Consider the following 57671-nt stretch of genomic DNA (forward strand, 5'->3'; position numbering starts at 1 on the left):
TCATTCGTTATCATCCCAGGCTTAATAATGATGGTTCTATCATTCGTCATTTTGGCATATGCAACATCATTACCAGCTTTTCTAGCCTCAGCCGGTCTGTATGGATTAGGTTTAGGATCTGTTGACCCAACATTAAATGCAGTGATGATTCGTCTTTGCCCACCGGATAGAAGAGGTGCAGGGAATTCTACCCTTTTTACTGCCAAAGATATAGGTGGCGGCTTCGGTGCAGTCATCCTAGGATTCATTTCACTTAGTCAAGGTTTCAGGTCTGTTTATCTTTACTGTGCTCTAAGCATTATCATCGGACTGATTGCTTATCATTTCATCCTAAGAAAACAGATAAGCAGTATGGAGAATACTGATGCTGGGATAAAGCAAAGTGCATAGTGTGAAAAGGTTAAGCTAGGCACATTCCTTAATCGTGGGGAATATATTATAAGCGGAACGATAATTTAAGATTCCTCCTGCTCGCCTGAGTGGAATGAATATTTGAAGGGAATGAGCAAAATGTACGTTGTTCCTAATATGTACCCATACCCTTATCCTTATTACATCAACGCAACAGTGTATTCATACATCCCAAGACAGCCGATGTACTGGGGTTTCATTGATGAAATAGCATATGACGAACGAATTTCTTATTTACAGCCATCAAATGACGAATCCATTGGACTAAAAGATTATGGAAAAGGACCATCAATAGTGAATATCGATAAAGCTGTGGAGAAGAACAATACATTTCGCACTGTCTTATGGACAGGTAATCACTTACAAGTTGCTCTAATGAGTCTCAACGTCGGGGAAGATATCGGTATGGAAGTTCATCCTGCCGTTGATCAATTTCTACGTATTGAAGATGGGCAAGGAATCGTTCAAATCGGGGATAAGAAGGGGAAATTATATATTCAGGAAAAAGTGTCTGATGGTGATGCTATCATGGTTCCCGCTGGAAAATGGCATAATCTAATCAATACGGGAGATAAAGACCTTAAACTTTATACAATCTATGCCCCGCCTGAGCACCCCTTAGGTAATGTTCATAAAACAAAAGCAGATGCAATGGCTGCTCATAACTAATATAAAACCCAGCGTATCTACTCGTAAGTGAAGATCGCTGGGTTTCTAATGTTTTTTCTTTTAGTGTATTAAGTTATCAATAAACAAACGGACAACATCCGCTCCGCCAATAAACGTTCCGAGTGAGCTTCCAATGTTGGCGAATACGACAACGAGTAAGACACGCGTCACTTTATTTTTCCAGAATCCTTTAAAGCTAAAAACATCCTCTGATAAACGCTCGAAATCTCTCACCGTTGGCTTGCTGAAATATGCTTGAACAAAGCCGGCGAACCAGCCTGCAGCTGTGAGTGGATCCAGGGCCGATATCGGTGCCATTACAAAGGCGGTGAGAATCGCTATTGGATGGCCGAGTGCTATCGCTACACCAAGTGCGGAAAGTGCACCATGCCAAAGTATCCAGCTTGTTGCCTGTTGCATCCCTGCGACAGGATTTGAAATAAAAGTATAGGCAACCATCGCAATAATTAACAGTGGTATCATCAAGCCAACGATCTTCGGCCACTTCGGTTTCGCTGGTCGTACAGTCAGCTGTTTTAAATCATGCTCCTTATATATTTCCTTCGTGATACCTGGAACATGTGCAGCACCAAGGACTGCGACAACCTTATCTCCGGGAGCATTCTTGATTTTCTGTGCTAAATACTGATCACGTTCATCAATTAACGGCTTTTTAAGCTTCGGAAAATAATCGGTAAACTCCTGCAGCATTGCATTAATCGTATCCTGATTTTTCATCTTTTCCAGTTCTTCTTCTGAGATGCTTTCCTTACTAAAAACACTTCCAACGATTTGCGCAAGCAGCATCGATTTCCCTTTAAAACCGATATTTCCCCATATCCGTGAAAAGGTAATCTGGATATTCCGGTCGGCAAGTACGAGATTCGCTCCGGTTTCCTTTGCAGATTCAATCCCTTGGATCATTTCCTGTCCAGCACTGATGCCGAATTGACTTGCCATTCTTTTTTGAAATGAGGAAATCGCAAGGTTCATTAATAGCAGACTCGCCTTCTTGTCCTTAATTACCTTGAATATATTCGTATCGCTCCACTTATTTCCCTCTGTAATCGATTCATAGCGCTGTTCATCGAGTTCTATACAGACGGAATCTGGCCGCTCTGATTCAATTACTTCTTTTACCTGTTCTGCACTATGCTTCGACACATGGGCAGTCCCAATAAGAATAATCTCTTTATTATCTATATGTAATCGGGTTATGTTTTCCTCCACCATCAGTTACCTTCCTTTTATTAGAAAAATAGGGGTTAACCAAGCCTTTAAAAACAGCCTCAGTTGCGCTAATGTTTTACACATTCTTACTTGTGAAAAAACCTTGGTTGCACCTCTGCTAACACAAGACGCTTATTATCATTCTAAACTACTATCGTGCATAATAGTATTTATTTTTTATTAACTTATTCTATTCTATTATCCTATTTGAACTCATGTGTGGCAAGCACAGTCGCGATGGCATCTTCAATTGACGTTACCGAACTGCTTAAGAAGTTATTTACCATTATTGAAAAAATCAATTTCTCCCCGTCTAAGGAAGTAACATAGCCTGAAAGCGACGAAACACCAGTAAGGGAGCCTGTCTTCGCGATAACATTTCCTTTTGCCGGCTCTTCCTTCATCCGATGCCTGAGCGTTCCACCTACTAGCCGCTCCTCCATCCCGGCTACAGGAAAGGAGAATTCAAAATCAGCGTACCAATCCTTTTGCTGCACGTGATAAAGCAGATTTGATAGCCCACTTGCAGGTATTAACGTTTTATGAGACATTCCTGAACCATCACGGAACCGAACGGTATCTGGATTAACGCCTGATTCTGCTGCCGTTTCAGCAATTACCTCTAGACCCTTCTCCCAGCTTCCTTCGCTATGAACGACTTGGCCCATTTCCTTCGATAGTGTTTCTCCTAATCCATTATTACTTAATTTCATAAATGGCAGGAGCAGTTCATTTAAAGGAATTGATTTTACCGTTGTAAGCACGGTCGCATTCTCAGGCGTTACCCCCGTTTGAACTTTCGAATTGCCGATAAACTTGATGCCTTGCTGCTCTAATGACTGTTTAAAAACATCTAGCACATATCCTGTTGGTTCCCAGACTGCAATCCATTCTTTTGAGTTCGCTCCCTTTAAAGGGATTTTCCCTTCGACAATAATTGTATTCGTACCATGCTCCCGTTCAATTGTCAGATCCTTCGCTTCATTTGCAGCAACTATTTCAGTTTTATTCAAAATCGTGACGTAGTCTGTATTTGGCGTAAGTGTTACTTTCCCCGGTCCGCCTAGCTTCGTTCCTGGAATTACTTCCACAATAACCGTTCCAGCGTCATAATCATTATTTGGAGAAAGCGTCAGCGCAGAGACTTGTGCACCGGTATAGAAAGACTCATCGGACCAGTTCAAATCCTGGGATAGGCGAATCGCATCATACCACTGATCATCGCCGATTAAATTCCCATTGATACGGTTAATCCCTTGTTCCTTCAATTCAATTGCTGCTTGATCGAGATCCTCTTTTAATAATGTAGGATCTCCTTTACCCCGAATATACAAGTTTCCTTGCAATACCTTTCCTTTTATCTTACCATCCGTTGCGAATTCCGTTGTAAATTGATAGTCCGGACCAAGTGTATCTAGACTTGCTGCCGCAGTTAAGATTTTCATATTCGATGCAGGATGCAATCGTAAATCACCTTGATATGCATAGATTTCTTCACCAGTTTCCGCCTTTCGAACACTTATCCCGACGCTTGCCCCGTCCAATGATTCATCCTTTAAAATTGCAGCCATTTTTTCTGATAATGTTCGGGATTTCTCTTTCTCTGAGATCTCATTGGAGGCTTTAATAATGGGTGGTTCATCCTTGTTTATTAACGAAATGGCGACAGTTACCATTATCAAGAGGAATAGAAAGCCATAAAAAATCTTATTCTTTGAGACCATAACTGCATCGCACCTCTATTGTTAGAATATTTTAATTATACATTAAATTAATCAATATGAAAGCTATTATTCGAATACTAAGGGTTACCCCAGCCTTAGTTGCACTTATAGTAAATATTTATACTTGCTTAAATACCAAAGATAATATTATTTCCTAAGCTAGCTATTAATATGCCGAAACTCATGTTTTTATTGCATATTTCCCCAAAATTCCTTGCTTTAAAAATGGACAGGTTCTAAAAAGACTTGACTTTATCTAACATCCTTTGTAATATACTTGTAGATTACCTTTAAATCAGTCCTGTGAGGCTGGCAAGGTTGGTGCGGATTCGTTGTGCATATAGATGCGCAATGGTTTGGGCAGGCTACTTCCTGTCTAAATAAAAATGCACCCTGCCAGTTTATCGGGCAGGGTGCATTTTTTTATATCTTATTAATTTATAGAATAGGGGAGAAGACTATGTCACAACGTGAAATTCAAGTTGATGAGCGTCTGCCATTTTTACAAAGTTTACCACTTAGCTTTCAGCACTTATTTGCAATGTTCGGTTCAACTGTATTAGTACCGATTATTTTTGGAGTTGATCCTGCGACCATCCTACTAATGAACGGAATTGGAACCATTCTTTATATCTTCATTACGAAAGGGAAAATTCCTGCATATTTAGGATCCAGCTTCGCGTTTATTTCACCAGTAACCCTCGTTATAACCCAGGGTGGCGGCTATGGCGCAGCGTTAGGTGGATTCTTCGTTGTAGGTCTTGTTCTCGTCCTAATCGGCTTAATCGTTAAAGTAGCAGGGACCACATGGATTGATACTGTCTTCCCACCAGCTGCAATGGGAGCAATCGTAGCAGTAATTGGCCTTGAGCTTGTGCCAACTGCTGCAGGCATGGCGGGACTTGTGCCCGATCCGAATATCCCAGTTGATACAACAGCAATCACAGTTTCACTACTTACACTAGGCTTTACAATTGTTTACTGGGTTGTCCTTCGTGGCTTCTTGAAAATTATCCCAATCCTGCTTGGAATTGTAACAGGCTATTGTATTGCAACGTTTTTCGGTATCGTCGATTATACAGCAGTAAAGGAAGCAGATTGGATTCAATTGCCAACATTCTACCAAATCGAGTTTAACTGGTCAGATATTCTGATTATCCTGCCCGCTGCGCTCGTGTTAATTCCAGAACATATCGGACACTTAGTCGTAACAGGAAATATCGTGAAGAAAGACCTTGTAAAAGATCCTGGACTTGATCGTTCTTTATTCGGTAACGGAATTTCAACAATGATTTCCAGTTTACTCGGTTCAACACCAAATACAACATACGGCGAGAATATCGGCGTACTTGCAATCACTCGTGTATACTCTACTTGGATTATCGGTGGAGCAGCAGTAATTGCGGTGATCTTATCGTTCTGCGGAAAACTTGCAGCACTAATTACGACAATCCCAACTCCTGTAATGGGCGGAATTTCCTTACTCTTATTCGGAATCATCGCGGTAAGCGGACTTCGTATACTAGTGGAGCAAAAAGTGGATTATAGTAATTCACAAAACCTGATATTAACTTGTGTTGTGCTTGCGGTAGGAATTAGTGGAGCTTCCATCTCACTTGGCGAAGTAGCATTATCGGGTATGGGACTTGCAACAATTGTTGCGGTTATCTTGAGCTTGTTCTTCAAACTATTAAATGTGCTTAAGCTTGCAAATGAATAGATTCTTATAATGAGATATCCCTTTGGAAATTCCCCAAGGGGGTATTTCTGTATAGAAAGACTGATGAAATGAGCAGCGTTTTTTATCATTTTTTAACAACTATTAAGGAAAAAGCAATCCCCTCAAGAAATGAGATTGCTATTGGTAGGTATTTTACATACCTACGCTTTTATTTCAAAATATTCATCTAATGCTTGTTGTAATGTTCCTTTGATTTCTGTGTTTTTCATGTTCGTTCCTAAGTGAACCATTTTTCTGGCAAGTTGAGGTCTTAATCCCGTTAAGATTGATTTTGAACCCATCAGCTTTATCCCAGTTAACACCTGTTGAAAAATAGCAACTGTATATTCATCCATATCAGTTATTCCTGAAAGGTCGATAATTAATGTATTAATCCTTAACTTTGATATTTCGTTTAATACTTTCTCTTCAATAATATCCATTCGATAGGAATCAAACATGCCAATCATTGGCAATACGGCTATAGAAGAGCTGACTGGAATGATAGGAACTGATAGATGTTCAACTAATTTCCTTTGGTTCATAATTAATTCATCTTTATAGTTAGAATAGCTAATAAAAAAGCTATTTAAAAATTCATCAATCCCATCATTAATGGTCTGTTCCAGTTCATAAAAATCACCAGCAAAGTTAGAACTGCTGTTTAATGGATCATTTTCCCGTAGGAGTTGCCATAAAGTACGTCTAAGTGCATGGATCCACTCTAATTTGAGTGCTAAGGTTAGTGAATACTTCGCCCAAGAAATTCCTTCTACTTCTGCAAAATCAATGAGTTCCTCTCGCTTATTTCCCACAACATAGAGTGCGATCGTTTCTGCATTTTTCAAAAGATCAATATTTCCTTCTTCTAATATAGTATTAATCTTCGTGGCAACATTTCCTGCCTCTGATAAAAGCATCGATTGAAATTCTTCTCTGTTATTCAAAATATAGTTGTCAATACTGCTTCTGGCTGTCACATTAAGTTCCTCCTATTGTGAGTTTTTTATCGGAAGGTCCGAAAAAATGGATATATATATATATCCATTCTATATTAATAAGAAAAATCCCTTCTTTTTTATTCCCTTCTAAGCTCAAATTAACACATATTATCAGGTTCTTTTCTTAAAGAAGGATAAACACTCTTTCTTGTTGAATTTATTTAAAGTGTAGATTATTGAGTAAAAAAACCAATCACATCTAAAAATAATGGAAATGAGGAGCTAAAATGGCCGAACAACAATGCATGTTATGCGAGAGTAAAGCATTAGGAAATGCGGTATGGGCAGGATTTGGTGGCACTTTGCAACCAGCTAAAAAAATGGATTGGAAAGGTGGATCTAAAGTACTTGTTACAGTTTGTACAGAATGTGGTCATATATCGATGAAGGCGGAAAGACCTCATATATTTAAAAATAAATGATAACACTATGCACAATTTGCCAATAATCATCAAGCAGGCGCATTGTAAATGGAAGGTTAACGCATTTATTGTGCTAACAGATGTGATTGTATAGGGGGTATCGCCTCATTGCTAACAAAGAAAGTTGAGCGTTAGCCCCTTTTCAAATTCAATTGACGAGGGGCATATAATATTTAATAGTTCCCCATACCACCAACTCTTTCAGCTTATAATTCTTCTATAGGATTCACACCATTTAAACCTGCCAATTACAAAAAAACATATGAAACAATATTATCACTCATGTTCAGAATACTGTTTCTCCATATTAAACCTTAAATCGTCTAATTTGATCAATCTCTTTTTCAAAATGACTCGTCATTCGATGGGAAACAAAAACATTATTATATTTTCAGATAATAATTATGGTATGATTATTTTTACTTAGACAAAAACGGGAGGGGTGTGGACAATGTTTCATTTTAAAATTGACGAGGAGATTGTATTACAGCAGCTGGAAATTCAGGATGCACAAGCACTATTTCAACTTACAGAAGGATCCAGAGAATATTTACGAGCATGGCTACCCTGGGTTGATGGCACAAAGACAGTTGATGATTCACAGGCATTTATTGAGCATACTACCCAAACAATGGAAGCCAAAAAGGGACTTACAACTGGCATTTATTATCAGGGGAAATTAGTCGGAAGGCGGGATTCAACAGCTTAGACTTCCGAAATAAAATTGGGCATATCGGCTACTGGCTGGCGAAGGATTATCAAGGGAAGGGTATTATGAGCCGTGTTGCTCGAGCATTAACCGAATATGCTTTTCATGAGTTAGACCTTAACCGTGTCGAAATCCGTGCTGCATATGAAAATTTGAGGAGCCGCGCAATCCCCAAACGGTTGGGCTTTGTTGAAGAAGGTAAAATTAGACAAGCAGAATGGCTGTATGATCATTATGTCGACCATGTCATATACGGGATGTTAGCGAGTGATTGGGAAAACATCCGCTAAGTTAGGAGTGGTGAAATGGATATCGTATTTAAAACAGATACTTCTGTTTTCAATTATCGTGTCGCTGGGATATGGACTCAAAATGGACAAGTACTTATACATAAGGATGTTAACGATACAAACTGGTCTCTCCCAGGAGGAAGGGTTGCTCTTGGTGAAGACTCACAAGTCGCGCTCATCCGTGAATTTCAAGAAGAGCTAACGATGGAAATTGAGGTTGGACAGCTGTGCTGGATCGTAGAGAACTTCTTTGACTATAAAGGCGATGCTTTTCACGAAATTAGCTTCTATTATGAGGTATCGACTAGTGATTCATCATTATTGCAAAGCGAGGCATTCCATGGTCCAGAAGGGGAGCGACTGCTTTACAAATGGGTTCCAATAGAAAAATTATCGGAATATGAATTGCTCCCTAGTTTCCTAAAATCTGGCTTAAAGGCGTTGCCAGGCCGTACAGTACATATAATCAATCGAGATGGGGATGACAAATGACCAGAATTAACGGTAGGTCAATTTACATTCGTGCATTTAAAACAGATGATGCTGAAGAACTGCTAGCTTTGCAGCTTACGAATCGTGACTTCTTTGAGAGATTCTCCACGCATCGAGATAATGACTTCTATACCTTAGAGGGACAAAAGACAAGAATCAAAAGCTATGCCAAAAGCTGGGAGCTCGATCAACAATATATGTTTGGCATTTTTACACTCGACAAGGATGCATTAATTGGTACCGTTAATCTATTCGAGGTACTCCGTGGCTCCCTGCAAGGAGCTTTTATCGGTTATTTCTTGGATCAAAAGCAGAACGGAAAAGGTTATATGACAGAAGCCGTAAAGCTAGTTGTAGCTTATGCCTTCGAACATTTAAAATTGCACCGAATCGAAGCAGGTGTCATGCCACATAATATTGGCTCGATTCGCGTATTGGAAAAGGCCGGCTTCCACAAAGAAGGAATTGCAGTAAAGAATGTTAAAATAAATGGCAGATGGGAAGACCATCAAATGTTAGCAAGAATAAATCCGAATGACTAATTCTATCGGTCTGTCTCCTTATAAGTAATCTTGATGACTTCATCTGTTTTTGAGTTAAATGAAATATCGATAAACACACCGAATTCCTTCTCTTCACCTTTAAGCCACAGTTTGAACTTTTCGACTGAGGTATCACCATTTGTTTCTTTGCCAATATGGAGATAGTCAATGATTTGTGCGTTCGGATATTTTGCTTTCGTCTCTTCCATAGCCATTCGACCCCATTTTGCATAGGGAGGAATCACTATTTCCGCATTCAATGTATTGTCGATTGGAGCAAAATAACTTAATGGCAAGAACAGAGCAATCACTAATAGCAGTTTTTTCATCATAACAGATAACCTCCTTTTCTATAGGATGTGTCAATTGGAGAATATTATGAAGGAGCGTGAAAAAATGACGAAAATATGTTTAATCAGGCACGGAGAAACTGACTGGAATGCACTTGGGAAAATTCAAGGGAAAACAGATATTCCATTAAATGATACGGGGAGAAAACAGGCAGACGAGTGTGGTGCATACTTAGATGCAGCGGATTATGACATTTTAATTTCCAGCCCAATGAAACGTGCTAAGGAAACCGCGGAAATCATTAACAGCTATTTACATTTACCGATGATTGAAATGGATGATTTCGTTGAGCGAGCATTTGGTGACGGAGAAGGGATGACATTAGAAGCGAGGGTAGAGAAGTATCCAGATGGAAACTATCCGAACCAAGAGGAAAGAGAAGACTTTAACAATCGAGTCATGACAGGAATTAAGCAGGTTTGTGATACATATCCAGATAAGCGTGTACTGCTTGTTGCCCACGGTGCAGTAATTGGCATGATCTTATCGAATTTGTCAAACGGAGAAATCGGCTCAGGAAAAACAAAGCTCATGAATGCATGTATTAGCAACATTCATTTCCAAAAGGAACAGTGGGAGATAAAGGATTACAATCGGATAGAGCATTTGTCCAGGTTTGGTGAGTAGAAACCAAATGAAGAGGCGAAAAAAACCAATGTTCGACTGTCCTATGTTATTTCCTAAAGAAATGGAGCGTCTGCTCTCTCGTAATGAATTCGAGAATACTAATGTATATTAAGATTGGCGGGAAACACCAATAACTGATAATAGTTACCAGATGATTTGTGTTTCTAGGGAGCGTGCTTGAATTTACAATGGCAGTTTCGCAAAACTACCATTGTATTATTTGAGCGGGGATTATGATTCGTGACGTTTCATAATCGATACAACATCTTCAAAGCATCCAGCATTCGCTAGAATATAATCACCGCCAACTAAGTAATCGACCGGGTTGCCATCGAATTTGCTCATTTTTAACCCTAATTCTTTTGCGAAAATGACTTGTGCCGCTAAATCCCAAGGACCGGAATCGGAATTGACGAAGGCTACAAATTTGCCATCAAATACATGAATGGAATCAATTCCACCACAGCCCATATACCGTATATCAAAACAATGATTTACAAGCTCGGTGAAATTCGATTTCGTATGCCATCTGCTAATATCACAAGAAACTAATCCATCCTCTAAGGCAATCGAGGCAGGAGATTTCATTCTAACTCCATTTAAATAGGCTCCCTCATTTTCCATCGCATGATACAAATCGTTATTCATTACATCATAAATATATCCAAGCTTGCCGACATTATTCTCATAGTAGGCAATCAACACACAGAAATGGTCCTGCTGTTTCAGAAAGTTTGTGGTCCCATCAATTGGATCAATTAACCATACATTGTCAAATGATTGGATTTGCTCTCTCTGTTTAGTTTCCTCGCCAATAATTTGATGGATCGGATAGTTCTCGATAATCTTCGCTCGAATCCTAGCTTCCACTTCTTTATCAATATTTGAAACTAAATCACGATGACTAGACTTCGTTTCGATTGTTAATTCGGTCGATAATGATTCTTGAATAAAGGGAATAATTTCTTTAAACCATTGCTTTACTTGCAAATCAATTTCCATTAAGCTACGATCCACTTCGATTCCTCCAAACAACTGTACTTTTTTGAAAGTTCCTAAATTAATACTATGGTATTGCTTCAATGTTTTCAATGATTGATACCTTTAATATTCTAAAATGCTACGGTTGCTTCCTAATAAATATGTCTAACCCTTGACTTGCTAACCCACACCAATACTATTTAAGAATCATTTCCCGGGGAATATCGACAAAATTTGCATCTCGAAAAATTAGAAATATTAATCCACTAATTCATAAATAATATCTTAATTGGTTAACTTGATTGTCACTACATCCTTAGGTTCACTTATTCATTTGTATAATATCTGCCAAAAAGCCGTATATAATCTATAAATCATAGGTTAAATGTTTCCCTTTTGTAAATTTTCAGAACATACTAACAGGTTATTAACAGATTGTTGATAACCTGCAATTTTATTGGAAAACTAGTGTTTAGCCACCTCCTAGTGACAGACTCTTCTGAAATTATGTTAATGACGTTCTTATTTTTTCCTTTTAAAAAAAGAGACTCCTAGTCAATAAACTAGGAAATCTCCTTAAGTTTGTTTAATTCATTTGCACATTATGCAAATGAGCGAATATCCCATTATACTTTAACAGCTCTTCATGACTGCCTTCTTCTTCAATTCCATTCTTTGTGACAACCATAATTCGATCTGCATTTTTAATTGTTGCGAGTCGATGGGCAATCACAAGAGTTGTCCGATCCTTCGCAAGCTCATTCAATGCCTTTTGAATAATCATTTCTGTCTCAGTATCGAGTGCAGATGTTGCTTCGTCCAAGATTAAAATTGGTGGATTTTTTAAGAACATCCGCGCAATCGCAATCCGCTGCTTCTGTCCACCAGATAACTTAAGCCCACGTTCTCCGACTTGGGTTTCATATCCATCTGGCAATTCGCGAATAAATTCCTCCATATGGGCGCGACGCGCTGCGAGTTCGATTTCTTCATTCGTCGCATCAAGTTTCCCATACGCAATATTCTCACGAAGTGTTCCTGTAAATAAGAAGACATCCTGTTGAACGACACCGATTTGCCTTCGAAGTGATTGCTTCGTCATGTCGCGGATATCCATCCCATCAATCGTAATGCTCCCTGAATTAACATCATAGAAACGAGGGATTAACGAAGATATTGTAGTTTTACCAGCACCTGATGGGCCAACGAAAGCAATCGTTTCGCCTGCACGAATGTCGAAGCTTAATCCATTTAATACTGGGACATGTTCCTCCTCGTAACCAAAGGTAACATTATGGAAGGAAATGTCTCCTCTTAAATTGCTTACTTGAACAGCATTTTCTCGATCCTTTACATCTGGTTCGACATCTAGCAGCTCGGTAAATCGCTTGAAACCTGCCATTCCCTTTGGATACATTTCCAGTAATGCTGTAATTTTATTGATTGGATTGAACAATACATTCACAAACAAGATAAAACTAACAAGCTCGCCGTACGACATCTTCCCTTGGAATGTTAGCCATGCACCCGTAACAAGGACAAGTAAAGTAATTAAACGCATAAGCAAATATATATTGGAATGAACAATAGCCATGACTCGATATGCTCCGACTTTGGCCTCTTTGAAGCTAGTGTTATTCTTAGAAAAATTGTCCATTTCAAATGCTTCATTCGTAAAGGATTGCACGACACGCACGCCAGATACCGCATCTTCAACATGGGCATTTACACCGGCAATATCCTCATACATTCTCTTCCATGATTTATTCATCCTAACATTACCAAAGGAAATAAGGAAAATCAGGATTGGTATGGCGATTAAAATAATCAAAGCAAGCTGAGGATTAATCGTAAACATGATGAAAAATGCACCAATAAAGGTCATGATTGAAATAAAGAAATCCTCTGGGCCATGATGTGCCAGCTCACCAAGATCAAATAAATCATTCGTAATCCGACTCATGATATGTCCTGTCTTCACGTTATCGAAAAAGCGAAATGATTGCTTTTGTACATGATTAAATAACTCTTGGCGCATATCTGTTTCAATGTTTACCCCTAGCTTATGCCCGATATATGTAACGACATACTGCAAATAAGTACTCAATATATAAACGAATAATAGCAATACCGCAACCGTTACAATGATATTCCAATCTCCGCCAGGCAATAATTTATCAATAAACCATTGAACGGCAACCGGAAACGCAAGTTCAAGCAAGGCAACAAATAGTGCTGCAGTAAAATCCACTATAAATAATCGCCGATGTGGCTTGTAGTAAGAGAAAAAACGACGTATCACATATTCACTTCCTTTTTCTAATTTGGTACATAAATTATAAGGTTTATCCCTATGTTTAGCAATAATTGGGTATCTGTCATTAGTGGGTAACTAATTCATAATGCCTAGAAATTAACAACATTATTAAAGAAACTGTTGATAAGTCGTGGATAACGGTTAAAATACTCTGAATAACCGTAGTTATCCACATTTTTATCAACATATGCACAATTCAATGTCGCTATATTGTTGGCGAACACCTTTTCCCTACTATATATTGAAAATATCTACAGATTTATTAACAGCATGTGTATAACCCCTGTTACTAAACAAACTTTGCTCGTTATCTGTGCTTTCAACTCGATTGCTTTATTATTTATTAAACTGTGAATTAGGCGCAAGTTGATTTCCGCGGTCAACGCGGTCTGCTCCTTCTACAGAAAGCCGCTTCCTATGAGTCTACAGCCGTTCCTGTTCCTTAGGACAAGGAAAGCTTCGACAGCGTTACTTCGCACGATGAAAATCGTTTTTATTTTCGACGAGTCTCCTGCCGCTACAGTAAACCGCCATGAAAGAGTGATACTACTCTATCCACTTAATGAAGAGGTAAGAAAAGATAAGAGCAATGAACGCACAATCCCAGCGGAGGAAATACACGGAGATTCCTGCGGGAGGAAAGGCCTCGGTGAGACTCCGAAGTGCGATAGCACAAGGAGGCTCACCAGCCGCCCGCGGAAAGCGTAGTGTATTTCCGGAGCGATTGGTCCGAGGACTATTATATATCCTAAGATAGTTCACAGTTTTCAATTCCTAACTATAATCCATTGCACCAAAAAACAGGAGGCTTTTCAAGGTAGCCTCCTGTTTCTTATTTATTACTGTGATCCTAACTGTAAGGTTGTTTCAATTCGTTCTCCATTGCGGTAATAAACTACACTTACATTTTCGCCTATTTCCTTATCCTGGTATAGCACTTTTCGTAAATTAATCATGTCCTTAACAGGGTTACCATCGAGCTCTGTAATGACATCAAGCCGTTGTAATCCTGCCTTATCCGCTGGTGATAATGGATCAACACTCCATACATAGACCCCGCCATCAACATCAGAAGGGAGATTTAATGTACTTCTCCATTCAGCTTGTGGTACTTCGTCAAGTGAATAGATTTCAACGCCGATATATGGACGGATTACTTCTCCTGTCGCCTCTAACTCCTCTATAATCGGCAACGCACTATCAATTGGGATAGAGAAGCCAATCCCTTCTACTGCCTCTTGCGTAATTTTCATAGAATTAATTCCTATTAATTGACCATAAATATTAATCAATGCCCCACCACTATTGCCTGGATTAATCGCAGCATCCGTCTGGATTACTTCTGCTTGCCAATCAGCACGGCCATCTAAATTAAAATCCTGTGGTACCGTTCGCTCTGTTCCACTTACGACACCTTGCGTGACTGAGCCTGAGAATGCGAGTCCCAGTGGATTTCCAATTGCAATGACAGGTTCACCAACCTTGACATCGGCACTTGAACCAATTTCAATGACCTTCTTTACAGCCTTACCGTCCATCCGTAACACTGCTAAATCAGAAAATAAATCACTGCCAACGATTTTTGCGTCTACATGTGTATCATCAGATAAAACGACTTCAACATAATCTGCACCTTCAATTACATGGTGGTTTGTAACGACATATGCAACACCGTCTGTATTTTTATAGATGACACCAGATCCTGTTCCTGCCTCAACGTTCTTCTGTTGCTCCCAGAAATCGGTTTTGCTTTGGATATTTGTCACGCCAACAACAGCAGGAGATACCTCCGCAACCATTTCCGTTATTTGTGTCGAAACATCCACTTTTACTGCTCTCGGTATCGTCCCCGACTTTTGATTATTTTCCCCTGATTGAATTGTCGCCTCATTTGCTCTGTTGTCTGTTTCAGCGTTTTCCCCAAATCTTCCAGCAGACTTAAATGATGGCACAACTTCTGCAACTAATAAAATCCCAATGATAATCCCCAGCAATAATGGAATTAGCCATCCGCCCTTTTTCCTGCGATTGCGAGATGGATTCGGTGGGTAACCCTGATCATAATATCCCATGAAATTAACCCCTTATCCGATTGTGTTTTTAATTTCCTTTTGCTATAGTATTTCACCAAGAATTAAAAAATAGTCATAGGTTTTTGACTAGCCAATGTTGCAGCATTTCTTGCAAACGATTGACCATTTATATAACTTCATACAATGCAGTAGGTTCTTTAGGATCTGTATCAAATAAATCTATCTCAATTCCTCGCTCTTTTAGTACCCCATCTACTGCCATCCTAGCAAGATCTTTCATATTATTATCCAAGCTTAAATGGGCTAAATAAATTCGTTTCGTTCGATTGCTAATTATTTCAGAAAGTGCTAATCCGCTATCCTCATTCGAAACATGTCCTGAATCTCCTAGAATCCTACGTTTGACACTCCAGGGGTAACGCCCCATTCGTAACATTTCTACATCGTGATTTGCTTCAAAAATATATGCATCCGCATCCTCTACCGTTTTCTTAATCCGTTCTGAAACATAACCAAGATCGGTAACAAGCGCGACTTTCTTCCCACTGTGTCGGAACGTATAGAACATTGGCTCAGCAGCATCATGTGAGACACCAAATGATTCGATTTCCATATCGCCAAAAGTTTTTACTTCTTCCATTCCAAACATAAATTTTTGATCGACTGTAAGCTTTCCAATGGATTTTTCCATTGCCTTCCATGTCTTCTCATTCGCATAGATTGGCAAATTGTATTTTCTCGCAATAATTCCTAATCCTTTGATATGATCACTATGCTCATGGGTTACGAGAATTCCTGATAGCATTGACGGATCAACATGGACTTTGCTGAATAAGTTGTCCATCTGCTTACCGCTTAATCCAGCATCCACTAGAAATCGCTCTTGATCTGATTCTATATAAAATGCATTTCCTGTACTTCCAGATGCTAAAACACTAAAACGTAATGTCATTCTGTTTCACTCCGATTGTCTACCTCTAACTTAATTGTCGCATTTAAAAAGGATTGTTTTACTTTACTATCTTTGTTCAATGTTTCTATTTTCTTTATATCATTTCCGATGGTATCATGAAGAAATTTAATCTCATCATTTCGAGAAGCAAGTCCTTCAATCGCATTCACGAAGTAATTCCTTTCTCCACTGCTTTCCCCTTTAACGGTTACTTTCCATGTTGGGGCAAATACTTGATTTCCTTCTGCTACCAGCCTTGCATAATATCCTAGCACGACATCGTCTGTGACTTCTTCATTGGCAGTTAAAAAGCTTCGATTATATAATGCTTCAACCGAAAACAGCGGCTGGATTAATGTCTGTAATTCTCCTTGTGGCTCCGCTTCACCAAGCACTGATTGCGTCAAATGGGTTATCTCATTTGATCCATTTAAGAAAGCTAGCACTAGTCCATTTGAATTAAAATAAACCGGCCGATCATTAATTTTCTGGAAAAAGATAAGCACGTTTAACTCTTTATTCCAGCCCCAATACGTATAATGATCAGGAAATAAAACATAGCTTTTTACGAGTTCACTAATTATATCTGAAGTTTCTTCTGTAACAGGGATCGGATCTTCTAATTGTGAGACAAGGAAGTAATTATCAATCACTTCTGTACTAAGCCCTTTCTTTGCTTTTAACGGCTCCAAATCTGCCTCTGATAATATCTTTTGGGATACCGAAATATAGGAATCCTTTTCAATTTGCCCTGTTTCTAGGTTAGGAATCTTAATATTTTCTGCCTTGAGCTGATCTTTAAATGTCAATTCTTGATTATCCAGTATCCCATAGTCAGCCTCATCCTGCTTTTCTATAAATTGAATGAGCAAATAAATATTAAGAATAAGAAAACTGAGGATAAATAGTGTTTTTATATGACCCCATTGCATCCTCAATCCCCTCCCTTTAATAATTGATCTTCATTTAAATCGATTTCATTCCATTCTCCATTTTCCTTCTTAAACCAAGCAGGAATCAATTCAATAATTCTATCTTTATAGTTGCTGCCACTCATACTGCTTTCATCTTCATCATAATGATAAATTAGCCTGTAACCAATACGAATATCCTGGAAATTTTCCAAATTATAATTACGATTTAAGTATGAAATCAAATCTTGACCTGACATCAATTTTTCTGTGCTCCCACCTAATGGTACATTTAACTCAAAGAGTGGACGATCATATTCATTGAGCTGTAGATTAATCCATTTTTGATCGATATACGACAGATTTAATGCATTATAAATTGGGTATCCATTGTCATCATACATCTGGTACCTGACAACATTTTCTTTTGCATTAATATCCATCAGGTTATATTCATTTGTCCAGCCATTGTGACTATTAATATTTTTAATACTATTCGTTAGCATATTGGCCGCTGTTTGATCATCCCCAACCGCGTCTTCTGAATATGGGTCGACAAACTCCATTCTTCCACGCTTCCAGTATACACGCATGCCACGCTGTGAATCCGTATAATACGTATCACCAGCAGAAGAATACGTTTGACTTACAAGGGACGGATCCGGGAAGAATACCTTGATTAACAAATTGGGTTCATCAATAGACTCAGACGTATATGACTGCTTTGTCACACTTACTGAGTCTCTTGGTATATAGATTGGTTCTTTTGTTTGTTCTAACGAAAGGTATTCCTGAAGAAGCCCTTCATCAACTGATTGAAAATAGTCCCATAGAAATTCATAATGATTGGAATCATTAATTATTGCCGTAGCCTCATTTCTGCCATCAATCGATAGTATTTCGAGATTCAATGATTTGCTGTCTGGATTAAATGATAAATACATTCGATCAAATGACCAGTTTGGCAGTTCGGTATTAGAATCAGACAAGCTCATTAGATTATTCAAGATTTCCATTGGCAAATTACTCGGAAAAATTACTTCAACTTCATTTTTATTCGGTGTTCTGCCGCTTACTAGTCTTGTTTGCAGGTTAGATATAGACCAAGTCTGTATTTGTTCATAAAACTCTTGTTTCTTGATTGGTTTAGAAAATCCATAATGAAGATCATCCATATGAAAGATAACCTCTCTTGGTTCAATCACTGTACCTTTTTTTTCATTATCTTTTCCGCCTAAATTAACTGCCTCATTTAAAGGAGGCTTATCGCTTTTTTCAGGTAATTCTGGCTGATAACTCCATAAACCGAAAGTCAGAAGTAAACTAATCCCGATTAATACGATTAGTATTAGTGATTTTGCTGTTTCCATTTTCATCGATTATACCCCCGCTTCTGATTCATTAGCGGCAGCGTAAAGATGATCGTTGTTCCTTTACCTTCTCTACTTTTTGCCCAAATCTTACCATGATGTGCTTCTACTAGCTCTTTTGAGATTGCTAGTCCTAAACCAGTCCCTCCAAGCTTCCTCGATCTTGCACGATCTGCACGATAAAAACGTTCAAAAATCTTTTCAAGTTTATCATAAGCAATTCCTAATCCTTCATCCCGAATGCTTACTTGAAGAAAATGACGTTTATTTTCTACCTTTAGCTGGATTTTACCACCCTCTGGTGAATATTTAATAGCATTAGAAATAATATTATCGATTACTTGGGTCATTTTATCTTTATCAATCCAAACATTAAATTTCCCTTTTGGTAACTCACGAATCAGGTCAATATGTTCTGGAATATGCATTTCAAATCGATCGGTCACTTGATGAAAGTACTCAATAAACTCCGTTCGCTCCTTATGCAATGGATGCTCATCAGCATCCATCTTAGAAAGCTGCAGGAGGTCATTTACCATGCGAATCATTCGGTCTGTTTCATTTTGAGCAACCCCTAGAAATTTAGGTGCGATATCCTTATCCTGCCATGCTCCGTCTGTTAATGCTTCGATATAGCTCTTCATCGTTGTTAAAGGTGTCCGGAGTTCGTGCGATACATTGGAAACAAAGTCGCGGCGTTCCTGTTCAATCTTCTCTTGCTCGGTTACATCACTAATAACGGAAATGAATCCTGTAATTTCATCTTCATCATCTGAAACCGTTGAGAAATTTGCGCGAATTAAGTACGTTTCGTCATCTTCACTAAAATCAAGAATCATCGAACCACTATCCTGTAACTCTGTTATATCTACTATTTTTTCATCTAGCTGCAATATATCTAATAAAGAATCACCGATGAGATCATCTGGATTCTCTCCAATTAATCTGCCCGCAGGCTCGTTCATTAGTGTAATGATCCCTGCCGTATCCGTGGCAATTACTCCATCCGACATATTGGATAAAATCGAACTGAGCTTTCGCCGTTCCTCCTCAATTGTCGAATAAGAATGTTTTAATCTACTATTTAAATCATTAAATGCCTCAGCTAATTGACCAATTTCATCTTTTCCAAAGACATTTACCTTTTGCGTAAAGTCACCCTTTGCCATTGTCTGTGCTTGTTCCCGCATTTCCATAATTGGCTTTGTAATCGTCCGGGCAACTAAAACTCCAATTAATGCAGACACACTGATTGCTAGTAATGACCCTTGTAAGAATATCTCATTTATGTCCTGAAGCTGATCATACACCTGTTGAATCGGTGCTTCCACATATATAACGCCTGCCACAGCACCGTCCTTATTTAATGGCACAGCTTCAATATATACTCGATCATTATTCGCTTCATTCCTTACTATCTGGTGATTTGGGCTATTGAATGACAGCACTTGCTGGACAATAGGATAATTTACTTTCTTGCCAATATCCGTAATAAGTTCTTTGTCATTCGTTCCCAAAAGAAAACTTTGATTATCCGTCACTTGAATATTTATTAAATCATCGGTACTTATATCTTCAACAATTTGTTGTACGTCTTCTTCCCAGGTTGGTGTATTTTCATCGTCGTTACGCTCTTCATTAAAGGCTTGTTCCAAATTATACGTAAGCAGCTTTAAACGGTCATTGACAGTCCCTTTAAAATTATCAACAAGATTCTCTTCTAATCCTGTGATAAAAAACGACCCAATAACCTGAACGGCAAGAAGCAACAATAGAATATAAATAATAATAAACTTTAATTGTATCGAACGAAAAAAACCAACTTTATTCATCACAACTACTCCTGATCAGGATTACGTAAATAATAACCTACACCACGTCGGGTAACAATCCATGTTGGGTTACTAGGGTTCTCCTCAATTTTTTCTCGGAGTCTTCTTACAGTTACGTCAACCGTTCGTACATCTCCGAAATAATCATAGCCCCATACGGTTTCAAGCAAGTGCTCCCTTGTCATTACTTGTCCAATATGACGCGCCAAATAATGCATTAGTTCGAATTCACGATGAGTCAATTCAATTTGAACTCCATCTCTAGAAACAACATAGGCATCCGGATGAACGACAAGGTTACCGATAATAATATCCTTTGATTCCTTTGGTGCTTCTTCAGGTACTTGTTGTCTACGTAAATTAGCCTTTACTCTAGCAATTAATTCACGATTACTAAACGGCTTCGTTACATAGTCATCTGCTCCAAGTTCGAGTCCCAGTACCTTATCAATTTCTGAGTCCTTCGCGGTTAGCATAATAACTGGCATACTCTGTGTCTTTCTTATTTCCCTGAGTACTTCATTACCATCTTTATTTGGTAACATGATATCAAGTAAGACTAAATCAGGCTTATCATTTTCTGCCACCTCGATTGCTTCATCGCCATCATATGCGCAAATTACCTGGTAGCCTTCTTTTTCTAAGTTAAATTTTAATATATCTGCAATTGGTTGTTCATCATCTACTACTAGAATCTTTTGACTCATTATTAGCACATCCTTTTCATTCCGTCCTAACTAGCGCTCGACTAACATCATATGGTTGGTAATCTACTGCATGTTAGAGGTTAAAATCGTTATATCTATATTATAATTATATTCATTTGAAATTTTTATGGAGCTTATCAAGGCTCCTATCTATTTTAACGCACTTTGAACAATATGTCTTTATTTTGGCAGATAAGAAAACATAAACTCTTAACTTGCATAGGTGAGCAATTGTTCTCTGACCGTTCGCTCCGAAAATACCCTCGCTTTCCGCGGGGGGCTGGTGAGCCCTTCCTTGTTCGTAGCAAAATGACATGACATAACCAATTTCATTTCATTGGTACATCAACTGCGAGGTAGTGTTTTCTCTTTACAGATATAGTAGATATTATAATATTTTCTATTTGTATAATAGCAATTTATGAACTGTATATAAGGGAAAAAGGCTAACCCCTAACAGGATTAACCTTCCAAATAAACATCCATATTATTTAACATAATTTAGCGGGTTTTGGAATACACCATCTTTATGCACTTCAAAATGCAAATGGATTCCGGTTGAGTTTCCAGTTGAACCCATGACACCAATTTCACTTCCCTTTTCAACTGTTTGACCAACGGATACGTCGATGGATGAGAGATGTGCATATAACGTTTTTAGACCGTTATTATGATCGATTACAATTTTATTACCAAAGCTTCCATCAGCACCAGCCGATACGACAACACCATTGTCAGCAGCTAAAATGCTGCGGTTGCTAGGTCGAGCAATGTCGAGTCCTTTATGCATGCTTCCCCAACGTTCGCCAACATGGCTCGAAATATAGCCACCAACTGCTGGCCATACCATGGCCCCTGTACCACGAGAGGGGATTACTTTTGTTCCTTTAATAATGACTTCCTTAACAGCCTCTTCTGTTGTCTTCTCGGTCGTTACATCTTTTGCAGTCTGTTTGCCATTTGTTTTTTCAATGGAATATAGGACTTCCTTCTTCCCATCTTTTCCTTCTTGTTTGACTTCTTCATCGCCCTTGTATAATTCCTCAGATTCGATTATCTCTGTCTCATATGGAATCTTTTCTTCTACTAATTCCTCTTCAGTTACAACCACATCTACAAAGGGCTCCAATGCTGTTACATTAATTTCTTGTCCGATGTGTAATAAAGAATCAGCTGTTAAACCTGAATTTAATTTTAGTAAGTCTTTTGTTGATAGGTCATAATTACTTGCAATTCCACCTAGCACTTCGCCTTCCTTAACGGTATGCACCTTTTCCTCAAGGGTTCCTTTTTCAAGTAAAACAACCCCTTGTTCTTCTGTCAAAACTTCAGTAGGCAAAACTTGCTTAGACGCCAATGCTACGTCATCCGATAATACAACGTCCCGAATATGCTTCTCACCAACTGTTAACTTAGTTGCAGTTTGCTTCTCAGCATTCAAATCCGATTCCTTATCATCTGCTTCTTTTGCGGCATCAATTTCTGCTAGTACATCCTCTGGTACATACTTCGCTTTATAAGCATTAACTACAGCTTCTGCTGCCTCTTGGTTTTCAAAATAACCAACCGTTCGATCTGCTATTTTAAGCTCGACAGTATTCGCCACAACCGACGTATTTTCATCTAATACATTGGTTACTTCTTCATTGTTATAGTCTGGATCAAATACCTTTTCCGATATATAATCTACTTTTCCATCAATAGTCAAATCTAAATTTGTATTCTGATCCGCATCAATCTTCTCTTCCAAATGCTCCTCAACGATTTCTTGCTCGTCAACCTTACCAATATGTTCTCCATCTAGATAAACGTGATATACGGTCTGTAAATTCATATCTTCTGCACTTGCAGTCGTTGCTAATAAACCAAATCCGAGAATAGATGTAATAGCTACTTTCTTTATGAATCGAAATTTATTTCTATTTTGTTTTTTATGATCTATATTCCATTTTAACATTAATATAGTTCTCCCTTAATATCTTGAAAATCGTATGTATTCTATTCTTATTAATCCTCTACTAATCTACCATAGGAAATTTGGATTAGGAATAGTTTGTCGATAATTGTAAAGAAACTGTATCATAACTCCCAATTATTTACTTTATTCCAAATAACAGGGCCTAATATCCCTGTCTCAGAAATTAAAAAGTTTGGCGGGCGATTAAACCAAACTAGGATGATCAACTCAGTGAATATTATTCCTCTTTTAGGAAAACATATTTAATAGAAAATAAATTATAGTTTTACCATAATGAGGTGAGAAGATGCCTACAAATGAACAAGGTTTATCTGTTTTCATGACCGGTCAATTAAAAGAGAATTTATTAAAGCTATCCGAAGAAATCCACCACATGATTCATACACTCAATTCAAAAGAATGCAGTGTTTTACATGAATTTGATGAAATCCACCATTTATTTAATCAAATTCAAGTAAGCACCGCTTCCTATTATTTAAAATCCTATTTAGCACCATTCACCGATCAATTTGAAGTTTTTTCTAAAGCTATACAACATCTTTCTGAACGTAATCATGGTGCATTAATTGCTATTCAAAGGAATGATAATCTAGATACTCATATTCACTCTGGTGTCCCCATCCATGCAGAATTAACTGCGCCTTTGCTTGAGACTATTTTTTACACGGGAAATCCATTACATGATGGTGCTGTATTAATCAGTAAAAATAAAATTATTTCAGCTTCTAATGTTCTCCCTGTGTCACAATATAAGGTTGCTGATAAAAAACTAGGAACTCGGCATCGAGCAGCACTTGGACTTTCGGAAAAAACAGATGCATTAGTACTTGTTGTTTCCGAGGAGACTGGGAGGGCAACCTTTGCACTGGATGGCAGTTTATTTCCAATAAGAACAAATGGATTATCATAGTAATCTATCCTAAATAAATTTTTATATCGCTAAGGCATTCTCTGTTTGCTTCTTTTTATTCCCGCTACTTTCCTGCATCTTTTTCTGTATAGAATGCGCAAATTTCCAAGTATTTGTGTATTATAAAAATAAGAAGAGCAGAAGTGAGGAATTTAGAGGAGTGTCTTCTATTGAAGAGAAATAATTGGTTCATTGCACTCGGCATTTTTTGGACTGTTGTTTTTTCATGTGTTAGTTTTTATTGGGCAATGGGGGGGATGTTCGGTGTTAGGTCGCTAGGCGGATCGATTTATGAGATGTCTTTAAATCCTGATCCTTCGTTCATCTTAATTGTTTGGCTTACCGGTTTCATTAAATTGCTCGGTCTGATATTATTATTGATGCTCTTTGTTCCATGGACGAAACCTAAAATGACCAGCATGCTTTACCACCTCACAAAGATTATAGGAGCTCTTTTAATCCTGTATGGATTACTGAATTTCATTACCATTTCTCTGAGTGTGTTTAATATTTTGGAATTTGAGTTGGATTCCTATGCAACCTTTTGGAGGTTAACTTTTTGGGAACCCTTCTGGATTGTTGGTGGGGTATGTTACTTTTTTCCCATTAAAAGGGGATAATTATGTATCAAAAATAGCATGTAGAACCATTGCGTTCTACATGCTATTTTGTGTGTTAATTTTGATTTTTAATCCTTAATGAGTATCCGCTACAAGTTGTAGGAGGCACTATCCTTTTATGCAAACACCGGAATATCACTATCCTCATAGCGATGATCCAAGTCAACGAATTTATTATATTCCTTTACGAAAGCAAGCTCAACCGTTCCAGTTGGGCCATTACGCTGTTTGGAAATAATAATTTCAATAATATTTTGTTTTTCCGTTTCCTTATCATAGTAATCATCACGATAAAGGAATCCAACGATATCGGCATCCTGCTCAATACTTCCTGATTCACGAATATCGGACATCATTGGTCGTTTATCCTGACGGGACTCAACCCCACGGGAAAGCTGTGAAAGGGCGATTAGTGGAACCTTTAATTCACGAGCAAGTCCCTTTAGTGCACGGGAGATTTCCGAAACTTCCTGTTGACGGTTTTCTTTTGAATTTGCACTTCCTTGAATCAGCTGCAAATAATCAATCAAGATCATGCCTAGCCCATGCTCTTGCTTCAATCGTCTGCATTTGGAGCGAATCTCCGTTACGCGAATCCCTGGCGAATCATCGATATAGATCCCCCCATTGGATAAGGAACCCATTGCCATCGTTAATTTACTCCAATCGTCTGCAGTTAATTGCCCATTACGCAAACGCTGTGCATCAATGTTTCCCTCTGCGCAGAGCATACGCTGTACAAGTTGATCCGCACCCATTTCCAGACTGAATATGGCTACGTTTTGGTCGGTATTTACCGCTACATTTTGCGCAATATTAAGTGCAAAGGCCGTTTTACCAACGGAAGGACGGGCGGCAATAATGATTAGGTCGTTTGGTTGGAATCCAGAGGTAATGCGATCCAAGTCGCGGAATCCCGTTGGAACACCTGTCACATCACCGCTTTGTTGATGAAGCTGTTCAATATTATCATAGACATCGATTAAAACATCCTTAATATTTTTAAATGCACCTGAGTTTTTACGACCGGAAACTTCGAGAATATTCTTCTCTGCGTCATTTAACACATCTTCAATCTCATCTTCTTTTTCAAAGCTTGAAGTGACAATATCTGTTGCTGTTCGGATAAGCCTGCGTAGTACAGATTTCTCCTCAACAATTTTGCAGTAATATTCAATATTAGCTGCAGTTGGCACACTCTCCGCCACTTGCGTCAAATAAATGACACCGCCAACCTCATCGATTTGCTTAACATCATTCAAATAAGAAGTTACGGTTACAATGTCAATTGGTTCCCCTAAGTCTGAGAGCTTCAACATCGCTGCAAAAATACGTTGATGTCCTGCACGATAAAAGTCTTCCGGCAATAAGATTTCTGATGCAGTAGAAAACGCTGATGGTTCTAAAAATATCGCACCAATCACAGATTGCTCGGCTTCGAGATTATGTGGTGGTGTACGGTCATTCCACGATTGGCTCATTACCTTTCCTCCTTAAATCTGCTCTACCGTTAGTAAACTAGCATTAATGCTTGCCTCTTTTATGATAGATGTCCTTGTTGCTAATTCTAAATCAATCGAGAACAGAAGAAATCGGCGTTAAGGCCGATTTCTTTTACATAATTATGTTCATTTTTTCTCCAAAATCTTCTAATACACTGCTTACTCCGCTACATGGACTTTAATTGAACCAGATACTTCTGGGTGTAGTTTGATAGGAACAGTCGTATAACCAAGTGCTCGAATCGGTTCCACTAAATCAATTTTCCGTTTATCCACTTTATAGCCATGTTCTTTTTCTAATACTTCTGCAATTTGCTTACTCGTAATTGATCCGAATAGGCGACCACCTTCACCAGCTTTTGCTTTAATTTCTACTGTAAGATCTGCTAGTTTATCCTTTAGGTTCATTGCTTCTTCTTTTTCCTTTTGTTCCTCTTGTGCATCTTTGCGCTTTTGTGCATCTAATATTTTCATATTGCCTGGTGTTGCTTCCTCGGCAATCTTATTTTTTAATAGGTAATTTCGTGCGTAGCCATCTGATACGTTTTTTACTTCGCCTTTCTTACCTTTGCCTTTTACATCTTTTAGAAAAATTACTCTCATTCTGATTCTCTCCCTTCAAAATATTCATGCAGAATGTCCTTTAATAATGCTTCTGCATCGTCTATCGTCATATCCTCTATTTGTGTAGCAGCATTCGTTAAATGTCCGCCACCATTCATTTTTTCCATGATTACTTGGACATTTACATCGCCAAGTGACCTGGCACTTATTCCTATTTTACCATCATCCCGCTCGGAAATGACGAATGATGCAGTAATACCTGTCAATGTTAACAAGGTATCTGCTGTTTGTGCAAGTAACACAGGTCCATAGGCCACTCCAGATTCTGCTTTCGCAATCGCAATAGAGTCCCGATAAATTTCTGCGTGCTCAATTAATTTACTGCGTTTCACATAAACGCCTAAATCTACCTTTAGGAATTGCTGCACGAGCACCGTGTCGGCGCCTTTCGCACGGAGGTATGATGCCGCATCAAACGTTCTAGAACCTGTCCGTAACGTAAAGCTCTTCGTATCAACAATAATCCCTGCTAATAATGCAGTTGCTTCCAGCATTTTTAGCTTCGTATGGTTCGGTTGATATTCCAGAAGCTCTGTCACTAATTCAGCAGTCGATGAAGCATATGGCTCCATATAAACGAGCGTCGGATTTTCAACAAAATCTTCCCCACGACGATGATGATCGATGACCACCTTATAATCCGTCAAATTCAGCAGGCCGGCATCGGCAACCATCGATGGTTTATGGGTATCGACGACAATTAGTAAGCTTCGACTTGTTATTAAGTTTTCTGCTTCCTCTGGTTCAATAAAATGACTCCAAATCTCTTCATCACCTTTAAGTGCTTGAATGAGATGGAAAACACCTATATCTACATCATTTGAATCAAATACAATATACCCATCGACATTATTACTCTTCGCAATGTTTAATATCCCAATCGCTGCGCCAACGGAATCCATGTCAGGAGAACGATGACCCATAATAACTACATTATCACTAGCTTTTACAAGCTCCTGTAATGCATGGGAAATAACACGTGCACGTACTCTCGTTCTTTTTTCCATTGGGTTTGTTTTCCCACCATAGAAACGAACCTTTCCAACATCATCTTTAATAACAACTTGGTCTCCGCCACGTCCAAGGGCTAAATCTAAACTCGATTGTGCAAGTTCCCCAAGAGCTGGTAAGGACGTATCCCCCAGACCCACACCAATACTTAAAGTTATTGGATTATTTTGTGCGGTAATCATTTCTCGTACGTCATCTAACACATCAAACCTAACACTTTCAAGCTGCGCTAGAATTTCTTTTGACCCCACAGCTAAAAATCGTTCCTGTGATGTGCGTTTTAAATAGAGACCATAATGATTCGACCATTTATTTAATACCGATGTAACCTGTGAATTTAATTGGCTCTTCGCCGTATCATCCAAGTTCTGGGTAATTTCTTCATAGTTGTCCAAGAAAATAATTGCTAAGACAGTTTGTTGATTGTTGAATAATGTTTCTAACTCAATTTGTTCCGTACGGTCAAGCAAATACAGTAAACGCTCTTCCTTTTTAATAATGGTTAGAAATTTGGACTTGTTTACTTCAATTACAATCTCATGCTTGTTTTCCTTTATCATAGGAATCAATACTTCTGAAAGAATATTTAACGACTGACCGACGATTGAATCATCTTCTTCGCTAAATTTGTTTAAATATGGGTTTGCCCATTCAATTTTATAATCCTCATTATATAATATAATTCCTAGTGGCATTTCCAATAATGCTTCATCGCCAACCTTTTTAATCCGATGGGAAATAGTAGAAATATATGCTTCTGTTTCTTCCAGCAATTTTCTTTCCCTAATAAAGGTATAGTACAGAGAAGCAATTACAAGTACAGTCATCATTAGCCCTATTTGCCATTGGAAATACCATATAACACCTAGTAATATAACAGCAAGTAAATAAATTACCCATAGGTGACTACCGAAAACTAGCTTCTTCTGATAATCAGGCATATCGATCAGCTCCTCTTACTTACGTCCTGCTTTTCAAAACTAATTCTTTTTTGTAAGGCGATCTCTTAATTTAAAGCCTATATCAATTATACCTAAGATCCTTACAAATGAAAGTAGAATTGTAGGGATAAATAATGTAAAGAGTACAGCTAGAATTGGGATTATGATTGGCAATCGTTTATGATGCGCGAAAAAGAATATAAAGGAAAATCCCTGGATTATCATCAATGTACCTGTAACTAGTGACGCATTCTGTAGTATTACAAATAGCGTACTCGCAGGATCTGTTTCAATTATAGAAAATACTAATACGATCATGTAAATCCATAATAAGGTCGATGGGAATTGCAATGTACGGAATGGTGGAAATCGCAATTTTTTCTTAAATAATTTATTAATAAATTTATAACCAATCCATTGTGTAAGAAACGCTAAAATAAGAGCAAGGAAAATTACAAACGCAGGGAGTAAATCCATTAGCAAATCACTTTGCATCTGAAGTAATTCTTCAAACTCCTCTGTTTGTTGATTCTGCATGCCTGCTTCTTCCATTAGATTACTACTCATCGTTATGGATTCTTCCACCATTTGATTCATATCTTCCACAATGTTCACATCAGCTACAACCTGTGTAAATACAAATGAAAACAGCAAACCAATAATAAATCCAAATGTACCCCTTGCTAGGGTTTCATAAGCAGATAAATTCTTATAAATAGCATTTCCAATCATAATCCCGCCTAATCCCATCAGAACGATGACAGGCAGTGATAATAGCGTTGTAATAATTGTCCCAAATAAAATGGCTCCAACAAACACTATTAATGTTGGTTTCCAATCGTATTTTGCAGAGTAGAGAATAAAGGGTACTGGCAATAAGATGGTAAATATCGGGATAAACATAGAAAGAAGCATGAGTATCATAAATACCGCTAAAAATAGTGCTCCTTCTGTTATTTTTTTTGATTGATTCATTAATGCACCTCTCCAATAAAATTCAAAAATTAATTCCTAGAATAAATTGAACTCGGCTTACTACCAAGTATTATATATATATTCTATTATGATAACATGGTTTTTAGAGAAATGCGTGTCGGATATTGTTGAGGGAGTATTTCCCAGGTAATAATTTGTCGATAGTTGCAAAAGCAATAGAATGAAAGCACCAGCAAATATTCATCATCCATCTAAGCTTTTTTAGCTAACTTCTATTATAATAGAATAAGTATATGAATAAGGAAGGGAAATAATGAGATTCTGGGAAATATTTGTAAGTAGCATCAAATTACCTACTAAAGAAGCAATGTTTAAACTCAATCGAGTGGGAATGGATTTTGCATTATTTTACATGTTTATTCTCTTATTTATCGTTTCTACTCCAGCATTATTCGAGAGAATTACAGTCACAACTGGAATTGCAGGAGAGATGAATCTTATTTTCAAGGTCATTTACTTCTTTATCTTTTATTATCTACCAATGTCACTCATCGTATTAGGTTGTATCTCCCTCGTTGCATATATTGGTACATTTATTGCAAAGCTAATGCAGCGAAAATTACGGTATGCGATCATTTGGAAGTTAATTTCCTTTACAACAACTATTCCTTTACTAGTGTATACCGTTATGTCCCTCGTTTATTCAGTTAGTAATACTTATTTATTACTAGCACTCGTATACAGCATTAGTTTGCTAATTATCATGATTTCTCTCTATCCAAAACGACGGGTGCGATCTTAAAAGGTCAGCGCAAGTTTAGAAACTTACAGAGATGAGAAAATCTCGTTAGTTGTTGACAGTAGTTGAAAATGAGTCTAGATTCAAAGCTAATTAAAAAAACCTCTAAACCAAGCATATTGCTTTGTCTAGAGGTTTCTTCTTATTACTCAGATACGAATGGTAATAATGCCATTACGCGAGCACGCTTGATTGCTACTGTAAGTTTACGTTGATATTTTGCAGATGTTCCAGTTACACGACGAGGAAGAATTTTTCCACGTTCTGAAATGAAACGTCTTAGTAAATCAACATCTTTATAGTCAATGTGCGTAATACCGTTTGCTGTAAAGTAACATACTTTACGACGTTTAGCACGTCCACGACGAACTCCTGCCATTGATACCCCTCCTTTTTATGTTTAAGGATGTTCGGACATCCTTTTAGAATGGTAAATCATCATCTGATATATCGATAGGCGCTCCATTATTTTTAAATGGGTCCTCAAAATTATTGTTTTGATTTTGGTTTTGTTGATATTGATTCTGGTTTTGATATTGGTTCTGATTTTGGTACTGATTCTGATTTTGCCCGTTTCCTGATGTGTTTTGTCCTCTGTCCCCTGAAGAAGCAGAACCTTTTGATTCCAAGAATTGTACACTTTCAGCAACGATTTCTGTTACATACACAGTTTTACCATCTTGACCTTCATAGCTACGCGTTTGTACACGTCCATCGACACCAATCAAATTACCTTTTTTCATATAATTTGCCAGGTTCTCAGCTGGTCTACGCCAAACAACACAATTAATAAAGTCTGCTTCACGATTTCCTTCCTGATTAGAGAAAGGGCGATTCACTGCAATATTAAAGTTAGCAACTGCTACTCCAGTCGGTGTATAACGTAAATCAGGATCCCTCGTTAACCTGCCAACAAGTACGACACGATTTAACATCAGAACCACTCCTTATTATTGTTCATCTACTCGAATTGCAATATGACGAATAATATCTTCAGAGAACTTAGCTAGGCGATCAAATTCATTTACTGATTTATCATCACCGTTGAAGTTAATGATTACATAATATCCATCACGGTAGTCATTGATTTCGTAAGCAAGACGCTTCTTGCCTTTTTCGTCAACTTTTTCAATCTCCGCACCATTATCAGTTAGAATTCCGTTAAAACGCTCGATTAAAGCTGTTTTAGCGTCCTCTTCAATATCTGGGCGGATGATGTACATGATTTCGTATTTTCTCATCCGTTACACCTCCTTTTGGTCTTAGCGGCTCTTATATATTGGGCCTCGTTTCAAGCCCTTTATAAGAGCAAGGAATAAAATTAATTACTCACAATAAGTTATTATACCAAATCACTTCATAGAAATCAAGCATTCGAGAGATCCTTTTTCGTTATACAAATAGAGTACAAAAAACTTCCTATTTCAATTTCCATGACAGAAAAGGCCACGCCCACTCCAGCGCCCAACGACTAGCGAGACTTCCCTCACCTCATGACACGATAAAGGAGACTTGCCGATTGGTTAAACATGAGGCTTAGTCGCACTTATTCCCTTGTGGTGAAAGTCAACATCGATTCGCTAAAGCTCCCAAAGAGTTTCCTTTATCTCCTACGAAGGAATGTCCAACACGTCGAACCACCCATATTGCGGGGCGCAGTCCGTACGTCGCTAAGCATGCGTTTACGCTTTTGTTCTTAAACATTAAAACGGAAATGAATAACATCGCCATCTTTAACAATATACTCTTTTCCTTCTAAACGAACCTTCCCTTTTTCACGGGCATGTGCCATTGATCCTGCTTCCAATAGGTCATCATAGGAAACCGTTTCAGCACGAATAAATCCACGTTCAAAGTCTGTATGAATAATTCCTGCTGCTTGTGGTGCTTTAATGCCCTTTTTAAATGTCCATGCACGTACTTCTTGTTCACCCGCTGTAAAATAAGTAGCTAAACCTAAGAGACTATAGGATGCCTTGATTAGTTTATCTAAGCCAGACTCAGTAATTCCCAAATCTTCCAGGAACATTTCCTTTTCTTCTGAATCTAATTCAGATATTTCCTCTTCGATTCGTGCGCAAATAACAATAACTTCAGCGTTTTCTTTTGCAGCATACTCTTTTACCTTTTGGATGTTTTCATTGGAATCATGATCAGCAACCTCATCCTCGGCCACGTTTGCTACATATAATGTAGGTTTACTCGTTAATAAATGTAGACCTTTGACAATTTTCCACTGGTCATCGGTAAATTCTAGCGATCTTACTGGTTTTTCTTCTTCTAAGCCTGCTTTTACTTTTTCAAGGACATTAAATTCCTGTACTGCATCCTTGTCCTTCTGTCTTGCGAGTTTTTCAACTCGATGGAAACGTTTATTTACCGTTTCTAAGTCAGCTAAAATTAACTCAAGGTTGATGATTTCAATATCATCAATTGGATCGATTTTCCCTGATACGTGTGTGATATTTGGATCAACAAAACAACGTACTACTTGGCAAATTGCATCTACTTGACGAATATGAGAAAGGAACTGGTTTCCGAGTCCCTCTCCCTTACTCGCACCCTCAACAATACCTGCTATATCGGTAAATTCAAAAGCAGTTGGTACAGTTTTCTTCGGTTTAACTAATTCTGTTAATTTATCTAAACGGTCGTCTGGAACTTCTACAATTCCTACATTCGGATCAATCGTAGCAAATGGATAGTTTGCAGCTTCTGCTCCAGCCTGTGTAATTGCATTAAATAGCGTGGATTTTCCAACGTTTGGAAGTCCAACGATTCCTGCTGTCAATGCCATGTAAACTTTCACTCCTTAAGGATTCTTTCATCTGAACGCGTTCGTTAGTCTAATTATAGTTATTACTATAAAAAAAGACAAATACATAAAAAGCAAAAATAGGTAGTGAAACGATACCTATTTTTGCTCTGTATCCTATCATAATCTCATTATCTGCATTCATTTTATCATTTTGAATGACTTTTCGTCTATGTTTATTAATTTTTAACTATTTTCTTCTGCTTTTTCAAGCACTTTTTTCATCTTTTTTGCGAAATCTCTTCTCGGTATCATAACACTATGATCGCAGCCCTGACATTTTATGCGAATATCCATGCCCATACGGATAATTTTCCATCGATTTTCTCCACATGGATGAGGCTTCTTCATCTGAACGACATCATTTAATCCGAATTGTTTTTCTTCCATCGATGTTTCTCCTTTTTAACTTCTATTATAGCGGATAATACAATTACTTGCTTCCTCATTTTAAACTATTTGGCTAAGATTTGTTACTATTAAAACCCCAAACAGGTATATACTTGGCCATTCCACAAGAAGTTATTTTCCACTGACCTAACGCTTTACAATAAGACAAATAAGACGATATTAAATAACACAGCTAAAATTGAAAAAATAAAACAAACGTTCTACAATTATCTTAAGGAATGTTTATAGTAATACCAAATGATAGAGGGAGGAACAAATGAAAAGTTCTGATTCTCAGTTAAAGGCCCGCGGGAAGATTACATTTGAAGATTTACAGTATTATAACACTCATTCAAAAACGGAGCTCTTAGAATTGATTAAATCTAAAGAAGCACATAAAAGAACGATCGCTGTAAGATTACTATCAGAGAAAAATGTTTTGAGCGATGATCTAATTTATTTGTTTCTTAACACTCTTGCACAAGAGAAAAAGCTTTATACAAAAATTGAATTATGTGATGCACTCTCAAAAGGTGGCAGGGAGTCTGCTAAGATTATGGTCGATTACTTAGGAAAGATAGGCAATAATCAACATAAAGTATTACCTGCGGATGGTTTCAATAAGAATAGCTATCCTTTGCCGAGAGACATTATTGCCAGAACTTTAGCCCATATGGATGAAGAAATTCTACCAACATTATTGAATGTACTAAAAACAAACTATACCTTTAAGATTAGAGAAGTTATTGATGCAATAGGGTTTATTTGTTTTTACCGCAAAAAACATCGTCATTTTCAAATAATTGATGCGCTTATACTATGTTTAAAGGACAATTACAATGATGACATTATCCGATGGAAATTGGTTCGGTCCTTTGAAAGTTTTAACGACATCAATACGATTAAAATTCTCCAGCGTATCGAACAAGAGGATATTCAACTGATTATAAGAAATGAAGCGAAGCGGTCACTAAGCGTTATTAATAATCGTACGAAAGGTTGAAAAATGACTTACCAAGTGAATAAGTCATTTTTATATTATTATCAATCAACACAACTACAATACCGCTGTAGGTATACTATTTATGTCTATCTGCATTATTCCAAATTGGATATAGGAGTAAACGAGTAAGTACATATAAATTTAAAATGCCGTAAATTGGGTACGTAAAGCTAATTAGTGTCGAAAAACCAATTGATGTTAAGGGAATCATCACGACTAACAAAAGAATAACAATGGAGACAAACGACAGCTTAAAGTATTCCTGAATACGACTTACAATCCCAAGTATCCCTGCTGCTGCAGTTTTAAAAATCGCTAACCATAAAAGAATGGACATAATAATAAAAACAATAGCTGGATAATGCTTTAATATCGCAAATAGTGGAATTTCGTATAAAATAATCGCCTGTTCAATTTGGATTAAACTATTATTGTAAATATAAGAAATAACCCCAAGGATAACTCCACTACTAACACTGGCGATGATAATCTCTTGCTTCGAATTAATTTTGTTACCTATCGCCCCGATTACAGCAATGATTGGCAGAATATTCAAGGCAGTAAATGGAAAAGCAGAAATCCAATTATCTTGCTCATGAATATGAGAAAACAATGTCAGGTTTTGATCAACCATAAAATCTACAAGGACAAGCAAAAGTCCAATAATTAAGATTGGTACAATAACCTGATTCATCGATAGTAAACCATTAACCCCATTAATAAATAATAATATTAATGCAGTCACCATGATGCCAATTCCTAACCAATTTGGCACATTAAAGGCTTGTCCAGTAGCACCACCACCTGCAATCATTACAATGGTTATCGTAAATAAATAAATTAATATCATGACATCATAAAACCCGGTTAACCTTGGGCCAACAATATCTTTTAGTACGGGGATATAATGAGTAGACTTTCTAGAATAGCTAATATTCATAATAACCATACAACCTATCGTAAAGAAGATTGAAACCAAAAGAATAGCTAGTCCACTTCCATGCCCAAAAAATTCCCATATTTCCCTACCAGACGTATATCCAGCACCTATCGTTGCACCAATAATTAATGACATCCATTTAAATCCAGCTCTCCACATCATCTTTCCTCCAATATTTTTATTATTCATGTATAGAAAGATATAAAAATCCGTATACTATACCAATATGTTTGTGGAGGATAAGCTATGAATCTAATCAATCGATTTTCAAATAATAATCAATCTTTCCGTATGCTCCATACAGAACCAGTATTATCAGAAACCATTAGCGGAAAAATTATTTCTTGGCTGCCGAATGCTGCTCGCGAGTACGTTATTGTTTGTATTGGGACTGATCGTTCCACGGGAGATGCCCTTGGACCATTGGTAGGAAGCTATTTTCAAGAATTGCGTCCAAGACATATGACAGTATACGGGACATTGCATGATCCTATTCATGCAACGAATTTAACAGAATCGATTTTGAAGATTAATGAAATCCATACAAATCCATTTATTATCGCAGTTGATGCCTGTTTAGGTAAAAACACATCGATTGGCCATATTATTACTGGGACAGGTCCGCTAAAGCCCGGAGCTGCTTTAAACAAGCCACTTCCGGAAGTTGGCGATATACACATAACAGGGGTAGTCAATATCGGTGGATTTATGGAATACTCCATTTTGCAAAATACAAGACTGTCAATTGTTGTTGATATGGCGAAGCAAATAACAGCGATATTAGACCATATCGATCGAAGACTAACTTCCAATGAAACCATTCCAGCCATCGTAACGATGCACAAACACGCCAGAAGGAATATGGTATGACCTCCGAAGCATTGCAAGCAACTCTTTTACAAGTAAATACTTATTTAAAAGGATATTTAATAAAAGATTAGAACTGCAAATACGCTTTAAAAAATCGATTGTATTGTTGTTCGTTCTTAGTTGATATAAATTGTGAACTAAGCGAAACGTTGATTTTCGCTGCGGACAGTCGTTGCTATTCCCGCAGGACAAGGAAAGCTTCGGCAGCATTACATCGTAATTAGACAAATCGTTCTTTATTTTCGAAGAGTCTCCTATCCTTAGCTATAATCAACAGCCATAGGAGAGGGGGTGTTACCTCCTTTTATAGAGAGACAGTAAAAATAATTCTTGCACCACCCCAGCGAAGTGTATTTCTGGAGCGATTGGACCGAGAGCCCTTAGCACATTAAACTAGTTCGCAGTTTATATAAATTACGAACTAATCAATAAAGGCCATCAAGCTTTACTACACTTGATGGCCCTTATTCTGCTTAACATTCAATTTTCTTTACAATTTACAATAACTGATAAATATAATAAATAACTCCAACTGTAATAATAGAAGGCAAGAGATTACCAATACGGATATTTGTGATTTTCAGCAGGTTTAAACCGATAGCAAGAACAAGTAATCCTCCGACAGCGGTTACTTCGACAATTAAGCCATTTAAGAAAGCTTCCGGCAGCCACTTCTCAATTTGCGTGGCAAACAAAGCAATCGCTCCCTGATATAGAACAACAGGAATGACAGATAGAATGACTCCAAATCCTAGCGTTGTCGTTAGAACTAATGCTGTAAACCCATCGATAACGCCCTTCGTAATCAGTACTTCATGATCGCCACGAATTCCACTATCTAACGCCCCAATGATTGCCATTGCACCAATACAAAATATCAATGTTGCTGTGATAAACCCTTGAGCAATACTAATGTTATCATTCGTCGTTGTAAATTTGCTGCCAATCCAATTGCCCAGACGATTAAGTCCCTCTTCTAAGTGAATGAATTCACCAATTATTGCTCCGGATAATAAACTTAACAAGACAATAATTATTTGATCCGTTGCTATCGCCATTTGTAAACCTATCAACATAACTGCAAGCCCTATTCCATGCATTACTGTTTCTTTGTAGCGTTCAGGTATTTTTGTAAAAAAGAGCCCAAGTACACTACCGATAATAATTAATGCTCCATTTATTAATGTTCCAAGCAATACCATCAATATACGCATCCTTTGCTAGATTTTCTCTATAGATTAACACGAATATGTTTCACGTGGAACAATTTTTCGACTTTTTCCCTCAGTTTATTTTAGGAAATTATTGGTCAAGCTGCCCTATAAACAATCATTTTTCTAATAAATCTGCCAAACAAAAAACTGACGACAGCTTTGGCGTCAGTTTCACTTATTTACGCAATTACTTCTCTAATACTTCTAAAATACGCTCGAGATCATCGTCTGAGTAAAACTCAATTTCTATTTTCCCTTTGCGTTTTCCACGCTGTATTGTAACAGCTGTTCCTAGATAATCCCGCAAAATAGTCTCTCTTTCCTGAAGAAAAACATCCTTTTTAACCTTTTCCTTCTTTTGTACCGGATTATCATTTAATGCAGCAATTAACTTTTCAACCTGTCTTACATTTAATTTTTCGCTGCGAATTTTATTTACTAACGGAAATAACCTGCTCTTATCTTTAAGTCCTAATAATGCACGTCCATGTCCCATTGATAATTCACCATTGTTAATATATGCAACAATTTGATCTGGCAATGAGAGTAACCGCACAATATTTGCGATATGAGAGCGACTCTTACCTAATCGTTTTGATAACTCTTCTTGTGTTAAATTTAATTCTTTCATCAGATTAGCATATGCATGAGCTTCTTCAATCGGAGTTAAATCTTCTCGTTGTAAGTTTTCCAACAATGCAAGCTCCATCATTCGCTCATCAGACATCTCTTTTACAACCGCTGGAACAGTCTTAAGTCCTGCTTCTTTCGCTGCACGAAAACGTCTTTCCCCAACTACTATTTCGTATCCTTTAATACTTTTACGAACAATAATTGGTTGAATGATTCCATGTTCAAGAATAGACTCTTTCAATTCCTCAATTGCATCTGCATGAAAAGTTTTTCTCGGTTGATATGGATTTGGTCTGCATTCTGTGATAGCAATTTCTTGAATTGATTCATTTGCTTCCTTCTCTATCTCAGGAAAAAAAGCATTGAGTCCCTTACCCAACCCTTTCGCCACTTGCCATCACTTCCTTTGCTAATTCGAGATAGACTTCTGCACCTTTCGATTTTGGATCATACGTTATAATTGGTTGGCCATGACTAGGTGCTTCACCAAGTCTTACATTTCTTGGAATAATCGTTTTATACACTTTATCTTGGAAATACTTCTTAACCTCTTCAATTACTTGTATACCCAAATTCGTTCTTGCATCTAGCATTGTAAGCAAGACACCTTCAATCATCAATGTCTTATTTAAATGCTTTTGTACCAATCGAATGGTATTCAATAGTTGACTCAATCCTTCAAGAGCATAATACTCACATTGAACTGGAATAACCACTGTATCTGAAGCTGTTAATGCGTTTAATGTTAATAATCCCAGTGATGGAGGACAATCTATAATAATATAATCATAAGAATCTTTAAGACTATCTAATGCTCGTTTTAAACGGATTTCTCTTGAAATAATTGGCACAAGTTCAATTTCAGCACCTGCTAGTTGAATTGTTGCAGGAATAATATCCAAATTATTAACTTCCGTTGAAATGACTACTTCTTCAGCAGGTAAATCTTCGACAAGTACATTATAAACACAATTACTTACATCAGCTTTGTTGATGCCGACTCCACTCGTTGCATTTCCTTGTGGATCTGTATCAACTAATAGTACCTTATTGCCTAAATGTGCTAGACAGGCACTAATATTTACGGATGAAGTTGTTTTCCCTACGCCACCTTTTTGATTAGCGATGGACATTATTTTTCCCATGTTGACACCTACCTAAACTATATACTATCTATTCTATCACTATTTGTGTAGAAACGACTATTAATTTTGTCTATTTTTACAGATAAGTAGATATATATTTTCTCAAAGTTGTGAATTACAATAGGTAATAACATTCCCTATACTAAAATGTCCATCTTTCTGGGCAAAAGATGGACATCACATAAATAAGTATTTTATAATATCGTGTTATTTCTTAGGTATTTTGATCGTAATTTGGTAATAATCATCGAGTTCTTCTTCATCAGACTCAACTTTCAAACCTGTATCCGACACCATATTCAATGATTGGCGGATTGTATTCATCGCAATTCTAACATCCTTATTAATTCCTTTTCGTTTAGGACGCTTTTTCTTTTGATTTTCATTCGTTTCTTCCATTTTTGCAATTCGCTCTTCTGTCTGTTTTACATTAAGTTCATTATCAATGATAAACTGCAGCACCATTAATTGCTTTTTTGGATCTTTCAATTTTATTAATGCTCTAGCATGACGTTCAGTAATCAATTTATTTAGTAACGCATTTTGTACTTCTTCAGGTAACTTTAATAACCGCAACTTATTCGCAATTGTGGATTGATTCTTTCCAAGCCTTTGCGCTAATGCCTCCTGGGTTAACGAATGCAGTTGCAGGAGCTCGGCATATGCATAAGCCTCTTCAATCACCGTCAATTCCTCTCGCTGCAGATTTTCAATCAAAGCAACAGAAGCTGTTTCTGCATCAGTCATTTCCCGAATAATTGCAGAAATATGTTCTAGCTCTAATGATTTAACGGCACGCAGTCTTCGTTCACCTGCGATAACCTCATATTCATCATCTTCCATTTTTCTTACAACAATCGGCTGGATCATACCATGTGTTCGAATCGTTTGTGCTAATTCTTTAATTTTGTCCTCATTAAATATTGTTCTTGGCTGAAAGCGATTAGGTACAATATTGGCAACAGGAAGCTGAATCACTTCATCTGGAAGATATTCGACTTGTTCTGGTTCTGCAGGAGTTTTATCCCCTTTACCAAATATCCGATTAAAAGGATGCACCACCATCTGACACCACCTTTATTTGCTAAACTAAAAACTACTATCTATGTATAAAAGCTCATGCGCCTATTTAGAGACGTACGGACTGCGCCCCCCTAGGACGTCGGAAGGTTCGATCTAGCCATGTGATGTGGCGAATTTGATCGGACATACCCTCGTGGGAGATAAAGAAAACCGAGAGACTACAGAATGTAGGTCCGTTCGGTGTTGCCTTTCACCAATCGGTAAGTCTCGCTAGGAGCACGGACGCTGCATCTGGACGTGGCCAACTCTGGCAATAGAATTGTATAGAGTATTTTTTATACTCCCTCTATCTATGTAAAAATTGTTCCACGTGAAACAATTTAAGAAAATAGAACTTCAATCAGTGAGAAGCGTTCCATTTTCCTACTGATATTCATTCAAAGACATAACATTTTATTATGCTGTAAAGTATATTATATTTAATAATCTCTCGAAATAAAAATTATTGATTAAAACTAAAACCCTGCTAAGTGATACTAATTTGTTAAGAAATACGTTATTAGAAGATTAGCTATTCAAGTAAAGAGAAAAGAGATTAACTCCCCTACTGTGGTTAACCATTATTTTGTAAGCACTATTTTCTATCTTTATATTACCATATTCCTACTTAGAAGAGTATCACTTGAAGGATAATTATTTTTGTTGTTATCTCTTTACCGCTTGTAAGGGCAAAATCTTATTCAATTGGTGACTTATTTGGTGTCCCAGCTTTTCTAGGGTATTTATTCGGTGTTTTCCGCTTTTTATTGACGATAACAATGGAACGCTCACTTTCTTCTTGTGGCAATGTAAATGTATAGGTTTTATCAATTTCCCCACCTAAAATTTCGATTGCTTGCTTGCCATTTTCTAACTCTTCATCTGCCTGAGCGCCCTTCATTGCAATGAACACACCATCTTTTTTAACTAATGGTAAACATAGCTCACTTAAAACAGACATTCTCGCAACTGCTCTTGCAGTAACGATATCAAATGATTCACGGGAATCACTGTTTTTACCAAAGGATTCTGCCCGATCATGATAAAAAGCGACATTTGTTAATTCTAGCTGTGCCGCTAAATGATTTAAAAAGGCTATGCGCTTTTGTAAAGAATCAACAATGGTTACTTTCAGATTCGGAAAGCAAATTTTTAAGGGAATACTTGGAAATCCTGCACCTGCTCCTACGTCACAAATGGATTGTTCTTTTGTGAAATCATAGTAAAAAGCAGCAGAAATGGAGTCATAGAAATGTTTTAAATAAACATCTTCTTCTGAAGTTAATGCGGTGAGGTTAATTTTTTCATTCCATTCCACCAATGTATGATAATAAGTAGCAAATTGCTCACGCTGCTTTGTATTCAATTCAATCCCTTGTTCTTTTAATGCCACTTCAAATTGTTCTGGATTCATCGATAGAATATCTCCTTTTATAATTAGTACGATTAACGAAACATTGTATTAGTAAATATCCCTTTGCATCTAGTCCTTAAACCAAATACAAAGGGAATTCATAAGGTACATTTTCTATTATTACAGATTTGAGGGATTGCATCCAGTTCCGGCAACTAGTGAGACGCCCCCACCATTAATCGTTGCGCTGTTATTCTTTAATTTGCAACCTTTGCAATCTGTCCTTGTTCAATATAAATAAGCAAAATCGAAATATCTGCAGGATTTACGCCAGAAATTCTAGACGCTTGCCCAATTGATAATGGATGGATTTTCTTTAGCTTCTCTCTTGCTTCGGTTGCAAGACCACTAATATCATCATAATCGATGTTTACAGGAACCTTCTTATCTTCCATTTTTAACATACGATTAACTTGTTCATTTGCTTTCTTAATATAACCTTCATATTTCACTTGGATAGCTACTTGTTCTTTTTGCTCATCCGTCAATTTCGGATTTGGCTCAATCATTTGCTCAATTGCATTATAGCTAAGTTCCGGACGTTTTAATAAGTCATATGCTTTCGCAGCTTCTTTTAATTGTGCAGCATTTGCTTCTTCCATGACTTTATGAACCAATTCATTTGGTTTAATCATGATATTACGTAAACGTTCCTTTTCTTCCTCAACCAATTGCTTCTTCTCGACAAATTTATTGTATCGTTCTTCTGAGATTAAACCAAGCTCATGGCCAATTTCTGTTAAACGTAAATCTGCGTTATCATGACGAAGCAGTAAGCGATATTCAGCACGTGATGTTAATAAACGATAAGGTTCATTTGTTCCCTTCGTTACTAAATCATCAATTAGCACGCCAATATAAGCTTGAGAACGATCTAAAATGACGGGTTCTTTTCCAAGTACTTTTGCAGCTGCATTAATACCAGCCATAATCCCTTGACCAGCAGCCTCTTCATACCCAGACGTTCCATTTAATTGTCCAGCTGTAAATAATCCAGCAATTTTTTTCGTTTCAAGTGTTGGCCAAAGTTGTGAAGGTACAACAACATCATATTCAATAGCATAGCCTGGACGCATAATTTGTGCATTTTCTAACCCAGGAATTGTTTTAATGATTTCATTTTGTACATACTCTGGTAAGGAAGTTGATAATCCTTGAACATAAACCTCTTCCGTATCTCTTCCTTCTGGTTCAAGGAAAATTTGGTGACGAGGCTTATCGCTGAAACGGACAATTTTATCTTCAATCGATGGGCAATATCTTGCACCTGTTCCACGTTTCACTCCAGAATACATCGACGATAAACCTAAGTTATCATTGATGACTTGATGTGTGAATTCATTCGTATAGGTTAACCAGCATGGAAGCTGATCAAGGATTTGCTCCGTTGTTTCATAGGAAAATGACTTTGGATTGTCATCTCCTGGTTGAATTTCTGTTTTAGAATAATCAATGGAATGGCTAATAACACGTGGCGGTGTTCCCGTTTTAAAACGTGTAAGCTCAAATCCAATCTCCTCTAAATTCTTAGATAGATTAAGTGATGGGCGTTGGTTATTCGGTCCACTTTCGTATTCAACATTTCCCATTAATACTTTACCGCGCATAAATGTTCCTGTCGTAATAATGACAGCATCTGCAAAATAAGATGCCTTTGTTTCCGTAACGACACCTTTACATACACCATCTTCAATGATTAATGAATCAACCATTCCTTGTCTTAAGGTTAGGTTTTCCTCATTTTCAAGAATGCTTTTCATTTCATTCATATATAAGGTTTTATCGGCCTGTGCACGTAACGCCTGTACGGCAGGTCCTTTACCTGTATTTAACATCCGCATTTGAATGTAAGTCTTATCGATTACTTTCCCCATTACACCACCAAGTGCATCAACTTCACGTACAACGATCCCTTTTGCAGGACCACCAACAGATGGGTTACATGGCATAAAAGCAATCATATCTAAGTTTAATGTTAACATTAACGTTTTTGCGCCCATTCGTGCTGCTGCGACACCAGCTTCAACTCCTGCATGCCCTGCACCAACAACGATTACATCATAATGTCCTGCATTATATGTTGTCATTTAAATTTATCCTTTCTTTATTTTATCAAATTTAATATCTTTATCTATTAGGCTAACGGTTAAGCCACATCCAGCTCCAGCGCCCAGCGAGACTTCCCTTACCTCCGTACGATTAATCAACATCAATTCGCTTGAAGGGGAAGTTCGGTTAAAAACGCGACGTCCTGTCAACACCGAACCACCCCACATCCTGTGGGGCGCAGTCCGTATGTCGTTAAACGGGTGCTTCCACTTTTGAGGCACTATTTCCCTAAACAAAATTGCGAGAATAACTGATCAATAAGGCTATCACTTGCAGTATCGCCAACTATTTCACCTAATAATTCCCATGTCCGTGTTACATCTATTTGTAAGATATCAATGGGCACCCCTATTTCTATGCCTTCCATTGCATCCTCTAATGCTTTACTTGCTTGCTTTAGCAAATTAATATGCCTTACATTTGAAACATAAGTCATATCACCGGCATCTAACTCACCTTCGAAAAACGTGTCCGCAATTGCTTTTTCCAATGCATCTATCCCTTCTTCTTCAATTAAAGAAGTGGATACAATTGGCTGATCGCCTGCAAGTTGTTTTACTCTATTTAAATCTAGCTTTTGCGCTAGGTCTGTTTTATTAATAATAACAATATAATCAAATCCCTTGATTGCTGCAAACAGCTTCTCATCTTCTTCTACTAGTTCATCATTATAGTTCAGAACGAAAAGAATGAGATCGGATTCCTTCAATACTTGTCTTGATCGTTCGACACCAATTTTTTCAACAATATCTTCTGTTTCGCGGATTCCTGCAGTATCGACTAATTTTAGCGGAACCCCTCGAACATTGACATATTCTTCAATAATGTCTCTTGTCGTTCCTGGTACATCCGTTACAATTGCTTTATTTTCCTGAACAAGTGTGTTCATTAAAGATGATTTCCCAACATTTGGTCTGCCAATAATGGCAGTAGCTAAGCCTTCACGTAAAATCTTCCCTTGCTTCGCTATACTAAGCAACTTCTCAATTTCTTCGTGAACCTCTTTTGTCTTCGTTCGCATCATTTCATGCGACATTTCCTCAACATCATCATATTCAGGATAATCGATGTTAACCTCAACCTGGGCAACGGTTTCTAATAATTCTTGACGTAACCGCTGGATTAATCCAGAAAGTCTGCCATCCATTTGTTTTAAAGCAACATTCATCGCCTTATCTGTCTTCGCACGGATTAAGTCCATTACCGCTTCTGCTTGCGAAAGATCGATTCGGCCATTTAAGAATGCACGTTTCGTAAATTCACCAGGTTCTGCTAGTCTTGCACCATTATTCAATACCACTTCTAATACACGCTTTACAGCGGTCATTCCACCATGGCAATTTATTTCAATTATATCTTCACGGGTAAATGTTCTTGGTGCACGCATGACAGAAACCATTACTTCATCGGCAATTTCATTAGTTTCTGGATTAATTATTTTACCATAATTAATCGTATGTGAATTAACCTCTTGCAGATTTTTACCCTTGAAAATTTTGCTAGTGATTGAAACAGCATCTGGCCCACTCAAACGAACAATTGCAATTGCACCCTCCCCAATCGGAGTTGATATCGCAGTAATTGTGTCTGTCTCCATCCGTAACACCTCCTACATTTTTCCATCATTTATCTATATTAATAACGCATGAATTATTTTTAACGTCACTAACAAATTAGGATAACATATTTCTACTAAAAAATAAACTTATCCACAAGAAATATATAAGAAATATAAAAAACCAAATTATCCACATGTTAATAATTTGGTTTCGTGACACCATAAGTAAAGGGGCATGTTATTAACAAGCCCCCTGCTTAGTTGTATTATACTTATTGGTTTCTTCATTATTCGTCTTTTTTCTTATGATCAATTGTTCCATCTGACAACGTATCTGAAACTTGTTTATGGGTTTCAGATAATCCTTTAGATGCTTCATCGTCCTTATCCTGATTGTCTCGGTCAAATACCTTATCCGCGACATCTTCTACTTTCGATTTCTTAGCCATTTTCAATCCCCCATTTCATTATTCATATTCCCGCTTAAAACATTAAATAAACAAATGAGGTGAAAAGTTTGTACTAGTAAAGAAGCTAATATTTCACTTAAAAGGTTACATTGCTTTACACGTAAGCTATTTCTTTATACATGACTCCTCAAAACCTCAGACCAGAAAATACACAGAGACTTCTGCGGTAAGAAGAGCTGCTGTTGTAAGCAATGAAACTGTCCAAGCAAATAGAATCTTACTTTCTACTGAAATTTTGCGGATTTTAACAACTCCATTTCCAGGTTACTTTGCATTCTTTAGTTCCTTTATAGTCTTAAACATGATAAAAATACATAGAACACCCCAAAATACCCAAATTGCAGAGCGAATGGAGAAACCATAAATAAACCTAATATTTTCAAACGTCAATTCCCCTCTTCTCCTTCCCACTTGATGCAATCTGCTTCTAAAAAAAAACAAGGTTCTAGCAACTCTTCTTCCGTATATCTCACGTTGAATTATTTCCAGAAATAAAAGCTATTGTAAGATATCAGATTTAAGATTCGGAAAAGCGCAAACTATCAAAATTCTATTGAATTTATCTAGTAATCTTGGTAGATTACAGTTGTGGATAAATTAAGGGTTTCCACAAAGGCACAAATTAGACGTTAATGTTTCCCAAGTATTATAGTAGGGCATGCCATGCGTATTGTATGGGATGCTTATACTACCAATTAGGCAATCAAAAATCCTATTGTCATAGATATTCTATCTTTAGTGAAGGAGGTGAAGAAAATGGAGAAAAGCTTAAAAAACACGTCAAAAAAAGAATTAGAGGCATTCTACAAATCTGATAATATGGATACACACCAAGAAAAGAACCTTTGGACAATTTTCCTTTCGTATACGAGAATTTGTGCATAATTGATTGTCATAATTAGGTATGGCAATAGGATTTTTGATAATAGGAGGTGGATCCAATTACTCACTTTTCTAATTTACATCTGGCATTAACCATCCCAGAACGCTATCATCTCATTAAGCATCGAAAACAAAGTAATTTACATGAGCCTTCCTTAAATTTCTGGCGTGAGGATATGAGTGTTCTGTCAGATGAAGAATTTGCAACCATGCTTCAAATAAATAAGTATCGACAAGATATATTCTCTCAAGCTGTATTGTATTCTGTAGATTCAGAGGCGCAAGTGTTATTTACTAGATTTGCACAAGCGTCCAAATGGTACAAAATTTTATCTAGAGTAGTTCATTGTCAATCTAATGATCCATTTCCAAAAAAGGATTTCACCTATATTCTACGACCTTTCATTACGTACACTTCCGGTAAGCTTAAACAAATAGTCTTGGAAACTGGTGATTTAGCAGGTTCTAACCTTGTTGCTTCATTAATAGAATCCTATCAGCAGCTCATTCTTAATTTGGCTAAAAAAACCTTAGTCCATGAATTACATATAAAAAAGGAAAAAAATCAATTATTTGGAGCAGACTCCGCTGAACGTTATATTAGCTTTTTGGAATATTATAGTCAAACAGAACAGATCTGGGATTTTTTCAATAAATACATTGTGCTTGCTCGCCTCATCAGTACTGCAACCGAAAACTACCTCACGAATATAGAGGAATTGTTTCAACGTATTCAGAAACATGCGATGTTTATAAAACATATTGCTGGCGATGAGAAGCCGATTCGGATAGAGCATATTGATTTCCATTTAGGCGACACACACCATAATGGAAAATCGGTTGCAAAAATTATACTGACATCGGGAGCACAATTCATTTATAAACCGAAATATTCGAGTAGTGATCATTTATTAATAAGAGTGATTCGCCTCTTGAATAGACAGGATTCTTCTGGACAATTAAAGCTGATACAGACGGAGGCAGATGAAGACTATTTATTCCAAGAATATATCTCTGCTCAATTTTGTACATCAGAGGCAGAACTGGAGCAGTTTTACCTTAGAGCAGGGCAATTACTTGCTGTTCTATATGGATTGAATGCAACAGACATTCATATGGAAAATATCATTGCTCAAAAAATGAATCCATATATTATTGATACGGAATCCATCTTGCAGCAGCCTGCCCATTATTTTAGGGACGATTCTCTCCAAAATCTTATCCATGAGAATTTATTTTTGAATGTCAGTTCAACTGGATTCCTCCCAAATATTATGTCTCGTAAACAGAACGATATCGATATTAGTGCAATTGGAGGAAAACAGGAAACCTATCCCAAAAAAATTTGGACGCTAATTCATGATCATACAGATGAAATACAATATGCCCAAATCTACCGAACGATTAAGGGTGCTCAAAACCTTCCGAAAAGTGAAAGTGAAGCAAAACACTATCTAGACAACATTCTTCAGGGCTTTGAAGAGGCATATCATATTCTGCAGGCCCATAGAAATGAGATTCTAGAAGAAGCAGCAGCAGAAAAGGGATTAACCATTCGGATGATTTTTCGGCATTCACAATTTTATTATGAATTATTGAATCATTCCCTGCATCCAGATTTGCTCCAAAATATGCTGGATAGAGAAAAAATATTAGAAAATTTATGGTCCTATAATATTTCTTATCAGCAAATCGTCGCCTCAGAGCAGCAGCAATTACTTTTTCACGATATCCCAGTTTTTTATAATGAAGTTGGTACAAACACCCTTATCGATCACGCTCGAAATGTTATTACAAAAGGATTGAAATATGATTCCTTCACCCTCTTTAAAAAGAAGCTAAATCAATTAGGAGAAATCGATCTGCAAAAGCAATTAGCCTTGATCCGTCTTTCCATCTCTCAAGAAATATATCAGACGAAAAGCACAGGGCTAAATTTGAGCTCATTAACTGGACGCGCTAGGACAAATGATTATCTTAACGAAGCAAAGGAAATAGGTCGAAGCATTATGAGTCAAAGCATTCAGAAGGATGGAAGGGTAACGTGGATTCAATATACAAATGATTTACATCATGCGCTTCAGCCAATGAAAGCAAATTTCTATCACGGCTTGTCAGGAATTGTCTTATTTTTCACAAAGTTATATGAAATGACTGGTGACCATCTGTTTCTCGCTTTTGCCCAAAAGGTTACAGCTTCCATTGATATGAGAAATGAGGATAAGAGATTGACAGGAATTAGCAGCAATGCATATGGGCTGCTGTATTCGAAAAGCTACCTTCAAAAGGATTATGACTTTATTGATCGCCGTTTAGAGGAAATCGGATTAGATGAGATGCAACCAATCAAGCTGGAAGAGGAGGAAGCACTAGACTACATAAATGGCCTATTAGGCTATCTATCCATGTGCATGCGTTTTTATCGAAAGTATGGTCAGAAAAAGTTTCTTAAGGAATGCCAGCGTGTTGCGGATTATATAATTACTAGTTTGGACATAAATAATATTCAGCAAGACGGATTTGGTCATGGCGCCATGGGTTATACCACAGTATTCCAAGAATTAGGCAGGCTTACGGGAGAGGAGCGGTATTCGTCTTTTTCTGCTTTTATATACAAAAGCTTCTCTACCAAAAGGAGATCATCCCTCTCTGTGTCCTGGTGCAATGGACAGGTTGGTAACTTGATTGGTGAAACGCTCATTTTATCACATAAGAATTCATTGGAGACGTGTGAGATGATAGATAACTTAAAGCTCCCTCTTCTAAACAATGATTGTTTATGTCATGGAAATGCCGGTATGATGGAACTGTATTGCATATTATATGAGGCAACGGGAAATGAAAAGTATCAAGCACAAGCAATGAAGATTGCAGATTTCATATTGAAAAATAAAAGGAAGATTGGGTTTTATCAATTACATGATATAGCTGGTTATCGATCAGTTGGTTTATATTCTGGTCAGACTGGTATAGGTTATCAGTTACTCCGGTTAACGAATATCAATCAGGTTTCATCGGTTCTAAGGGGATAAATGAAATACAGCCTTAGGCACGAGGCTGTATTTAAGGGCTTCCTTGTAAATCATTTTCAATTTGATAATGGCGGTTCACTCATAGTATCAGTAGTAATTCTATTAGTTCTAACGATTGTCGTTTCTTTTTTATCCAATATCATGAAGTATATTAACTTTTCCGTAACGAAAGCTGAAGAACATCTGGTCATCAATCGGGGAGTAATCGATCGTAGGCAATCCTTAATTCCAGTAAAGCTAATTCAAGCATTGCAAATTAGAGAAAATCGGATACGCCAGCTATTTGGCTTTTCTACGATAAGAATTATTTATCATGGGAATGGGGAGGTATTTAATAAATCGTTAATCCTTCGCCCCCTATTGCATGGAAGGGAATTGCAAGATTTCTTAATCGTATTCAATCAAGGCTGGTCCGGTAAAGCATGATTCAACGAATTGGCAAGCCTATGAATGTAGAGATTCAAGTTGCAGTGGGACTTATAGGGAGAGTTTTTTTGATTAAGTATTTAGATGAAAAAGTAGCACACTCATTACTTAGTTAGCGAGCTACCGTGCTTATCATAAGTAATAAAAATGCAGATGAGCATTTTCATTCTTTGGAAAGCAAAAATGCTTATCTGCTTTTTAAGGTAGAATATGTAATTGAAATGCTTTACATACAACACCGACTCTTGTTTGGACTTCTAACTTTTTGCAAATGGTATGAATATGATATTCAATGGATCTTTGGGAATAATTTAGTTCTTCTGCAATCATTTTATTGGTTTGCTCATTTGCGATAAGTTTAATTATTTGATGCTCAATAGGAGTTATTTCGATCTGTGTTCCATTCATTTATACACCACCTTTTAATAGGATAGAATTATTAAATAATAAAAATTATTGTTTCTTTGAGATTCACCCTTTCCTGTCAATTATTCGCACTAAAATAGTATCTATCCATAAATTTTGACATAGGAGATGGGTAATCCTTTATATTTTTAAAAAATAATCCTTATAGCCCGTTGAGTAAATTTATTAGGCATAATTACCCGATCAGAAAGACGGGCTTTCCTAATGGTAATGCACGCGCGTAGCGGTGTTGAGCAGAAACGAACCTATCTATTTTGAGTTCCAACATCTATCCCCCTTTTTAGAATTCTAAGTAGCGACAATTCACTAAAATAAGCAAACAAAAAACCTTAGAGAGTATCTAAGGTTTGATTACAATGTGACGATGTGGCTCGACCCCATCTGAATAGGTGGATACCGAGTTATGGTTCTGCAACTTGCTATGAATAATTTTCCGTTCATATGCCGGCATTGGCTCTAATGCAACTTTTTTATTAAGTCTTAGTGCTTTATCTGCCATTCTTAGTGCAAGCGTTTCTAGTGTCTCTTCTCTTCGTCCTCGATAGCCTTCTGCATCTAATGTAACGGTATAATAAGCTTTTTTGTCTTTGTTCAGAACAAGATGGACCAAATATTGAAGTGCATTTAATGTTTGTCCACGTTTGCCAATAAGCAAAGCAATGTTTTCGCCACTCAGGTTAAAGGTAATATGCTTTCCTTTGACCTGAGTTGTTATATCAACTTTCATATTCATGTTATTTATTACTTCTTTAATATACTTTTCTGCTTCGACAATCGGATCTTTTGTAAGACTTACTTTTACAATGGCACGTTTTGCACCAAATAGTCCAAGTAACCCTTTTTTACCTTCATCAATAATTTCGACTTCGACATGATCCTTCGTGGTGTTTAACTGCTCTAGTGCTGACTGGACCGCTTCTTCAACTGTTTGCCCGCTAGCAGTTATTTGTTTCACTTTTTGTCTCCTCCATTACTACTCATCATTGGTTTACTAATCAATAATGTTTGAATAACCATAAAGATATTACCGGTTACCCAGTACAATGCAAGTGCAGCTGGGAAGAATATAGCTGTAACCCCAATCACAATTGGCATCATGTAAAGCATCATATTCATTTGCATTGCCATTTGCGGATTACTACTCAATGATGTATTGGTCGACATCATAATCTTTTGCTGTAAGAAAGTAAATGCAGCAGTTAAGATTGGTAAAATAAAGTATGGATCGGGTGAACCAAGTTCAAACCAGAGAAAACTGTAATTTTTAATTTCACTTGTTCGACTGATTGCATGGAAAATCGCAATCATGATTGGCATTTGCACTAGAATAGGCAAACATCCAGCAAGTGGATTAACATTATGCTTCTGCATTAACTTCATTGTTTCTTCTTGTAATTTCTGTTGTGTTTTCTGATCCTTCGAGCTATATTTCGTCTGAAGCTCTTTTAGCAGTGGCTGTACCTCCTGCATTGCTCTTGAGCTCTTAATTTGTTTAATATTTAATGGCATTAAGATTAAACGAATAATGATCGTAACAATAATAATCGATAAACCGTAGCTATTATTAAAAGTTTCTGCAATTTTAATAATTACCCATGAAAGTGGATAGACAAATATAGTATTCCAAATTCCTTCACTTTCCGAGGTAATTGGCTGATCAATTTCAGTACAACCAGAAAGTATTGCTACTAATCCGATTAAGATTAAGAGCAATAAATACTTTTTGCGCAATTTTTTTCCTCCTTAACATTAGAAAACTTAAGTTTAGCCAAGCATTTCGGTAACGGCCTTAGTTGCACTTATGTCCTTCTTAACTACCTAAAGCCTCATACTAACTGCTATTTTAGCTTAATTCATTTATTGTAGCTATAGTAAACTAATCTTGATTCGTATTTTTTAATAAATATTCCTTATATAGTAAATGAGTTAAACTCTTCTTTATTTCCTCATAACTCATATTCTTTGTTGGCTGACGGGCAATAATTACAATATCATGGGGATGTATAATCCTATCATTTAGCTCCTGAAAGGCTTGGCGCAAATAGCGTTTGATTCGATTACGGGTTACAGCGTTTCCAATCTTTACACCTACAGATAGTCCTACACGAAAGTATTCCTGCTCCTGCTTCTGCACATAGTATATAACAAGCTGCCGGTTGGCAAAAGACTTTCCCTTTTTAAAAACGTACTGAAATTCTTTACTCTTCTTAATTCGAAATTTTTTTTTCATTCTAATCACCTTTTTTAAGAGATAAGAAAGGATAACATACTCCTAAATCCCTTTCTTTCTACTTAGGTCTTATCAGGCACTCCCTACTTGCTCTTCTAAAATATTTCTTAACTATTTCAAAAGCTTGGATGCACTATCTACCAAGCATATCCATATTTTATTGTAAATATGTACTTAAAACGTAGTCAAACGAGACTTTAATATATTTATACAGGAAGGAAACGAAAGGTTCCTTCCTGTATAAAACGGTCTTTAACGTAAAAAAACCACTGACACTTCAGTGGCCTTATGCAGATAATACTTTTCTTCCTTTACGACGACGACGTGCTAGAACTTTACGTCCATTAGCAGTACTCATACGTGTACGGAAGCCATGTACCTTTTTACGTTTACGATTATTTGGTTGAAATGTTCTTTTCATTTATATTGCACCTCCCTGAGGGACTTAGATATCCTACTTATATTAAGCTATTAAGCTTCATTATTACCACTGCATCCAACATTCTAAGTAATTATACGTAAAACACCCCCAATCTGTCAACTTCATTTTTTATGGAAAATGATGATTAGATCGATATCTTTACTAAAAAAGTTTTAATCAAGTCCGCTATCTAGAGACTTGATTAGAACTTTTTTCTTTTTTAAAAAATTTATCCACACCATTTGTGAACCAAATTTCGACATTATTTTTCTATCCACAACAATTATTTACAAGATAATCACAAAATATAGTGGTGTGGACAATAGTTATGTACAACCGCTAGTGTTTGTGGATAAGTGTTTAAAAACCATTGCATCAAAACGTTTTTTTTGTTATTATATTAGTGTTTTCACCTGTGGAAATCTATCTACCCTATTTCACTTATGCACAAACTGTGGATAAGTTGTGGATAGTAATTCACACCCGGACGTATAACCTTTTCAACAGTGATGTGGATAACGTAAATAACTGCTGCAAGCCTTTATTATATCTTACTTTTTTCATCCACAGGACAAAGGCGCAAGCGACGGTTTAACGACTACAAGGGTATTATTGCGACTAGACCTCTTGTTTCACCAATCGGCAAGTCTTCTTTAGATTGTCATGAGGTCGGGAAAGTCTCGCTAGTCGTTGGGCGCTGGAGCTAGACGCGGCTGTTCCAGTACAAGTAATATTTATTATTTTTTTCTACTGAAAAATCTCTGCTAAATAAATAGTTGCCTCTATTTTTCCCTAAAGATTAGGCTCATATTAGAAATGCCTTTCCATCTTTTTTAGATTGAGAGAGGCTTTTTCTGTCATGTAATCAAGATTCTATTTTTATTTATGTGGCAACATAACATTAAATGAATGTACTTTAAGAACATTTATTGTTTCTGATCTGCCGATGAAAGGAGTGAAGTAAATTTTGGAAAATATCAATGAGCTTTGGCTTGCTACCTTAGAAAAAATCGAAGAAAAGGTCAGCAAACCTAGCTTTGATACATGGTTAAAAAATACAAAAGCAGAAGCACTAGAAAAAAATACCTTGGTCATTTCTGCACCAAATGAATTTGCTAGAGATTGGCTTGAAACGCAATATACTGAACTTATATCTGATATTATCGATGAAATTACGGGTACTAAATTACAAGCAAAATTTATTATTCCTGACTCGATACCAGAAATTAGTGATGTAAAACCAGTACAAAAGCAAGCGATTGTAAATAATGATGTATCGAAATCCATGTTAAATGAGAAATATACTTTCGACACATTCGTAATTGGAGCTGGTAACCGCTTCGCACATGCAGCTTCACTTGCAGTAGCTGAAGCCCCAGCAAAGGCATATAACCCTCTATTCATTTACGGTGGTGTAGGTCTTGGTAAAACACACCTTATGCATGCTGTCGGACACTATGTTCAGGAGCATGATCCGAATGCGAAAGTAGTCTATTTAACATCAGAGAAATTCACCAATGAATTTATTAATGCAATTATGGATAATAAAACAGCGCAATTTCGAAATAAATATCGAAACGTGGATGTGCTTTTAATAGATGATATTCAATTTATCGCTGGAAAAGAATCAACCCAGGAAGAATTTTTCCATACTTTTAATACATTGCATGAAGAAAATAAACAAATTATTATTTCGAGTGATCGACCTCCAAGAGAAATTCCAACACTCGAAGACCGACTTCGCTCAAGATTTGAATGGGGATTGATTACTGATATTACGCCACCAGATCTTGAAACAAGAATCGCCATCTTAACTAAAAAGGCAAAGGCAGAGGGACTAGATATCCCAAGCGAGGTCATGCTTTATATTGCGAATCAAATTGATACTAATATTCGTGAGCTTGAAGGTGCACTCATTCGTGTAGTAGCTTATTCTTCCTTAGTAAACAAGGATGTTGATGCGTCGCTTGCAGCAGATGCATTAAAAGATATTATTCCAAGCAATAAACCAAAAGTAATAACGATTCAAGGAATCCAGGAAATTATTGGCGAGAAGTATAATGTTCGCATGGAAGATTTTATTGCAAAGAAACGTACGAAGTCGATTGCCTTTCCTAGACAAATCGCAATGTATCTATCAAGAGAATTAACTGATTTCTCTTTGCCGAAAATTGGCGAAGAATTTGGTGGGCGTGATCATACAACCGTTATTCATGCACATGATAAAATTTCAAAAATGCTTGCAGAGGATTCTAGTTTCAGTAGGGAAATAGAAGAAATAAAAGAACGGCTTAAATCATTTTAAATTATCAATAGGGTTTTTCCACATGTGAATAGTGTTAATAGGGAAACATCCTTATGAACAACTTATCCACATGTGGAAAACTTTAGCTTATATACAAAAAATCGACTTATCAACATAATCACAGTGCTTATTACTATTATTACTATTTTTTTATATAAAAATAAATATATATAGAACTTCCAATAGGAGGATTATTTTATGAAATTTATCATTCAAAGAGATCAATTAATCGCAGGTGTACAAGATGTGATGAAAGCAATCTCTTCAAGAACCGTTATTCCGATTTTGACAGGATTAAAAATTGAAGCAAAACAACATGGAATAACATTAACTGGTAGCGATTCTGATATTTCAATTGAATCGTATATTCCAGCTGAGGAAAACGAAATCGTGAATGTCGAACAAATAGAAGAGGGGAGTATTGTATTACAAGCAAAATACTTCCCCGATATTGTGCGCAAACTTCCAGAGAAAACAGTAGAAATTGAATCAGATGATAATTTAAAAGTAACGATTCGTTCTGGAAAAGCAGAATTTAATTTAAATGGACAAGATGCAGAGGAATATCCATTATTACCAAAAATCCAAACAGAAGATAGCTTTGAAATGCCGATTGATTTATTAAAAAGCATGATTAAGCAAACTGTTTTTGCTGTTTCAACAATGGAAACAAGACCGATTCTAACTGGAGTGAATATTAAATTAGAAGATAATAAACTCACCTTTATTGCGACAGATAGTCATCGTCTAGCTTCACGAGAGGTTCCTATTTCAAATGCAAACACAGAATTCCGCAATATCGTTGTTCCAGGAAAGAGTCTTAATGAATTAAACAAAATATTAGATGATGCAGAGGAACAAGTTGAAATTAGCGTAACGAACAACCAAATTTTATTCCGTACAAGACATCTAAACTTCTTATCGCGCTTACTTGATGGGAATTATCCGGAAACATCGAGATTAATTCCTGACCAAAGTAAAACGAAAATCCAGGTTAAAACAAAGGAACTGCTTAATACGATTGATCGTGCTTCTCTTCTTGCAAAAGAAGAAAGAAATAATGTTGTAAAATTGGCGACACAAGGCAACAATCAAATCGAAATTACGAGTAATTCACCAGAAATCGGAAATGTTGAAGAGGAAATGTCCATTCAATCGATTGATGGAGAAGATTTGAAGATATCCTTTAGTTCAAAATATATGATCGATGCACTAAAAGCGATTGAATACGACGAAGTTACAATTGACTTTACCGGTGCTATGCGTCCATTTATCATTCGTCCATTGAATGATACTTCAATTCAGCAATTAATCTTGCCGGTTCGGACGTATTAATTAGCTATTTTATAAAAGAATGACGATTGATTTTCCATTGTAAATATAAACTTTGGATTAGAAAAAATTGAGATTTCAAATCTGGATGACTTTTATTTACAAACGTCTCCATTACTTGCATAAAATCAATTACGATTAATAGCAAGTTTGCTATTTCTAGTTACTGCACAATCCCCAGCGGAAGAAATTCACGAAGACTCCTGCGGGAAGAAGAGCCTAGGTGAGACTTTGAAGTGCGACAGCACGAGTAGGCTCACCAGCTCCCCGCGGAAAGCGAAGTGAATTTCTGGAGCGATTGGTCCTAGAGTCATTTGTACATTACACTAGTTCACAATTTATGGAATTGCAGCAAATGATTCAAAAAGACATTTTAAATAGA

Annotated in this window: 56 protein-coding genes (1 of these 56 running past the window's edge); 19 read left to right on the top strand and 37 right to left on the bottom strand. The window is 37.0% G+C overall.

Features of this window, described 5'->3' with window-relative positions; translation table 11 throughout:
- Together CWR45_RS14135 and CWR45_RS14140 are read left to right on the top strand one after the other, a co-directional pair.
- A protein-coding gene (locus CWR45_RS14135) for an MFS transporter (RefSeq protein ID WP_115750506.1) crosses the window boundary here: on the top strand, window positions 1-390 show its 3' end. It extends 837 nt beyond the left edge of the window; only the last 390 of its 1227 coding nucleotides appear in the window; its start codon lies beyond the left edge, outside the window; its stop codon occupies window positions 388-390.
- 120 nt (window positions 391-510) lie between these two features.
- Window positions 511-1080, top strand: a complete 570-nt coding sequence (locus CWR45_RS14140) for a cupin domain-containing protein (protein WP_115750507.1) — start codon at window positions 511-513, stop codon at window positions 1078-1080.
- A gap of 60 nt (window positions 1081-1140) precedes the next feature.
- On the opposite strand, the gene CWR45_RS14145 is transcribed toward CWR45_RS14140, so the two are convergent.
- On the bottom strand, window positions 1141-2313 hold the full coding sequence (locus CWR45_RS14145) for a TraB/GumN family protein (protein WP_115750508.1): 1173 nt from the start codon (window positions 2311-2313) through the stop codon (window positions 1141-1143).
- Window positions 2314-2513: 200 nt separating this feature from the next.
- On the bottom strand, window positions 2514-4034 hold the full coding sequence (gene dacB, locus CWR45_RS14150; RefSeq protein WP_115750509.1) for a D-alanyl-D-alanine carboxypeptidase/D-alanyl-D-alanine endopeptidase: 1521 nt from the start codon (window positions 4032-4034) through the stop codon (window positions 2514-2516).
- Window positions 4035-4494: 460 nt separating this feature from the next.
- Here dacB and uraA point away from each other — a divergent pair, with 460 nt between their 5' ends.
- Window positions 4495-5754, top strand: a complete 1260-nt coding sequence (gene uraA / locus CWR45_RS14155) for a uracil permease (RefSeq protein WP_115750510.1) — start codon at window positions 4495-4497, stop codon at window positions 5752-5754.
- A gap of 161 nt (window positions 5755-5915) precedes the next feature.
- Here the strand turns inward: uraA and CWR45_RS14160 are convergent, their stop codons facing one another.
- Complete coding sequence (locus CWR45_RS14160; RefSeq protein WP_425453632.1) at window positions 5916-6734, bottom strand: STAS domain-containing protein; 819 nt, start codon at window positions 6732-6734, stop codon at window positions 5916-5918.
- 248 nt (window positions 6735-6982) lie between these two features.
- Here CWR45_RS14160 and CWR45_RS14165 point away from each other — a divergent pair, with 248 nt between their 5' ends.
- From CWR45_RS14165 to CWR45_RS14180, 5 genes are all read left to right on the top strand, one after another.
- Window positions 6983-7177, top strand: a complete 195-nt coding sequence (locus tag CWR45_RS14165) for a hypothetical protein (RefSeq protein ID WP_115750511.1) — start codon at window positions 6983-6985, stop codon at window positions 7175-7177.
- Window positions 7178-7628: 451 nt separating this feature from the next.
- Entirely contained in the window at window positions 7629-7886 is a 258-nt protein-coding gene (locus CWR45_RS20410; protein WP_342770182.1) for a hypothetical protein, read from the top strand.
- Window positions 7856-8176, top strand: a complete 321-nt coding sequence (locus CWR45_RS20415; RefSeq protein WP_342770185.1) for a GNAT family N-acetyltransferase — start codon at window positions 7856-7858, stop codon at window positions 8174-8176. The genes CWR45_RS20410 and CWR45_RS20415 overlap by 31 nt, the downstream gene beginning before the upstream one ends.
- A 15-nt stretch (window positions 8177-8191) precedes the next feature.
- The gene (locus CWR45_RS14175; protein ID WP_115750512.1) at window positions 8192-8668 is read left to right on the top strand and encodes an NUDIX hydrolase; all 477 of its coding nucleotides are present in this window, start codon (window positions 8192-8194) and stop codon (window positions 8666-8668) included.
- The gene (locus CWR45_RS14180; protein WP_115750513.1) at window positions 8665-9210 is read left to right on the top strand and encodes a GNAT family N-acetyltransferase; all 546 of its coding nucleotides are present in this window, start codon (window positions 8665-8667) and stop codon (window positions 9208-9210) included. Before CWR45_RS14175 ends, CWR45_RS14180 begins: the two co-directional genes overlap by 4 nt.
- 2 nt (window positions 9211-9212) lie before the next feature.
- On the opposite strand, the gene CWR45_RS14185 is transcribed toward CWR45_RS14180, so the two are convergent.
- Entirely contained in the window at window positions 9213-9542 is a 330-nt protein-coding gene (locus CWR45_RS14185; RefSeq protein ID WP_342770183.1) for a YqzG/YhdC family protein, read from the bottom strand.
- A 64-nt stretch (window positions 9543-9606) separates the two neighbouring features.
- On the opposite strand from CWR45_RS14185, the gene CWR45_RS14190 reads away from it, so the two are divergent.
- Entirely contained in the window at window positions 9607-10188 is a 582-nt protein-coding gene (locus tag CWR45_RS14190; RefSeq protein ID WP_115750646.1) for a histidine phosphatase family protein, read from the top strand.
- 231 nt (window positions 10189-10419) lie between these two features.
- Here the strand turns inward: CWR45_RS14190 and CWR45_RS14195 are convergent, their stop codons facing one another.
- From CWR45_RS14195 to CWR45_RS14240, 9 genes are all read right to left on the bottom strand, one after another.
- Window positions 10420-11205 (bottom strand): inositol monophosphatase family protein, encoded by a 786-nt coding sequence (locus tag CWR45_RS14195; RefSeq protein ID WP_115750514.1) that lies wholly within the window; start codon window positions 11203-11205, stop codon window positions 10420-10422.
- Window positions 11206-11755: 550 nt separating this feature from the next.
- Window positions 11756-13471 carry an ABC transporter ATP-binding protein gene (locus CWR45_RS14200; protein ID WP_115750515.1) on the bottom strand — a complete coding sequence of 572 codons (1716 nt, stop codon included), beginning with the start codon at window positions 13469-13471 and terminating at the stop codon, window positions 11756-11758.
- Between the two features lie 854 nt (window positions 13472-14325).
- Window positions 14326-15558 carry a S1C family serine protease gene (locus CWR45_RS14210; RefSeq protein WP_115750517.1) on the bottom strand — a complete coding sequence of 411 codons (1233 nt, stop codon included), beginning with the start codon at window positions 15556-15558 and terminating at the stop codon, window positions 14326-14328.
- Window positions 15559-15685: 127 nt separating this feature from the next.
- Entirely contained in the window at window positions 15686-16471 is a 786-nt protein-coding gene (locus CWR45_RS14215; protein ID WP_115750518.1) for an MBL fold metallo-hydrolase, read from the bottom strand.
- Window positions 16468-17403, bottom strand: coding sequence for a two-component system regulatory protein YycI (locus tag CWR45_RS14220; RefSeq protein WP_115750519.1), 936 nt, complete (start codon window positions 17401-17403; stop codon window positions 16468-16470). The genes CWR45_RS14215 and CWR45_RS14220 overlap by 4 nt, the downstream gene beginning before the upstream one ends.
- A gap of 2 nt (window positions 17404-17405) precedes the next feature.
- The gene (locus CWR45_RS14225) at window positions 17406-18758 is read right to left on the bottom strand and encodes a YycH family regulatory protein (RefSeq protein WP_115750520.1); all 1353 of its coding nucleotides are present in this window, start codon (window positions 18756-18758) and stop codon (window positions 17406-17408) included.
- On the bottom strand, window positions 18755-20584 hold the full coding sequence (walK, locus tag CWR45_RS14230; protein WP_115750521.1) for a cell wall metabolism sensor histidine kinase WalK: 1830 nt from the start codon (window positions 20582-20584) through the stop codon (window positions 18755-18757). The genes CWR45_RS14225 and walK overlap by 4 nt, the downstream gene beginning before the upstream one ends.
- Window positions 20585-20589: 5 nt before the next feature.
- Entirely contained in the window at window positions 20590-21291 is a 702-nt protein-coding gene (gene yycF, locus CWR45_RS14235) for a response regulator YycF (protein WP_115750522.1), read from the bottom strand.
- A 487-nt stretch (window positions 21292-21778) separates the two neighbouring features.
- Window positions 21779-23248 carry a peptidoglycan DD-metalloendopeptidase family protein gene (locus CWR45_RS14240; protein WP_115750523.1) on the bottom strand — a complete coding sequence of 490 codons (1470 nt, stop codon included), beginning with the start codon at window positions 23246-23248 and terminating at the stop codon, window positions 21779-21781.
- A gap of 307 nt (window positions 23249-23555) precedes the next feature.
- Between CWR45_RS14240 and cdaS the strand changes: the two genes are divergently transcribed.
- Together cdaS and CWR45_RS14250 are read left to right on the top strand one after the other, a co-directional pair.
- Window positions 23556-24179: a sporulation-specific diadenylate cyclase CdaS gene (cdaS, locus tag CWR45_RS14245; RefSeq protein ID WP_115750524.1), complete on the top strand. Its 624-nt coding sequence runs from the start codon at window positions 23556-23558 to the stop codon at window positions 24177-24179.
- 170 nt (window positions 24180-24349) lie between these two features.
- Window positions 24350-24799, top strand: a complete 450-nt coding sequence (locus CWR45_RS14250; protein ID WP_115750525.1) for a DUF3995 domain-containing protein — start codon at window positions 24350-24352, stop codon at window positions 24797-24799.
- Between the two features lie 116 nt (window positions 24800-24915).
- Here the strand turns inward: CWR45_RS14250 and dnaB are convergent, their stop codons facing one another.
- From dnaB to CWR45_RS14270, 4 genes are all read right to left on the bottom strand, one after another.
- Window positions 24916-26280, bottom strand: coding sequence for a replicative DNA helicase (dnaB, locus tag CWR45_RS14255; RefSeq protein ID WP_115750526.1), 1365 nt, complete (start codon window positions 26278-26280; stop codon window positions 24916-24918).
- A gap of 180 nt (window positions 26281-26460) precedes the next feature.
- Complete coding sequence (gene rplI, locus CWR45_RS14260; RefSeq protein ID WP_115750527.1) at window positions 26461-26904, bottom strand: 50S ribosomal protein L9; 444 nt, start codon at window positions 26902-26904, stop codon at window positions 26461-26463.
- The gene (locus tag CWR45_RS14265; RefSeq protein ID WP_115750528.1) at window positions 26901-28877 is read right to left on the bottom strand and encodes a DHH family phosphoesterase; all 1977 of its coding nucleotides are present in this window, start codon (window positions 28875-28877) and stop codon (window positions 26901-26903) included. The genes rplI and CWR45_RS14265 overlap by 4 nt, the downstream gene beginning before the upstream one ends.
- Before the next feature lie 39 nt (window positions 28878-28916).
- Entirely contained in the window at window positions 28917-29852 is a 936-nt protein-coding gene (locus CWR45_RS14270) for a YybS family protein (protein ID WP_115750529.1), read from the bottom strand.
- Window positions 29853-30126: 274 nt separating this feature from the next.
- On the opposite strand from CWR45_RS14270, the gene CWR45_RS14275 reads away from it, so the two are divergent.
- Complete coding sequence (locus CWR45_RS14275) at window positions 30127-30615, top strand: hypothetical protein (protein WP_115750530.1); 489 nt, start codon at window positions 30127-30129, stop codon at window positions 30613-30615.
- 142 nt (window positions 30616-30757) lie between these two features.
- Here the strand turns inward: CWR45_RS14275 and rpsR are convergent, their stop codons facing one another.
- The 5 genes from rpsR to CWR45_RS14300 form a co-directional block, all read right to left on the bottom strand.
- The gene (gene rpsR, locus CWR45_RS14280; RefSeq protein WP_115750531.1) at window positions 30758-30991 is read right to left on the bottom strand and encodes a 30S ribosomal protein S18; all 234 of its coding nucleotides are present in this window, start codon (window positions 30989-30991) and stop codon (window positions 30758-30760) included.
- 43 nt (window positions 30992-31034) lie between these two features.
- Entirely contained in the window at window positions 31035-31547 is a 513-nt protein-coding gene (gene ssb, locus CWR45_RS14285) for a single-stranded DNA-binding protein (RefSeq protein WP_115750532.1), read from the bottom strand.
- Between the two features lie 15 nt (window positions 31548-31562).
- Window positions 31563-31853, bottom strand: a complete 291-nt coding sequence (gene rpsF, locus CWR45_RS14290; protein ID WP_115750533.1) for a 30S ribosomal protein S6 — start codon at window positions 31851-31853, stop codon at window positions 31563-31565.
- A 455-nt stretch (window positions 31854-32308) separates the two neighbouring features.
- Window positions 32309-33409: a redox-regulated ATPase YchF gene (gene ychF / locus CWR45_RS14295; RefSeq protein WP_115750534.1), complete on the bottom strand. Its 1101-nt coding sequence runs from the start codon at window positions 33407-33409 to the stop codon at window positions 32309-32311.
- Between the two features lie 204 nt (window positions 33410-33613).
- Entirely contained in the window at window positions 33614-33817 is a 204-nt protein-coding gene (locus CWR45_RS14300) for a DUF951 domain-containing protein (RefSeq protein WP_115750535.1), read from the bottom strand.
- Window positions 33818-34094: 277 nt separating this feature from the next.
- Here CWR45_RS14300 and CWR45_RS14305 point away from each other — a divergent pair, with 277 nt between their 5' ends.
- Window positions 34095-34820 carry a hypothetical protein gene (locus CWR45_RS14305; protein ID WP_115750536.1) on the top strand — a complete coding sequence of 242 codons (726 nt, stop codon included), beginning with the start codon at window positions 34095-34097 and terminating at the stop codon, window positions 34818-34820.
- Window positions 34821-34896: 76 nt separating this feature from the next.
- Here the strand turns inward: CWR45_RS14305 and CWR45_RS14310 are convergent, their stop codons facing one another.
- On the bottom strand, window positions 34897-35919 hold the full coding sequence (locus tag CWR45_RS14310) for a YkvI family membrane protein (RefSeq protein ID WP_115750537.1): 1023 nt from the start codon (window positions 35917-35919) through the stop codon (window positions 34897-34899).
- Window positions 35920-36006: 87 nt separating this feature from the next.
- On the opposite strand from CWR45_RS14310, the gene yyaC reads away from it, so the two are divergent.
- Entirely contained in the window at window positions 36007-36630 is a 624-nt protein-coding gene (gene yyaC / locus CWR45_RS14315) for a spore protease YyaC (RefSeq protein ID WP_115750538.1), read from the top strand.
- 497 nt (window positions 36631-37127) lie between these two features.
- Here the strand turns inward: yyaC and CWR45_RS14320 are convergent, their stop codons facing one another.
- The 9 genes from CWR45_RS14320 to CWR45_RS14355 form a co-directional block, all read right to left on the bottom strand.
- Window positions 37128-37832: a DUF554 domain-containing protein gene (locus CWR45_RS14320; RefSeq protein WP_115750539.1), complete on the bottom strand. Its 705-nt coding sequence runs from the start codon at window positions 37830-37832 to the stop codon at window positions 37128-37130.
- Window positions 37833-38031: 199 nt separating this feature from the next.
- Window positions 38032-38868, bottom strand: coding sequence for a ParB/RepB/Spo0J family partition protein (locus tag CWR45_RS14325; RefSeq protein WP_115750540.1), 837 nt, complete (start codon window positions 38866-38868; stop codon window positions 38032-38034).
- Window positions 38849-39622 (bottom strand): ParA family protein, encoded by a 774-nt coding sequence (locus tag CWR45_RS14330; protein ID WP_115750541.1) that lies wholly within the window; start codon window positions 39620-39622, stop codon window positions 38849-38851. The genes CWR45_RS14325 and CWR45_RS14330 overlap by 20 nt, the downstream gene beginning before the upstream one ends.
- Before the next feature lie 207 nt (window positions 39623-39829).
- Entirely contained in the window at window positions 39830-40684 is an 855-nt protein-coding gene (gene noc, locus CWR45_RS14335) for a nucleoid occlusion protein (protein WP_115750647.1), read from the bottom strand.
- Window positions 40685-41381: 697 nt separating this feature from the next.
- On the bottom strand, window positions 41382-42098 hold the full coding sequence (gene rsmG / locus CWR45_RS14340) for a 16S rRNA (guanine(527)-N(7))-methyltransferase RsmG (protein ID WP_115750542.1): 717 nt from the start codon (window positions 42096-42098) through the stop codon (window positions 41382-41384).
- Between the two features lie 197 nt (window positions 42099-42295).
- Complete coding sequence (gene mnmG, locus CWR45_RS14345) at window positions 42296-44185, bottom strand: tRNA uridine-5-carboxymethylaminomethyl(34) synthesis enzyme MnmG (RefSeq protein ID WP_115750543.1); 1890 nt, start codon at window positions 44183-44185, stop codon at window positions 42296-42298.
- 6 nt (window positions 44186-44191) lie between these two features.
- A complete protein-coding gene (locus tag CWR45_RS19885) occupies window positions 44192-44356 on the bottom strand; it encodes a hypothetical protein (RefSeq protein ID WP_170138873.1) in 165 nt (54 codons plus the stop codon).
- 71 nt (window positions 44357-44427) lie between these two features.
- Window positions 44428-45804, bottom strand: coding sequence for a tRNA uridine-5-carboxymethylaminomethyl(34) synthesis GTPase MnmE (gene mnmE, locus CWR45_RS14350; RefSeq protein ID WP_115750544.1), 1377 nt, complete (start codon window positions 45802-45804; stop codon window positions 44428-44430).
- 248 nt (window positions 45805-46052) lie between these two features.
- A complete protein-coding gene (locus tag CWR45_RS14355) occupies window positions 46053-46214 on the bottom strand; it encodes a YozQ family protein (RefSeq protein WP_115750545.1) in 162 nt (53 codons plus the stop codon).
- 777 nt (window positions 46215-46991) lie between these two features.
- Here CWR45_RS14355 and CWR45_RS20335 point away from each other — a divergent pair.
- The 3 genes from CWR45_RS20335 to CWR45_RS14365 are packed head-to-tail and all read left to right on the top strand — an operon-like array spanning window position 46992 to window position 50575.
- On the top strand, window positions 46992-47120 hold the full coding sequence (locus tag CWR45_RS20335; RefSeq protein WP_281271858.1) for a hypothetical protein: 129 nt from the start codon (window positions 46992-46994) through the stop codon (window positions 47118-47120).
- Between the two features lie 47 nt (window positions 47121-47167).
- Window positions 47168-50149: a type 2 lanthipeptide synthetase LanM gene (gene lanM / locus CWR45_RS14360; RefSeq protein ID WP_115750546.1), complete on the top strand. Its 2982-nt coding sequence runs from the start codon at window positions 47168-47170 to the stop codon at window positions 50147-50149.
- On the top strand, window positions 50150-50575 hold the full coding sequence (locus CWR45_RS14365) for a PH domain-containing protein (protein WP_115750547.1): 426 nt from the start codon (window positions 50150-50152) through the stop codon (window positions 50573-50575).
- A 198-nt stretch (window positions 50576-50773) separates the two neighbouring features.
- On the opposite strand, the gene CWR45_RS14370 is transcribed toward CWR45_RS14365, so the two are convergent.
- The 5 genes from CWR45_RS14370 to rpmH all read right to left on the bottom strand — a co-directional run bounded on the left by CWR45_RS14370 (window position 50774) and on the right by rpmH (window position 53652).
- A complete protein-coding gene (locus CWR45_RS14370) occupies window positions 50774-50983 on the bottom strand; it encodes a response regulator transcription factor (RefSeq protein ID WP_115750548.1) in 210 nt (69 codons plus the stop codon).
- Window positions 50984-51341: 358 nt separating this feature from the next.
- Entirely contained in the window at window positions 51342-51956 is a 615-nt protein-coding gene (gene jag, locus CWR45_RS14375) for an RNA-binding cell elongation regulator Jag/EloR (protein ID WP_115750549.1), read from the bottom strand.
- Window positions 51953-52732, bottom strand: coding sequence for a membrane protein insertase YidC (gene yidC / locus CWR45_RS14380; RefSeq protein ID WP_115750550.1), 780 nt, complete (start codon window positions 52730-52732; stop codon window positions 51953-51955). The genes jag and yidC overlap by 4 nt, the downstream gene beginning before the upstream one ends.
- 145 nt (window positions 52733-52877) lie before the next feature.
- Window positions 52878-53231 (bottom strand): ribonuclease P protein component, encoded by a 354-nt coding sequence (gene rnpA / locus CWR45_RS14385; RefSeq protein ID WP_115750551.1) that lies wholly within the window; start codon window positions 53229-53231, stop codon window positions 52878-52880.
- Between the two features lie 286 nt (window positions 53232-53517).
- Window positions 53518-53652 (bottom strand): 50S ribosomal protein L34, encoded by a 135-nt coding sequence (gene rpmH / locus CWR45_RS14390; protein WP_115750552.1) that lies wholly within the window; start codon window positions 53650-53652, stop codon window positions 53518-53520.
- A gap of 967 nt (window positions 53653-54619) precedes the next feature.
- Between rpmH and dnaA the strand changes: the two genes are divergently transcribed.
- Together dnaA and dnaN are read left to right on the top strand one after the other, a co-directional pair.
- On the top strand, window positions 54620-55957 hold the full coding sequence (dnaA, locus tag CWR45_RS14395) for a chromosomal replication initiator protein DnaA (protein ID WP_115750553.1): 1338 nt from the start codon (window positions 54620-54622) through the stop codon (window positions 55955-55957).
- A gap of 198 nt (window positions 55958-56155) precedes the next feature.
- Window positions 56156-57292, top strand: coding sequence for a DNA polymerase III subunit beta (gene dnaN, locus CWR45_RS14400; protein WP_115750554.1), 1137 nt, complete (start codon window positions 56156-56158; stop codon window positions 57290-57292).
- Window positions 57293-57671 lie beyond the last annotated feature (379 nt).

Source organism: Oceanobacillus chungangensis (genome assembly GCF_003369565.1).
Classification (GTDB): domain Bacteria; phylum Bacillota; class Bacilli; order Bacillales; family Amphibacillaceae; genus Oceanobacillus; species Oceanobacillus chungangensis.

Excerpts from the sequence above, each read along its gene's own strand:
- CWR45_RS14365 (WP_115750547.1), top strand. The coding sequence starts at position 50,150 with ATGAAATACAGCCTTAGGCACGAGGCTGTATTTAAGGGCTTCCTTGTA.
- CWR45_RS14185 (WP_342770183.1), bottom strand. The coding sequence starts at position 9,542 with ATGATGAAAAAACTGCTATTAGTGATTGCTCTGTTCTTGCCATTAAGT.
- CWR45_RS14300 (WP_115750535.1), bottom strand. The coding sequence starts at position 33,817 with ATGGAAGAAAAACAATTCGGATTAAATGATGTCGTTCAGATGAAGAAG.
- ssb (WP_115750532.1), bottom strand. The coding sequence starts at position 31,547 with ATGTTAAATCGTGTCGTACTTGTTGGCAGGTTAACGAGGGATCCTGAT.
- rnpA (WP_115750551.1), bottom strand. The coding sequence starts at position 53,231 with ATGAAAAAAAAATTTCGAATTAAGAAGAGTAAAGAATTTCAGTACGTT.
- mnmG (WP_115750543.1), bottom strand. The coding sequence starts at position 44,185 with ATGACAACATATAATGCAGGACATTATGATGTAATCGTTGTTGGTGCA.
- mnmE (WP_115750544.1), bottom strand. The coding sequence starts at position 45,804 with ATGGAGACAGACACAATTACTGCGATATCAACTCCGATTGGGGAGGGT.
- rsmG (WP_115750542.1), bottom strand. The coding sequence starts at position 42,098 with ATGAATCCAGAACAATTTGAAGTGGCATTAAAAGAACAAGGGATTGAA.
- CWR45_RS14215 (WP_115750518.1), bottom strand. The coding sequence starts at position 16,471 with ATGACATTACGTTTTAGTGTTTTAGCATCTGGAAGTACAGGAAATGCA.
- yycF (WP_115750522.1), bottom strand. The coding sequence starts at position 21,291 with ATGAGTCAAAAGATTCTAGTAGTAGATGATGAACAACCAATTGCAGAT.
- CWR45_RS14265 (WP_115750528.1), bottom strand. The coding sequence starts at position 28,877 with ATGCCTGATTATCAGAAGAAGCTAGTTTTCGGTAGTCACCTATGGGTA.
- CWR45_RS14275 (WP_115750530.1), top strand. The coding sequence starts at position 30,127 with ATGAGATTCTGGGAAATATTTGTAAGTAGCATCAAATTACCTACTAAA.
- CWR45_RS14140 (WP_115750507.1), top strand. The coding sequence starts at position 511 with ATGTACGTTGTTCCTAATATGTACCCATACCCTTATCCTTATTACATC.
- dacB (WP_115750509.1), bottom strand. The coding sequence starts at position 4,034 with ATGGTCTCAAAGAATAAGATTTTTTATGGCTTTCTATTCCTCTTGATA.
- CWR45_RS20335 (WP_281271858.1), top strand. The coding sequence starts at position 46,992 with ATGGAGAAAAGCTTAAAAAACACGTCAAAAAAAGAATTAGAGGCATTC.
- CWR45_RS14165 (WP_115750511.1), top strand. The coding sequence starts at position 6,983 with ATGGCCGAACAACAATGCATGTTATGCGAGAGTAAAGCATTAGGAAAT.
- rpmH (WP_115750552.1), bottom strand. The coding sequence starts at position 53,652 with ATGAAAAGAACATTTCAACCAAATAATCGTAAACGTAAAAAGGTACAT.
- CWR45_RS14210 (WP_115750517.1), bottom strand. The coding sequence starts at position 15,558 with ATGGGATATTATGATCAGGGTTACCCACCGAATCCATCTCGCAATCGC.
- walK (WP_115750521.1), bottom strand. The coding sequence starts at position 20,584 with ATGAATAAAGTTGGTTTTTTTCGTTCGATACAATTAAAGTTTATTATT.
- CWR45_RS14355 (WP_115750545.1), bottom strand. The coding sequence starts at position 46,214 with ATGGCTAAGAAATCGAAAGTAGAAGATGTCGCGGATAAGGTATTTGAC.
- uraA (WP_115750510.1), top strand. The coding sequence starts at position 4,495 with ATGTCACAACGTGAAATTCAAGTTGATGAGCGTCTGCCATTTTTACAA.
- dnaB (WP_115750526.1), bottom strand. The coding sequence starts at position 26,280 with ATGAGCCAATCGTGGAATGACCGTACACCACCACATAATCTCGAAGCC.
- CWR45_RS20410 (WP_342770182.1), top strand. The coding sequence starts at position 7,629 with ATGTTTCATTTTAAAATTGACGAGGAGATTGTATTACAGCAGCTGGAA.
- CWR45_RS14225 (WP_115750520.1), bottom strand. The coding sequence starts at position 18,758 with ATGAAAATGGAAACAGCAAAATCACTAATACTAATCGTATTAATCGGG.
- CWR45_RS14310 (WP_115750537.1), bottom strand. The coding sequence starts at position 35,919 with ATGTGGAGAGCTGGATTTAAATGGATGTCATTAATTATTGGTGCAACG.
- rpsF (WP_115750533.1), bottom strand. The coding sequence starts at position 31,853 with ATGAGAAAATACGAAATCATGTACATCATCCGCCCAGATATTGAAGAG.
- CWR45_RS14180 (WP_115750513.1), top strand. The coding sequence starts at position 8,665 with ATGACCAGAATTAACGGTAGGTCAATTTACATTCGTGCATTTAAAACA.
- CWR45_RS14270 (WP_115750529.1), bottom strand. The coding sequence starts at position 29,852 with ATGAATCAATCAAAAAAAATAACAGAAGGAGCACTATTTTTAGCGGTA.
- CWR45_RS14330 (WP_115750541.1), bottom strand. The coding sequence starts at position 39,622 with ATGGGAAAAATAATGTCCATCGCTAATCAAAAAGGTGGCGTAGGGAAA.
- rplI (WP_115750527.1), bottom strand. The coding sequence starts at position 26,904 with ATGAGAGTAATTTTTCTAAAAGATGTAAAAGGCAAAGGTAAGAAAGGC.
- CWR45_RS14305 (WP_115750536.1), top strand. The coding sequence starts at position 34,095 with ATGAAAAGTTCTGATTCTCAGTTAAAGGCCCGCGGGAAGATTACATTT.
- CWR45_RS14240 (WP_115750523.1), bottom strand. The coding sequence starts at position 23,248 with ATGTTAAAATGGAATATAGATCATAAAAAACAAAATAGAAATAAATTT.
- CWR45_RS14190 (WP_115750646.1), top strand. The coding sequence starts at position 9,607 with ATGACGAAAATATGTTTAATCAGGCACGGAGAAACTGACTGGAATGCA.
- cdaS (WP_115750524.1), top strand. The coding sequence starts at position 23,556 with ATGCCTACAAATGAACAAGGTTTATCTGTTTTCATGACCGGTCAATTA.
- CWR45_RS14145 (WP_115750508.1), bottom strand. The coding sequence starts at position 2,313 with ATGGTGGAGGAAAACATAACCCGATTACATATAGATAATAAAGAGATT.
- rpsR (WP_115750531.1), bottom strand. The coding sequence starts at position 30,991 with ATGGCAGGAGTTCGTCGTGGACGTGCTAAACGTCGTAAAGTATGTTAC.
- CWR45_RS14320 (WP_115750539.1), bottom strand. The coding sequence starts at position 37,832 with ATGGTATTGCTTGGAACATTAATAAATGGAGCATTAATTATTATCGGT.
- ychF (WP_115750534.1), bottom strand. The coding sequence starts at position 33,409 with ATGGCATTGACAGCAGGAATCGTTGGACTTCCAAACGTTGGAAAATCC.
- CWR45_RS14175 (WP_115750512.1), top strand. The coding sequence starts at position 8,192 with ATGGATATCGTATTTAAAACAGATACTTCTGTTTTCAATTATCGTGTC.
- CWR45_RS14370 (WP_115750548.1), bottom strand. The coding sequence starts at position 50,983 with ATGAATGGAACACAGATCGAAATAACTCCTATTGAGCATCAAATAATT.
- CWR45_RS14220 (WP_115750519.1), bottom strand. The coding sequence starts at position 17,403 with ATGCAATGGGGTCATATAAAAACACTATTTATCCTCAGTTTTCTTATT.
- yyaC (WP_115750538.1), top strand. The coding sequence starts at position 36,007 with ATGAATCTAATCAATCGATTTTCAAATAATAATCAATCTTTCCGTATG.
- dnaN (WP_115750554.1), top strand. The coding sequence starts at position 56,156 with ATGAAATTTATCATTCAAAGAGATCAATTAATCGCAGGTGTACAAGAT.